The following is a 56,610-nucleotide window of genomic DNA, read 5'->3' as shown; positions in this document are numbered from 1 at the left end:
AAACGGGATGCCGAGCGAGCGGGCGACGATCGCGGCGTGGGAGTTCGGTCCGCCCGTCACGGAGATGGCTGCCGTCACCGTCAGGCCCGGTTCCAGCAGGTCGGCGGCGCCGATCTCGTGGGCGACCAGGACGAGGGGCTGGTCGGGGGCGGGGCCCGTGTCGCCGTAGAGGTGGGCCAGGACGCGGCGGCCGACCTGCCGGACGTCCGCGGCGCGTTCGGCAAGGGTGGGATCGTCCAGGGCAGCGATGGTTCCGGCGTAGGCGTCGATCGCCTGCCGCACGGCAACGGATACGGGCCGGCCGTCGTCCGCTCGTTTGGTGGCTTGGTCGCGCAGATCCTGGTCCTGGGCGATGTAGCTGTTGACCTCCATGATGTCGGCCTGTTCGTCCTTGCCCTGTGCGCGCAGCGAGGTGGACAGTTCGAGCAGTCGGGCGGCGACGGCGTCGAAGGCGTCCGTGATCTGCTCCGTGGGGTCGCCGCCGGCGCGCTGGGGCAGCGCCGTCCTGGTGAGCGGCCGATCGGCACGGTGGACGACACCGAGGGCTATGCCGGGCGCGGCGACGTGCCCGGCGTAGGTGCGGCGGTCGGTCACCGGGCCCCCAGCGTCTCGGCGAGGGCGCGGAAGACCAGGGCGGTGGAGGTGGCGCCCGGATCCTGATGGCCGATGCTGCGGGCACCGAGATAGGAGGCACGGCCCTTGCGGGCCTGCATCGGCGTGGTGGCGCGCATGCCCTCCTCGGCGGCGTCGGCGGCGGCCACGGCCGCGGCGGCCAAGTCGGCTCCTCCGTCGGCCAGTTGCTGGAAGGCGGCCAGTGCAGGGGCGTAGGCGTCGATCATGGTCTTGTCGCCGGGTGCGGCCGCACCGAGCTTCTCGATGCTCGCAAGGCCGGCAGCCAGTGCGGCGGCCAACTCCTGCGTGTCGGCGGTGGGCATGTCCAGGGCCTTGCCGATGGCCCGGAAGGCACCGCCGTAGAGCGGCCCGGAGGCGCCACCGACGGTGGAGATGAGGGTGGTACCGGCTTTGGCCAGTACGCCCCCGACGGTGTCCGGCTCGTAGTCGGCCAAGGCCGTGACTGCGGCGGAGAAGCCGCGGTGCATGTTGGCGCCGTGGTCGGCGTCGCCGATGGCCGAGTCGAGCTGGGTGAGTTGGTCCTTGTGCTTGTCCACGGCGGCTGCGATGGCCTGCACCCACGTGCGGGCGAGGTCGGTGTCCACGGAGTCTCCGTTCATGGTCGGTACGGGGCTGGTCGTCATCGTCAGTACGGGGCTGGTCGTCATGGTCGGTAGGGGCTGGTCGGCGGTTGGGTGAGCCGGGGGCGGGGGGAAGACGCGAGGGGTGCGATCCGGGCGGGCTGGCAGCGGGAAGGCACCGGCCCGGTCCTCGCGTCGCGCGTGGCCCCGCCCCCGGCTCGGTTCAGATGCCCCAGCGCAGCGCCGGGGTGTTCACAGGCGCGTCCCACAGGGACAGCATGTCGGTATCGGCCTTGCACACGGTGAGAGAAACGCCCGCCATGTCCAGGCTGGTCACGTAGTTGCCGACGAGACTGCGGGCGACGACCACGCCCTTGTCCGCGAGTGCGGCGGCAACCTCGTTGAAGACCACGTACAACTCGATGAGCGGGGTGCCGCCCAGGCCGTTGACCATGACGATGGTCTCGTCGCCGGCCGTCAGTGGCTGGTCGGCGAGGATCGCGTCCAGCGCGGTCGCCACGATCTCCTTGGCGGGTCGGAGCTTCTCGCGGCGGCGGCCGGGTTCGCCGTGGATGCCGACACCCACCTCCATCTCATCCTCGGGCAGGTCGAAGCCGGGCCTGCCGGAGGCGGGGGTGGTGCAGGCGGTCAGCGCCACGGCGAACGACCGGGAAGCGGCGTTGACCCGCTTGGCCATCTCCGCCACGACGGCGAGGTCGGCGCCCTGCTCGGCGAGCGCGCCGGCGATCTTCTCGACGAAGACGGTGGCTCCGGTGCCTCGGCGCCCGGCGGTCCAGGTGGAGTCCTGGACGGCGACGTCGTCGTCGACCAGGACTGTCTCCACGGTGATGCCTTCCTCGGTGGCCAGTTCGGCGGCCATCTGGAAGTTGAGGACGTCGCCGGTGTAATTCTTCACGATGAACAGCACGCCCGCGCCGCCGTCGACGGCCTGGGCCGCGGCCAGCATCTGGCCGGGCACGGGCGAGGTGAAGACCTCGCCGGGGCAGGCGGCGTCGAGCATGCCCGGGCCCACGAAGCCGCCGTGCAGGGGTTCGTGCCCGGAACCGCCGCCGGAGAGCAGGGCTACCTTGCCGCTTCTGCCGGCGTCGCCGCGGGAGATCACCTTGTTCTCCGCGTCGACCTTAAGTCCGGGGTGGGCGGCGGCGATCCCGGACAGTGCCTCGGCCAGCACCCCCTCAGGGGCGTTGATGAACTTCTTCATGACAGGGCTCCTCAAGCGGCTGCGACCGGCTCGGTCGCTGCCTCGGTGACGGTGGCGACGCCGCGGCGGGCGTTCAGGGCGACGTACAGGAAACCGGCGGCAACCGCGCCGAGCACTTCGGCGGCCAGGTAGACCGGCAGCTGGTTCCAGTGGACCGTGCCGTCGAAAAGCTGGCCGGTGATCATCGGACCGAGCGTCCTGGCAGGGTTGATGGACGCCGCCGTGGCCGGCGCCACCGGGATGATGATCGCGAACACGCCGAGGCCGATGGCCAGACCGGCGAAGCCACCCGCCGCGCGGCGGTCGATGGCGCCGAAGACGATGAAGGCGAGCATGAAGGTGCCTACGGCTTCGGCGAAGAAGGCCTGTCCAGCACTGACCTGGGGGCCGTAGGCGGCGATGCCGAGGCCGACGTCGACCGCCTTCTTCCCCAGCACCCCGACGATGGCCAGCGCGCCCAGCACTGCCCCGGCCACCTGCGCCGCGACGTAGCCGGGGACGTCCCGCCAGGGCATCTTCCTTGTCGCGGCCAGCGCCAGGGTGATGGCCGGGTTGATCTGGCAGCCGGATATGTGACCGATCGCGTAGACCATCGCGATGACCACGGTGGCGAACGCCAGCGAGATCATGCCCAGGTCGGCGAAGGTGAACGGAGCCTTGCCGTTGACGATGAGCGTTGCGGGGACTGAACCGACGCCGATGAACACCAGCATCGCGGTTCCCAGCATCTCGGCCAGAAGCTTCTGTGGGTAGGTGTTTTCTTGCATGAAAGGCGCCCAGCGCCGAAGCGGCGGCTTGGGCGTCTCACCTCCTCCGCGTGGAGCGGGCTGTGAAGGGAGGTAGCCGCCAGGTTGATCAGGGTCGGGGCAACCTGGCGACCGCTCGAGGGAAAGCCGGGCGGATCGAGCCTCCGGCTGGCATTACGTTCACCATGGATGAACGTTGTTCCGAAAATTAAGGTTGCGTTTCCGGCCTGTCAAGAGGTGCGGCAGCCCCCCGTGTCCGTGGACAACAAGGAGAAGCCCCCCGGCGGCGTGCCGAGGGGCCTCGATCAGGGGTGGGGCGTGGGACAGAAGACGACCGCCACCGGGCGCGTGGGGCAGGTCAGGTCATCGTGCTGCGCGCGGCCGCCCCACGGGGGGCACCCAGGTCGCGGGAGAGGTTGCGGGCGGTCTCTCGGACGGCGACGGCAAGCTCCTGACGTGCTGATTCGTCCAGCAGTCGCTCGACGGGGCCGACGATGCCGAGGGCGCCGACCACCTCGCCGGAGCGGTCGAAGACAGGCGAGGCGATGCCCGCGTCCCCGATGGCCGACTCCTGGTCCTCGATCGCATACCCGGTCCTGAGGACCTCCTTCAACTGAGCCGCCAGCTCCTCGGGGTCGGTGACGCTGGCACCGGTGAGCACCGCCGGCTCACCCGCGAGCAGACGCTGCCGCTCGTCCGCCGGAACGAAGGCCACGATGGCCTTGCCAAGGGCACACGTGCTCCACGGGATGCTGGCGCCCACCTCGAGGATCTGCACCGCACCCTCGGGCCGGAAGGCATGGTGCACCACCAGGACGTGGTCACCGTTGAGCACGGCCACCCAGACCGCCTCGTTCGTCCGGTTCGCAAGCTGGTCCGCCCAGGTCAGCGAGCGGGTGCGCAGCTCCTGGGTGTCCAGGTAGGCGTTGCCGAGCTGCACCAGGTCCGGGCCGAGCTGGTATTTCGAGCTGTGCAGGTCCTGCACCACCAGTCCCTCGGCCTCCAGCGTGCGCAGAAGCGCATGCACGGTCGGCTTGGCCACGCCCAGGCGGTCGGCCAGCTCGGTCACGCCCAGCCGGGGCCCGGTGGATGCGAGCTCCCGCAGGATCTGCACCGCCCGTTGTACCGCCTGCACCATCGAAAATTTCTCCTTGGTTCACTATTGATGAACAGCGTTCCGAGATCTACCGTAAGCGTTCATGAGCGCATCTGTCGGCATCGTACTCGTGTCCCACAGCGCCGAGCTCGCCGCGGGCCTTCGCCTGCTGGTGGAGCAGATCGGCTCCGACACCGTCCCACTCGCCACAGCCGGAGGCACCGACGACGGCCGGATCGGCACCAGCTACGACCTCGTCCTCGCCGGCATCCGGAGCGTCGACCGGGGCCAGGGCGTCGTCGTCCTGCCCGACCTCGGCAGCTCCGTTCTGACCGCCCGCACCGTCCTGGAAGACCACCCCCGTCCCGACGTACAGATCATCGACGCACCCTTCGTCGAAGGAGCCGTCGCGGCCGTCGTCACCGCCGCATCCGGTGCCGACCTGAAGACCGTCACCGAAGCCGCCAAGGAGGCCCGCCATGTCCACAAGCTCTGACTCCACCACCGCCGGCACCACCACCGCGTCCACGCACGCGACGGCCGTCATCCTGCCCGCCAACCTTCACGCCCGACCCGCGGGCCAACTCGCCAGGGCCGCAGCCGCATTCACCAGTGCCATACAACTGGAGTACGCCGACCGGACGGTCAATCCGACCGGTGTCCTCGCCGTCATGGGTCTGGGCGCCACAGTCGGCAGCACCGTGACCGTCCGCGCCGAAGGCCACGACGCCGAACAGGCCGTCACGGCGTTGGCCCAGATCCTCGCCGGCGCCGAGTAACCCGACGCCACCAGCGGCACGAAACCAGCCGCCGCTTCCGACATGAGAAGCAAAGACCAGTGGACGTGGCCGAGGGGTGAGCGCCCCCGCCACGAGCACGCCTGACGCCCATGCAGCCTTGCCCTCGCGGGTCTAGCACTTCTACGCGCTGCCGCACCTCCCCGTGGCCGTCTCCGCCCTACGCCGCCGGGCACGCACCCTCCTCGCCCAATGGCGCGTGCCCGCCACGACGGTCGACGACGCCCTCCTGGTGATCTCGGAGCTGACCACCAACGCGATCGCCCACGCACTGCCACCGGCGGTGCTGCGGTTGTCCGTGCCCGAGGCCGCCGGCTCCCGTGCCCTCCGCATCGAGGTCACCAACGCGGGTCCGGCAGCTCAACGGCACCCACACGACAGCCCCCACCCTTGCGAGCACAGGGAAAACGGTCGCGGGACCGACATCGTCGCGGCCCTCTGCCCACAACACGGAATATCCCGCCCCCCGAGAGGACCACCCGATGGGCGGATCTCCACATGCGAACTTGACCACCCATGGCGCGGCAGCCACACGTCCACGGGCACCTCACGGAAGGTACGAGAAGCGACCGAACCTGCGAGGTGCCGGATGGTGCCGCGGCACCACGCGCCAGACACCGGCACCCGGCGTGCCGGTTCCGGTCCGGCAACGTGCGCTGCGGCCTGGTCCGCCCAGCCCACCGTCGCCCGGCTCACGGCTGGCGATTCACAACGGACGCAGACCGCAGGGCTCTCCGGTGGGCGGGTGCGGAATCCGCCCACCGGAGAGGCCAACCGGCATGAGAGGTCAGGGTTCGCAGGTGATCAGCCGGACGGCCGGAGCTGAGACCAGCTGGGTATGAGGAGCGCCGGAGAGTCGGACGTTGACGAAGCCACCCTCGAGGGCGAAGTCGACGCCCTCGGCGCGGCTGACGGGACGGCCGTCGGCGTCGGTGATGGTGTAGCCGGGCACGAGCTCGATCGAGCCCCTACGCCACTCGTGGTTCATGCGGACACCTCCGGGAAGTCGAGGTCGGGCTGGGCAAGGTGGTTGAAGTAGTTGGACAGCGTGTTGAGTGCGATGTGGGCGACGATCTCGGCCAGTTCAGCATTGGTCACCCCGGCCCGGCGGGCGTCGGCCAGCGCTGTGTCCCCGACGCGGCCCCCGGTACGCATGACCTCGCGGGCGACCCGTAGCAGTGCGTCGGCGTGCGGGTCGGAGTCGTCGGCACCCTCGCGGGTGCGGGCCAGTTCCTCGTCACTCAGGCCCAGTTTGCGGCCCCGCAGCGTGTGGGCGCTGACGCAGTATGTGCAGTGGTTCTCCTGTGCGGCCAGGAGCGCGAGCTGCTCGCGGAGGCGGGCGGTCAGAACGCCGTGGCCGAGGTGATCGCGCAAGGCCAGGTACCCGGCGAGTGCCGCCGGGCCGTTGGCCAGCGCCGCATACAGGTTGGGCAGTCGGCCGAGCTGGCGGCGGGTCTGGTCGAGAAGCCCCGAGGGGTCGTCGGTGAGCTGCGGCATGCGGGGCACGAGTCCTCCAGATGGTACCGATCGGTTCCGTCTTCTTGCGGCATGACGGTACTGATCGGTTCCGTAATCGTCAAGATCGGGATAGCCTGGTCCCATGGCCACCCACGCACGCGAACGCCTCCTCGACGCCGCCGAGGAACTCTTCTACGCCGAGGGCATCCGCGCCGTCGGCGTCGAACGCATCCTGGCCGAATCCGAAGTCGGCCGAGCCTCCTTCTACCGGCATTTCGCCAGCAAGGACGACTTGGTCGTGGCCGTCCTGCAACGACGCGACCAGGCCTGGCGCGCCTGGCTGGCCGAACGCGTGGACGCCTTCGGCGGAGAGCCCCTGGACGTCTTCCATGCGCTGGCCGAGCGTTTCGCCAACGCCGACTTCCGCGGCTGCGCCTTCATCAACACCATGGCCGAGACCGCCGACACCGGCAGCGCGGCCTACCGGGTCGCCGCCGAGCACAAGGAGCGCGTCACCGCCTACGTTGCCGGCCTGCTCGCCAAGAGTGGGCACGAAGACGCCGAGGCACTCGCGCGACGGTTTGTTCTCCTGATGGACGGAGCGATCGTCACCGCGCTGCGGGAGCGCACAACGGCTCCCGCTGCGGAGGCACACGCGGTCGCGGCAGCCATGCTGGGCAATGCCGCGTGACCTTGCCCAGGACGGGACACTCCCGCCTCCTCCGTGTCACCTTGTTCCGAGACCGCAGGACCCTGTGCGCCTCACTTCACGGGCACGACCATCCAGCTCCTACGGCAAACGGCCGTACGAGGTGGCGTGCTGGCCGCGCATTTCGGACAGGTCAGATAAGTGATCGCCGTATGGGACGGTGCAGGCCACACTGCAGCACGCATCTCACCGACGGCGGCCGCCCCACGCTGATGGGGGGCCCAGCACGCCACGCCCGGAAGGGGAATGGCTGGCTCCTGGCTCGGCGGAGCGGGCAGGGTCGGGCCACGCTGCTGCCTCAACCGGAACAGCCACACGCATCTGGAGGTCTCGTGCGTGGAAATCCGATGAGAATCAGCTCTCGACGGGCGACCATCGCCGCAGTGCCGGCACTGGTGCTGGCCCTCGGAGTCGGCGGCGTCGCCGACGCCGCACCCGTGTTGGCCAGCGCCGTGGCTGGCACACCCTCGCGGGCCCAAGGCTTCAGCCCAATCAACGTCTGGAATTCGAGCCACTGTCTCGACAACGCCACCGAGAACGCAGCCAAGCTCCAGATGTGGTCGTGTGACAGCGGTTCCGACGAAAAGTGGCTCGAAGGGTTCGACAGCCAGACCGGCCTGTTCACCTTCACCAACCAGAACACGGGACGGTGCATCACCGCGCCCTCCTCGGGGGCAGGGACGGTCACGATGGCGTTCTGCGACGCGGCCGCTACCAATCAAAAGTGGCGCGTCTTCTATGCGGACAACCCGTCTGACCCGCCCGCCGGCTGGTACCAGGTGTGGCAGAACGCGTCGAGCGGCCTCTGCCTGTCGACGCCCAGCGTGCGAAACCGCACCCTCTTGCAGGCCACACCCTGCGATCCGTCCGACCAGTACGACAGGTGGCACCAGCAGTAACCACGTCACGGATCTCAAGGACGCCGAGTGGTGGGCGCAGTTCCAGGCAGTGCGCTCTTCTTGGGGTGGTGCCGGGGCACCACGTCCTGAGGGAAGGTCAACTGCTGGCTCATCCACTGCAGGGTGCCCGGCATCTCCCGTACCCAGGTGGGGAAGTTGTGGCTGCCCTGGTCGGGCTGGATCGACGCGACGCGCATGGGCGCCTTGACGGCCTTGATGAAGGCCAGCGTCTGCGGGTAACCCCGCTCGCCATGCTTGCTCTCGGCGACCAGGACGGAGACCTGTGGTGCGGGCAGGTGCTTCAGCCGCCACATCAGATCGTGCTCGTTGACCCGGTTGACGCGATCCGGCCCGCTGCCGAAGAGGTTGCCGGTCGTGGGGTCGTCCTTGACCTTGTAGTCGGGCGACAGGGCGCCGGCTGTTGTGTACACGCCGGGGTTGCGCATCGTCAGCTGCAGGGCGCAACTACCACCGGACGAATAGCCCATGACCCCCCAGGCACTGGCGTCGTGGCCCACCCGGTAGGCGGACTTCAGGGCCTCCGGGAGGTCCTTGGCCAGGAAGGTCTCGGTTTGGGGTCCGCCCGGCACGTCCACGCACTCCGTGTCGCGCGGCGGAGCGATCGTCGGCCGGATCATCACCATGATCGTCGGCTGCATCTGGCCGCTCTTCTGCAGCTTCCCGGCGGTCTGCGACACCCGCAGGTGCTCGGCGAGATTGAAGATGCTGCCGGGATAACCGCTGAGGGTCACAATCACCGGGAAGCGTTGCCTGGCGTACGCCTCCTGAAAGTACTGCGGTGGCAGATACACGAACGCGGGGTCGACCACGCCCGTGCGTCGGCCGATGACCTTCACGGAGTCCACCCGACCGTTCACCGCCGCAGGACCGGTGGGCAGTTCGCTGACCCGGTTCAACTGCTCGCTGGTGGCAGGCTGAATCAGCGTCCCCTTCACCAAGGGACCGTTCTCGGTGCCGTGGCCGATGGACGCCTGTGTCACGCCGACGGGTGCGGTGTCGGTGTCGCCGAAGAGCTCGCCCCACGATCCGAAGAACTGGTACGACGAGTTCAGCCAACACGCGAAGGCCGCGATGATCGCCACCTGAGTCACTCCGATGGCCGCCAGCCGTCCAAGCACGTGCCGCAGCCCCCGGCTGGCAAGCTGTGGCCACAGCCAGACCAGCAGAGCTACACAGACGACGGCCACGGCCGCCATGACGTACACGGTTGCTTCGCTGGTCAAACCCATGCCACTCGATCCCTGGTCTTCTTGCCTGTGCTGTTTCCTTCACACAGAAGGAGGGCTACAGACACGTCCACGTTCCTCAACGAGGGCAAAGCTCTGCGGTTCCACGTGGAAGCCCCTATTGCCAGTCAAACGGCCCGAGAGAGTGGATTGGTGACAGAGGCTCATGTTGTGCGCGCTTGCCGCCCTCGCGGGTGACGTCTGTGCTCGGAAGCAGCGGTCGGGCCGGAGCTGTCCGGCGAGCTGCTGCGCCCGCGCGATCACATAAAAGGCCCTTGCAGATCCCGCAACAATTTCTTATGGAACCGGAGCGGCATGTGACCACGGTCTCCGTTGCACTGGGAACCGGAATCATCAATGACTCGTCCGCACCTCCCGAAGCTCCGCCCCTGAATGACGAGTTGGCGCAGCGCTGTCCGAATGGTGAGATAGGCTGGCGTCGCATCGGCTGATGAAATGCCCGCTCCGCACTGTCGGAGTGGACCCGTCCGCCGCACCCCCGTCGCGCCTTTTCGCAGCCGGGGATTCACTCTTCGAGCAGGAATTGATGCCCGTTCAACCATTGGCGGAGCTCATACGCTTCGCACGCCACAACTCGCCGTTCTACCAGCGCCTTTACTCGCATCTCCCCGACAATGTGGCGCACCTCACGGATCTCCCGATAGTGCCCCAGGCGGATTTCTGGCGGGCCAACTCGCCCCGTGACAACAGGCTGCTGACGGCTCCTCTGCACGAGGCGGTCGTATTCCGCAGCGGCGGCACCACGGGGTCCCCCAAGTTCTCCTTCTACACCCGCACGGAATGGCGCGAATTCACCACCGCATTCGGGGCCGGACTCGTCAATGCCGGCCTTCGGCAGGGCCACCGGGTAGCCGATCTGTTCTACGCGGGTGACCTCTACGCGAGTTTCAGCTTCGTCCTCGACTCACTGCACCGCTCCCCCGTGGCCAATGTGCGCCTGCCCCTGGGCGGCGCAGCACCCTGGGAATCCGTCGTGACCACCCTGGAGGAGTTCCGCGTTCAGGTGGTCGCCGCCACCCCGACCACGCTGTGCTCGCTCGCCGAACGCCTCACCGCCGCCGACCTGACCCTGCCCGACGTGGAACTGCTCTTCTTCGGCGGAGAATGTCTCTTCGGCGATCAGCTTCCGCTCTTGAGGGCCGCGTTCCCGAACGCCGTGCCCCGCTCGCTCGGCTACGCCAGCGTGGACGCGGGCCTGCTCGGCGAAGCCGTGCCCGGCGGCGACCCCCGGGTCCACCGCACGTTCGCCCCGTACACCATCGTCGAGATCGTCGACGACGACACCGAGCTGCCCATCGAAAGGGCGGGGGTGCCGGGTCGGCTCGTCGTCACCGATCTGCGGCGGAGGTTGATGCCCGTTCTGCGTTATCCGGCCGGCGACCGGGCGGAGTGGGTGGACCCGGACGCGGGAGTCTTCCGCATCCTCGGCCGTGCGGAGGAAGGAGTTCGGGTCGGTCCCGTCTCCCTCTACACCGAGGATGTCCACGACGTCGTGCGCGCCGCCGACACGGAAGGCGAGGTGACCGGTCTGCAGCTGGTGGTACGGCGCCGAGACGGCCGGGACGGTCTGGTACTGCGGCTGGCGACCGGCGAACACAAGCACGGGCGGGGCTCGTTGGGCGCTGCCGTTGTCGCGTCCGTGCTCGCGCAACGCCCGGCCTACGGGGATGCGACCGCGGCGGGGCACGTCAATGCGCTCACCGTCGAATGGGTGCGGCACCGTGACCTCGCCGTCAACTCCCGTTCCGGCAAGCTGGTGCGGGTCGTCGACGAGCGGCCGTGCTCATGAACGCGACCGAGCCACGCGGCCGCCGTCTGCCGCTCGTGCTGCGCAACTCGTCCTTCGGCAGAGTCTGGACTGCTCAGCTCCTCACCCAGGCCGCCGGCCGGATGTTCCAGGTCGGCGCGGTCTGGTGGCTCGTCGGCTTCGCCGCCGGAGGTGATCAACGAGGGCTGGAATCTGGGCTGTTCCTCCTGGTGAGCACACTTCCCGCCGTCGTGCTCGCTCCCGTCGTCGCCCGCGTCGTCGCCCGCCACCCGCACCGCACGGTGCTGGCCGGCGCGGCGGCCGTGGCGGGCTCCGTGGCCACGGCGGCCGCACTCACGGCTTACGCCGGGGATCTGCCCATGGCCGCGGTGTACGCGGTGGGTCTGGCGCTGGCTTCCTGTCAGGCGCTGTTCGACCCCTGTCTGACCACATCGGTGCCCGAACTGGTCGACGACGCCGACATCGAGGCGGCCACCGGATTCGAACTGTCCACCCAGTCGATGGCCGGGCTCGGTGGTGGTCTGCTGGGACCGCTCGCGGTCGACGCGGGCGGGCTCGCGGGAGTCGTGACCACCTGCGGCCTTGCCTATCTGCTCGCCGCGGTGCTGGTGGCCTCGGCCCGCTTCGCGAATGCCGGGACGGCCGGGGACGGCCGTGGGAGCACACCCGGCGGTGAGGCGGCGACCGGCACGCGGAGCGCCGGGCTCGTTGAAGCCGACAGCGGACGGGAGAACGCGCAGGCTCCTGGCACGGCGCACGGCACGGCACCCGCGCGCCGGACGCTGAGCCAGGTCCTGGCCGGACTCCCCTTCGTTCGCCGGGTGCTGGTCTGCTTCGCCGCCGCCAACCTGTTCACCACCGCCGTCTACGTCGTCATGCCCCTCTACACGCGCGGGGTACTGCACTCCACCGGCTCGACCGTCGCCGCACTGGAGGCAGCGCTCGGCGCGGGCACGCTCGTCGGGTCCTTCACCGGGGCCCGTGTCCCCGGACGGCCGACGACCGTCGGCAGCGCCTGCCTGGCCTTGATGGCCATGGCGCTCGGCCTGCCCGGCCTGGTCACCACGCACATGGTGGCCCTGGGCTCGATGACCGTCGCCGGCTGGTGCGTCGGCGTGATCGGCGTCCGGTTCGTCGGGCTGTTCCAGCGGCTCGTCCCCGCCGCCGACAAGCCGGGCTTCTTCGCCGTCATGCAGGCGCTGCTCGGCGCAACGTTCCCCGTTTCCTCTCTCGTCTTCGGCGCGCTCGGCGACCATCTGACGGCTCGTACGCTCTGCCTGGCGCAGGGCGCCGGTCTGGTCCCCGTCGCGGCAGCCCTGTGGTGGCTCGGCAGGCGGACGCAACCCGACGGACGGCGAACAGCCCCCGGCATCGCGGCAGCGCACCCAGCCCCGACGGGAGAGGCGCCATGAGCGCGACCATCGCCCCAGCCGGGGTCCAGGACATCGCAGAACTACGGCAGTTGTACTTCGACGTGTACGGGCACGGCTACCCGGTGCCGCTCGGCAGCGACCCGGCCGTGATGCGCCGACTGCTCACCGACGGCACCGCGCACTGGCTCACCGCCCGCACGCACCGCGGGGACATCGTCGGGTCGGCCGTCGTGCAGACCGACCCGGGCAGCCGTATCGGAAAGCTGGTCGGACTCGCCGTGCACCCCGGCCACCGGGGCGGCGGACTGGCATCCCGGCTCACCGGCGCGGTCTGCGACGCGGCGTTCGCCGCCGGCCTGCTCGACTCGGTGTTCGCCACCGTGCGTGTCGTCACCGAGGGCCCGCAACACGTCGTCGTGCGCAACGGATTCCGGCCGCTGGGCCTGCTGCCCAACGCGGTCGAGGTCGATGGCTGCGAGAGTCTCGCGCTCTTCGCCCGGTACGCCGACGGCGTGTTGCAGCGACGCGCCGTCGTGGAGCACGTACCCGAACGTCTGGCGGGGCTGCTGGCAGCCGCGTCCACCGGCATCGGCATCGACTGCACCGGCACGGGCCGCGTTCCCCTGCGGGGCGCATCGTGTACGGCGGCCGGTGCCGGGCCGATCGAAGTGATCACCGCCCCGGCGTTCGTACGCCGCCGCTTCCTGGAACACTTCCCCCACCCCGACGACCGCTTCTTCCCTCTCCACACCCCCAATACGGTCCTGATCGCTGCAGACGGCGGATTCGAGGCGTACGCCGATCTCGACCCCGTGGCGGGCAGCTGCGCCCTGGTCGCCGTCCATCCGCGGGCGTCCGCGCTGACCGGCGCGCTGGAAGCGCTGATGACCGCGGTCACCCAGGCGGGTGCGGACTACGCCGAAACCCTGCTGCCCCTGGCCGACACCGAGGCCCTGGAGATCTTCCTCGCCTCCGGATTCGTGCCGAGCGCGGTCTACCCGGCGATGCGCCGCGTCCAGGACCGCCTCCACGACTATGTGGTGCTTTCCCGCACCAGCCGTCAGATCGACTTCCGGACGGCGGCGGTCAGCCCGCCCCTCCAGCCCTACCTCAGCGCCTATCTCAGCGCCTGGGCCTCCACCTATCTGCCCCTTCACGAGGTGTCCCGATGAACCCCCATCTCGCTCCAGTCGAGGTCCCCGACCCGGCGGCGCTCGGCCAGGTGCAGCGGCTGTGCGACCTGACCGAGCCGTACTCCGCCGGCCACCACGCCGACGCACTGTTCGCCGCCGCCATGGCCGAGTCCAACGCCTGGCACGCCGAGCGTTCCCCGTTCTTCGCCGCCCTCCTCCAGGAGCCGCCGGAGAGGCCCGCGCCCACCGTCGGACTCGGGGTGCGCACGCCGTTGGTGCCCGCCGCCTTCTTCAAGCGCCACGAGGTGCTGTCCGTCCCCCGTGACGAGGTGTTCCTGCATCTGACCTCTTCGGGAACGACGGGCCAGAAGTCCCAGATGTTCTTCGACCGGTGGACGATCCGTTCGGCACAGCGCATGGTGGCCCGGATCTTCGATCACTACGGCTGGATCACGCCCGATCAACCGGTCAACTACCTGCTCTACAGCTACGAACCCGCACCCTCGCTGAAGCTGGGCACGTCGTTCACCGACAACTACCTGTGCGACTTCGCCCCCGCACGGCACACCACGCACGCGCTGCGGCACACCGGATCGGGCCACGAGTTCGACGTGCACGGCTGCATCGCGGCGCTCCAGCGCTACGCCGAGGACGACGTCGCGGTACGCATCCTCGGCTTCCCGGCCTTCCTCTACTTCACCTTGGAGCGGATGAGGGCCATGGGGCTGCCGCCGCTGCGACTGCCCGAGGGATCGCTGGTGGTCCTCGGCGGCGGCTGGAAGGGCCACGCCGACCGCCAGATCGGCAAGGAGGACTTCTACGCCGAAGTCACCGAACGACTCGGCATCCCGGGCGCGCGCATCCGCGACACCTTCGGCTCCGTCGAGCACTGCGTGCCGTACGTCGAGTGCGCACACCACCGACTGCACGTACCCGTGTGGTCCCGCGCGGCGGTCCGTGACCCGGGCACGCTGCGCCCCCTGCCGTACGGGGAACGCGGCTTCCTGCACCTGGTCAGCCCGTACATCACCTCGGTTCCGGCGCACAGCGTCGTGATGGGCGACCTCGCCTCGCTGCATCCGGGCGAGGAATGCCCCTGCCCGCTGTCCACCGACTGGTTCACCGTGCACGGCCGCGCCGGGGTGAGCCGCAACCGCAGTTGCGCGGTCGCCGCCGCCGAACTGATGAAGGGAATGTCGTGACCACCACCTCCGCACTCCACCTCTGGCAGGGCGAGTTCGTCGACGACGCCGAGGCCGCCCGGCGGTTGGCCGGGCTGTCCGAGTCGTCCGGGCGCATCCTGGCGCGCCCGCTGCCCACGGAGGTCGTGCTCGGTGCCTGCGCCGCAGTCGGAGAAGATCTGGGCGACCCGGGCTCCGCCCTCTACGGCCGACTGGCCGGGCAACTGCCCGCCGACGAGGTCACGGCCACCCTCGCCGAGCTGGCGACCGCCCTCACCCGGCAGGCGCTGGAACGCAAACTGCGCCGGGAACTGGGCGGCCTGCGCCCGGAACGGCTGACCCGGCCGGACGCCCGCGAGACGGTCTACGAAGCCTGGGCCCCCGTCGGCCTATTGATACACATCGCCCCCGGCAACGCCGCCTCCGTGGCCCCGCTGAGCGTCGTCGAGGGCCTGCTGGCCGGAAACCTCAACATCCTCAAGACGAGCACCTCCGACACGGCGCTCGCCCTCGACCTGCTCGCCGCCCTCGGCGCCGCCGACCCGACCGGGCTGATCTCCGAGCGCGTCATCGCACTGCGCTTCCCGTCGTCACGCCGGGAGTGGCTCACGACCCTGTGCGACCAGGCCGACGCGATCGCGGTCTGGGGCGGCGAGGACGCCGTGAGCGCGGTGCGCGAACTTGCGCCCCCGGGCTGCCGAGTCGTCGAATGGGGGCACCGGATCTCCTTCGCCTATCTGACCCGGGACGCAGCACACGACGACGCTCTGCTCGACTCGCTGGCAGCGGACGTCTGCCGCTTCGAACAACAGGCCTGCTCCAGCCCGCAAGTGGTGTATCTCGACACCGAAGACACCGACGAGGCCTTCGCCTTCGCGGGCCATTTCGCCGAGCGGCTCGCGAAGGTCTCCGGTTCCCTGCCCGCACCGGCCCCCGGCCCGGCCGAGCAAGCGGAGATCACCACGGTGCAGCGGCTCGCCCAGCTCGAACAACACCTCGGCCTCACACGTGTGTTCGCCGCAGAGGACGGAACCTGGCGCGTGCTGGCGGACGCCCGCCCCACGCTCGACGCTTCTCCCCTGCACCGCAGTGTCTGGGTAAAACCCCTGGCCCGGCACCGGATCACCACCGTGCTGCGACCCATGCGCCGCTATTTGCAGACCGCCGCGATCGGCGGCGACCGGACGGACGTGGCCGCACTGTCGCGTGCGATGTTCGCCGCCGGCGTCACCCGGGTCACACCGGTCGGTTCCATGCTGGAGGGCTACGACGGCGAGCCCCACGACGGTGTCTACGCCCTGCAGCGCTACAGCCGCCGGGTGGGCCTGCGCGCGACGGGCACTGATTTCGGCACCGTGGCATGCCTGGACGACCTGGTGGAACCCCCGGTTCTGCCCGCGGCGCCCAACGGCCCGCTGCTCGGCAAGGAGGAAGTGCAGCGCGCGCTCGACTCGCTGGAGCCGCGTCACGCCCACCTGTACTTCCGCAGCGGCGGTTCCACGGGGGCGCCGGCGCTGTCCGTGTTCACCTGTGACGACTACGACAATCAGATGCGCGCCGCAGCCGACGGGCTGCTCGCAGCGGGCTTCGACCCGGCCCGCGACCGGGCGGCCAACCTGTTCTACTGCGGCGGGATGTACGGCAGCTTCATCAGCTTCTTCTCCATCCTGGAGCGGCTGAACGCCACCCAGCTCCCCATCGCGGCGGGGCCGGATCACGCCGCGGTAGCCGAGGCGCTGGTCGCCCACCGTGCCGACACCCTCTTCGGCATGCCGTCCTATCTGTGGCAGCTGTTCCACGCCGAGGCCGACCGGCTGCGCAGCTACGGCGGCATCCGGACCGTGTTCTACGGCGGTGAGCACTTCACCACCGAGCAACGCCGTGTGCTGACGCAGGAGTTCGGCGTCGAGGTGATCCGGTCCGCCGCTTACGGCAGCACCGACCTGGGCCCACTGGGCTACCAGTGCGCCTCCTGCGACGGCTCGGTCCACCATGTGCTGACCGACCTGCACACGCTGGAGATCCTCGATCCGGACACCGACCGGCCGGTTCCGCCGGGCGAGCCTGGGCGCCTGGTGTTCACCTCCCGCGCACGCGCGGGACAGCAACTGGACCGCTATGAGATCGGCGACCTGGGACGCGCCGTGGACGGTCCCTGCGGCTGTGGCAGCCACGTGCCCCGGCTCGAACTGCTCGGACGCCACGGCGACGTCGTACGCGTCGGAACGTACTTCGTCAATTACCGGCGCGTCCTGCGAGCGGCCCAGGAGCGCCTCGGCTACCCCGGCGAGCTACAACTCCTTGCCGAGTCCGGTCCCGACCGGGAACGGCTGACCGTCCGGCTCGACGAGCAGTACGCGGGCGACCCCGAGGCGGCGAGGGAAGCTCTGGTGGCCGAGGTACCCGAACTGGCCTCGGCGCTGGCGGAAGGCCTCCTGGCCTTCACCGTGCAGACGGTGCCCACGGAGACGTTCGAGCGCACAGCCACCAGCGGGAAACTGCGCACGGTCATCGACCTGCGGTCGGCGTAGCCGACGAGAGGGCAGGCGGCCACACAGCGCACGACGCGCGGTGGTGGCCGCTGACCGCATTCCTGCAGCGGACCAAGGCCGCCGACAGTCCTGTCCGGCCCTGGGAGGAGTGTCGCTGTCCCGCCTGTGGGGAGTGGGCGCGGCGCGGGGGACCTGGCGGTACTCCACGTCGCGGCCATCCGCATCTGGCGGCCGGTCCGAAAGGAAACCTCTAGCGGCGGAGGACAGGGACCGCTGGAAGAGGCGGCCCCCAGCCCCGCGGCAACAAGGCCCACGAACCGTGTGCCAGCCACTCTCCGAACCGGACGGCCCGGGCGCCACCGACGTGGTCCAAGGAGAGCGGAACGATCCGGCCACAGGCGGCCCGCCCATCCCCCCACACCGTGCCGGCCAGCGGGCCGGTCAGCACCAGCAGGGCGGGGGAGCCGCAGCCGTGCTCCCGCACGACGACGGCACCCGCCATCTTCAGGTCCTCGAACGTGTCGGCCTCGTCGGCCCAGGCACGCCAAGCTGCCCGGTTCGCGGCGTCGTCCTCGAACGCCTCGGTCTGTGGCTCGCGCGCCATCAGCTCGTCGTCGGCCTCGGTATAGCGGCCTCGGTACAGGAGTCGGGGAGCGGAAAGGGAACGGCCAGCAGCACACGCAGTTGCTCATCGTTCCCGGCCCACCTCCAGCCTCGGCCGGTCCGCTCGAGCCGGGAGAGCGCCCCGCCCGCACTCACTACGCGCAGGTAGGCCCGGTACTCCTCGGGAAAGGACCCACCCGGTTCCCGTTCGGCCTCGACGATCTCGGCCTCGGTGAGGGGCGGCTCTGTCATGAGGCAAGCCCATGCAGTGCCGTTCAGGGCATCGGTCCGCTCACGTGCCCCCGGTGCCACGGGCGACTCGGCTGATCCGGGGCGCACGGCCTGGCCGCCCAGGCAGCAGGACGCTGCCCTCACATCTCGACTCGGGCCAGGCTGCAGGCCATGTATTGACACCGGCTCCTCGGCCTGAAAGCCTCCATGCGGGAAATCTGACAACGTTGTCCCAGGGGTGGTGACAACGTTGTCAAGCGGCGCTGCTCTGCCCCGGAGCACCCCCGACGCTACCGGCGAGCCGAACGAAGGAGTTCATTGATGAGTCAAGGCCGTGGCAGGCTCCGCACCGCGGAGTCCTGCTCATGACCCAGGCACCGCCCTTGCTGGAGATGCGGGGGATCACCAAGACGTTCCCCGGCGTGAAGGCGCTCGCCGACGTCAACCTGGTCGTGCGGGAGGGCGAGATCCATGCGCTCTGCGGGGAGAACGGCGCCGGCAAGTCCACGTTGATGAAGGTGCTGAGCGGCGTGCACCCGTACGGGAGCTACTCCGGCGACATCCTCTACCGGGGCGCCGAGGTCCGCTTCCAGGACATCCGGGCCAGTGAGCAGGCCGGCATTGCGATCATCCACCAGGAGCTGGCGCTGGTGCCCGGCATGTCGATCACCGAGAACATCTTCCTCGGCAACGAGCCACGCAGACGCGGTGCGATCGACTGGAAGGCCGCCCAGCGCCGGGCGCTGGAGCTGATGGAACGTGTCGGGCTGCGGGAGGACCCCGACACGCTGATCAAGGACATCGGCGTCGGCAAGCAGCAACTCGTCGAAATCGCCAAGGCGTTCGCGAAGGACGTGCAACTGCTCATCCTCGACGAGCCGACCGCGGCTCTCAACGAGACCGACTCCCAGCATCTGCTCGATCTGCTGCGCGGCTTCCGGGAGCGGGGCATCACCTCGATCATCATCTCGCACAAGCTGAACGAGATCGAGGCGGTCGCCGACACCATCACGATCCTGCGCGACGGCCGCACCATCGAGAGCCTCGACATCAAGGCCGACGGCGTCGACGAGAACCGCATCGTGCGCGGCATGGTCGGCCGCGAGCTCAGCAGCCGGTTCCCCGACCACGTGCCCGGCGTTGGCGAGGTGTTCTTCGAGGTCCGCGACTGGACCGTGCGGCACCCGAGTTCGGAAGACCGGCTCGTGTGCAAGGGTTCGTCCTTCAATGTCCGGCGCGGCGAGATCGTCGGCTTCGCCGGCCTGATGGGTGCGGGCCGTACCGAACTCGCGATGAGCCTGTTCGGCCGTTCATACGGTACTTACCTGTCCGGCCGGGTCTTCAAGGACGGCAAGGAGATCCAGCTGAAGTCGGTGGCGGCCGCCATCCGGCACGGCCTCGCCTATGTCAGTGAGGACCGCAAGTCGATCGGTCTCAATCTGCTGGACGACATCAAGACCTCGATGGTGTCCGCCAAACTGTCGAAGATCGCCAGGCGCGGGGTCATCGATCCGGTACGCGAACACGGCATCGCCGAGGAGTACCGCGGGAGTCTGAGGATCAAGACCCCCAGCGTCGACGAGGGTGTCGTGAAGCTCTCCGGCGGCAATCAGCAGAAGGTCGTCCTGGCGAAGTGGATGTTCACCGATCCGGACCTTCTCATACTCGACGAGCCGACACGCGGCATCGACGTCGGGGCCAAGTTCGAGATCTACGGGATCATCCAGCGGCTCGTCGGCCAGGGAAAGGGCGTCATCGTCATCTCCTCGGAGCTGCCGGAGCTCATCGGTCTGTGCGACCGCATCTACACGGTGTTCGAAGGCACCATCACCGGCGAGGTGGACCGCCGTGATGCCGACCCGGAACTGCTGATGAAGCAGATGACCGCTACGAAGAAAAGCCCAACCTCATGAGCCGAATAAAAGAGCTGCAGAAGAACCTCTTCGGAGGCACGACCTCCAACGCCCGCCAGTTCGGGATGATCTTCACTCTCGTGGCGATCGTCCTGCTGTTCCAGATCTGGACCGGAGGCCTGACCCTGACCTCCGGCAACCTCATCGCGGTCGTCAGCCAGTACTCCTACATCCTGATCCTGGCCATCGGCATGCTGATGGTGATCGTCGCCGGGCACATCGACCTCTCGGTCGGCTCCGTCGCGGCATTCACCGGCATCGTCGTCGCCAAGGCGATGCAGGAGCACTCGCTCCCGTGGCCGGTGGGCATCCTGCTCGGCCTGCTCGTGGGCGCGCTCATCGGCGCGTGGCAGGGGTTCTGGGTCGCCTACGTGGGGGTGCCGGCGTTCATCGTGACCCTGGCCGGGATGATGCTGTTCCGCGGCGGCAACCAGTACATCGGCAATGCCGACACGGTGCCGGTTCCCGCAGGGTTCCGCAAGATCGGTGCCGGCTTCCTGCCCGAGGTGGGACCGGACACCGGATACAACAACCTGACGCTGCTGCTCGGTCTGGCCGCCTGCGCCGGCATGGTGTGGCGCGAGTGGAAGGCGCGTCAGACCCGACGTGAGATGAAAGCGGACGTCGCGCCGCTGTGGATCACCGTGGTCCGCCTGGTCGTGATGCTGGGTGTCATCGTCTTCGCCACGCTGCGCTTCGCCGGCGGCCGCATCGGCACCAGCCTGCCGATCTCCGGCATCATCCTGATCGTCCTGGTGCTCGCGTACTCGTACTACACCCGCAACACCATCGGCGGACGGCACATCTACGCCGTGGGCGGCAACGCCCGTGCGGCCGAGCTGTCGGGCGTGAAGCTCAAGCGGGTCAACTTCCTCGTCATGATGAACATGTCCGTCCTGGCCGCCCTGGCCGGCATGATCTTCGTGGCGCGGTCCGCGGCTTCCGGCCCGCAGGACGGTCTGAGCTGGGAACTCGACGCCATCGCGGCCGTCTTCATCGGCGGCGCGGCAGTCTCCGGCGGCCTCGGTACGATCAGCGGCTCGATCGTTGGTGGTCTGGTCATGGCCCTGCTCAACAACGGCCTGCAACTGGAGGGCGTCGGCTCCGACATGGTCCAGATCATCAAGGGCCTGGTCCTCCTCCTCGCCGTCGCGTTCGACGTCTACAGCAAGCGTCAGGGACGTTTCTCGATCATCGGATCGCTCATGCGTCCGTTCCGGAAGGAGGAACCGGCCACCGCGGTCGAACCCCCGGCTCCGAGCTCCGACCCCGACAAGGCTCCGGTCGCAGGCTGACCGTCAGACCGCAACCGAAGGCGCCGGACACCACGGCGCTCGACTTCCGCACCACTGCAAGAAGGGCTCATCTCACCATGCGCAGAATCATCACCAGAGGCATCGCCGCGGCCGGCGCCGTCGCACTGCTCGCCCTGGGCACGGCATGCTCCAACGAGCGTGAGGGCTCCGCCGGCACCGGCGGCAAGGACGCCAAGGGCTTCGCTCAGGACTCCCTCATCGGTGTCGCGCTTCCGGCCAAGACGTCGGAGAACTGGGTACTCGCCGGTGACCTGTTCACCGATGGCCTCAAGAAGGCAGGCTTCAAGGCCGACGTGCAGTACGCGGGCGCCTCGACCACCGTCGCCGATCAGCAGTCGCAGATCTCCTCCATGGTCACCAAGGGCGCGAAGGTGATCGTCATCGGGGCGACCGACGCCTCGCAGCTCGCCACTCAGGTGGCACAGGCCAAGCAGGCCGGAGCGACCGTCGTCGCCTACGACCGGCTCATCACCAACACGCCCGACGTCGACTACTACGTCGCGTTCGACAACTTCAAGGTCGGTGAGCTGCAGGGACAGGCCCTCGTCGACGGCATGAAGGCGAAGAAGCCGAAGGGGCCGTGGACGATCGAGATGTTCTCCGGGTCGCCGGACGACAACAACTCCAAGGTCTTCTTCGACGGCGCGATGAGCGTGCTCAAGCCCTATATCGACAAGGGTGACATCGTTGTCGGCTCGGGACAGAAGGACATCAAGCAGACCGCGATCCAGGGCTGGAAGGCCGAGAACGCGCAGCAGCGCATGGACTCGCTGCTGACCTCGACCTACAACGGCGGCAAGAAGCTCGACGGCGTTCTGTCGCCGAACGACACCCTCGCCCGCGCGATCATCACCTCGGTGAAGGGCGCCGGCAAGCCGGTCCCGGTCGTCACCGGTCAGGACTCCGAGGTCGAGTCGGTCAAGTCGATCATGGCCGGTGAGCAGTACTCGACCATCAACAAGGACACCCGCAAGCTCGTCGCCGAGACCGTCGGCATGGTCAAGTCCCTGCAGAAGGGCGACAAGCCGAAGATCAACGACACCAAGTCGTACAACAACGGCACCAAGGTCGTCCCGGCCTACCTCCTCCCGCCGGTCATCGTGACCAAGGAGAACGCGGCCGAGGCCTACGCCAACGACCCCAAGTTGGCCGCCCTCACCAAGTAGCCACCGGGCCGACACCCGCACGCGCCCCGGAGCACGAATCCGGGGCGCGGTGTCATGTGCCCCTCCCCCTTGCACCGGCCGTCCTCGGCGATGCCGCAGCCCTGGGCCGATGTCTTCGCGACCCGCGTAGGCCGCAGCGGCGCCGCAGAGCCGAACCGCGACCGTCTACGCCCACGCCGGAAACCGACCGACGCCGCCCGTGCCGCACATCGTCCGGTTTCTGCCTTTGCCGACCACCGGCCAACCCGGTTCGCTCGCTCCGGAGTTGAGTACGTCCGTACTCGGCGCGACATCGCGCCATGAGCCGGAGGTGTTGATGCGCAGGTACGCGGTCGCCGCCGGGGCTGCCCTTGCACTGCTTGCGGCCGTGCTGCTCCCCAGCCCCGCGCACGCCAGTTCCCTCGAGCCGACGCCCGGGACCCGGCTGACCGATGACCGGGGCAGAGTGCTCACCCTGCGGGGCTGGAACGTCGGGGACAAGGCACACCGCGGCGCCGACGCCCTGTCCGCGATCACCGAGCGGCATTTCCGTGACATGTCGGCACAGGGCTTCGACTTCGCCCGGCTGCTGGTGTTCTGGGACGACCTCGAGCCGGAACCCGGCCGCTACAACCGACGGTACCTGCGCAAGATCGAGCAGGTTCTGGACTGGGCCCACCGGTACCGGATCCATGTGGTGATCGATGCTCACCAAGACGTGTTCGGCCCTCGTTTCGGACATCGCGGAATCCCCGAGTGGGCGACGCGCACGGACGGGCTGCCGTTCACACCTCACCCGGACGACTGGTTCTCCGAATACTTCGAGCCAGCAGTGCAGGCCGCGTTCCAGCACCTCTACCAGGACGCCGATCTGAGGAGGGCGCAGGCCCGTATGTGGCGGTTGCTCGCCGAACGGTTCGGCGGGCACCCTGCCGTTCTCGGCTACGACCTGATCAACGAGCCGATGGGCCGCATGAACGCGGGCGAGGACCTGCCGACCGCCGCGAGGCGAATAGAGTCCCGACAGCTCACTCCGATGTACAACCGCATTGCCGACGCCGTCCGGCAGGTCGACACGAACGGCTGGTTGTTCGTGGAGCCGACGCCCATCGTCGGCGAGGGCATGCCGACAGGTCTGGGCCGGATCGACGACCCCAAGGTGGTGTACGCCCCTCACCTGTACAACGCGGCCATGGAGGCGGGTGGGGACTACGACCCGGACAGCGGCTGGCTGGAGGCGTACGAGGCCGCTGTGGTCGGCTATCCCCGCAGGCACGGCATCCCGGTCGTCATCGGTGAGTGGGGGCCGCTGAACGGCGACCTGCCCCACATGAGCCGCTTCTACGACGACGCCCTGGCATCCATGGACCGCTACAGCGGCGGCTGGGCGGGCTGGGAGTGGTGCTACGGCGGTGGGTACTGCGCTGTGGACGTGAACGGCCGGCTGCGCACCAACAAGGAGCGAACCGTGCGTCCGTACGCCCGGGCTGTTGCGGGCGAGGTCCACGTCGACAGCTACAGCCCGGTCACACGCACCTACCGGCTCAGCTACGAACCACGGCGCGGCAGCACGACCGAACTGTCCCTGCCCCCAGCTCCGGTGGGCTGGCGGGTCGAGGTCATCGGCCGGGCGACTGCCTGGCCCTCCGGGGTGTCGGCAGGGAAGGCCGCCACGGTCCGGGTCACGGCGCGCGTTGACGCCGAAGGCGGTGTGACGGTGGTTGTCACACCCACGCGATGTCGGTCGCACACTCGGCGTTGACTGCGCGGAGCAGAGGCGCTTCACAACCCCGCGACACCATGGACCCACTTGATGCGGCCCGCACCAGCCCATCTCCACCATTGACATGATCGGCTGCGCCGTGCGGACCGCGTCGTCGTCCGCCTCGGAGGCGGCCGGTCGGCGGCTTGCCCCGGTCGACAACTTCCTTCGTTGCGACCATGATTGGCCTGTGCCCGAGTTCAGTTGGCCGGACCGCTCCCTGGTGCCGGCCTCGGATGTCATAGACCGGAGTTGGCCGGCAACGGTCTCCGCACTGCCTCTTGGATCTCGCGTCAGCGGTCGCGTCATCGGCCGGCAGCCGTTCGGCGTCTTCCTCCTGCTCGACGGCGTGCCGAATGCAGTCGGCCTTGCCGAGATCACCGCCATGCCTCACGCCATGGAGCTGCCCGCCATGGGCGCTGCCGTCGCCGGTGAGGTGATCTGGCACGTGGATCACAACCGGCAGGTGAAGATCCGCCTGGACGAATGGAACGTGCCCGGCTGATCATCCGGTGACAGCGGCACTCTTGCGCCGCCGTCCGGACCTCGCACGGCGCCGACCGCGCCGCACTGTGCGTGGGCCAGGTCAGTACGCGGAGTTGACGTTGTCGATGGAACCGTAGCGCTGAGCGGCGTAGTTGGCGGCGGCGGTGATGTTCGCCACCGGGTCGGTGACGCTCTGGGCCGTGCCGGCGACGTGGTAGGCGTTGAAGGTGGGTTCGATCACCTGCAGGAGGCCCTTGGACGGAGTGCCGTTCTGCGCGTTGACGTCCCAGTTGTTCTGGGCGTTGGGGTTGCCGCCGGACTCACGCATGATGTTGCGGCGCAGGCCGTCGTAGCTGCCGGGGATGCCCTTCTCCTTCATGACGGCCAGCGACTGCTTGATCCAGCCGTCGAGGTTCCCCGCGGTGCCGGTGCTGCCCTTGGGGTCGTTCTTGCTGTCGCCGGAGGGAGCCGTGACGCTGTGCGCGGCCTGCGGCGCTTCGGCGGCCTGCGCGGAGGCCGGCATCAGCGTGAGAGCGGCGGCCGCGGCACCGGTGGTGGCGAGGCCGGTCAGGGCGAGAGTGCGCAGGCGGGCAAGGCGGCGGGGGGCGGTGATCGCGGTCATGAGAAGGGACTCTCCTGTAGGACGTCTTAGAGGCGCCGGCCGGTATCGGTCGCGGCCTGTAGGGCGTCGGGGCGAGGGCCCCGTGCTGCCGGGCAAGTGCTGGCCGGCCCGGCGGTGTCCGTCCGGTCCGTCCCGCGGCTTGCGGCAACGAGAGACATGGTTAGCGGCGGGCAGAAGGGGACGCAAGAATGTGACGTACTACCCGACTAAGGAGCAATGCCCCGATTGCCCATTTTGGCGCCTTTACGGCCTGCTCATGGCGGGGTGACTCTACGATCCCCGGTAGGATGTGATCTGGCTCCTATGGGTGGCATCACGCCCCTGACCCTCCTCCGGCCCTCTCCAGGCCTCTGACGGGGCCGGTCCGAGAGGGCCGAACTCCTCACAGTGCGCCATGCCACTGTCACTGACCGCAGCACCAGTGTGCGAGAACCCGGGTGTCGGCAACGAGTGAGCCGCGTCAGCCGTTGCCGACACCCTCAGACGATCAGCCCCGCGTCGTCGGTCGCTTGCTCACGACGCGGTGGTGAACACCTGGACGGAGTCGGCGCCCACCGTCAGCGCGTGTCCGCCGGTGAAGTTCGCCGTCAGCGTGCCGACCTTCGTGGGGAAGCCGTTGGCGTCGGTGGTCGGGGTGACACCGTCCGTGTAGACGTACTTGTTGAGGGTGATCGACCCGGTCGGCTCGCTCAGCCTCACCGTCTGCGCGACGGAGGTGCGGTTGACCAGGACGAACGTCCAGCCGCCGCTGGGCAGCCGTGCGGCCAGCACGCGCACGCCCGTCGGCTCGGCCGGTGCGTGGATGATGGAGCCGGTGGGCAGGTACCGGGTCAGCAGGCTCCAGGTGTAGAACCACGGACGCAGCGCCGTCGAGTGGGCCGACACCGTGCCGGGGTCGTCGGTGCCCCTCCCCCACATCCCACAGAAGGTGGTCGAGGCATAGCCGTCGAGGCACCAGGCTGCCGCACCGTCGACGCCGCTGCGGGCCTCCTGCACCGCCAGGTCCGCCATGCGCAGCGGCTGGGTCGTGTCGAGGGCGAAGCGATAGTCCTTACTACCGTCGGGGTACTGGGCGGCCTTCATGCCCGTCTCCCCGAGTAGTACTGGCCTGCCCGGTGCTGCCGTCCGGATCTGGGACACCGCCCGGCTCATCACGGGCTCGACGTACTCCGGGGCTGCGCCGTAGAGCTCCTGGCTGTAGAAGTGTGCCTCGCCGGCTCCCAGCAGGCCGCTCTGCGCGGAGCGCAGCCACCAGGAGCCGTTGTCGTTCCAGGTGCCGGTGTTCAGGCCGGTCTGTGTCTGCGTCAGATCGTCGAGCGGGTCGTCGATGGACGTGCTGTTGTTGGCGAGGTGCATCGATCCGACCGTGTGCTCAATGGTCGAGGAGGCCACCGACAGGCGGAGGTACTTGGCGCCGGTGATGCCGGAGGCGGTGTAGGTGTAACTCCACATGCCGCCTCCGTTCTTGCCCGTGACCATGGCGACCGGCGTCGGCGCCGTGACTGCCAGGTTCTTCCAGGTCGTGCCGTCCGACGAGGTCTGGAAGGTGACCGCGGTGTCGGTGGCGCCGGCCGCGTAGATCTGCGCGGTGAACGTGTTGAGCGAGGCCAGCTTCCAGACCAGGCCTGAATTGCATCCGGAGTTGCATCTGGGTGCGGTCTGGTGGCCCAGGTCGCCGCCGTACGAGCTGATGCCCGCCTCGGCGGTGTCGGCGCCGGAGATGGCCGTCCGGGCGGTGTCCACCCCGGCGGTGGCGAACGCCGACGCGAGGTTGGTCGTCGCGATGTTCCAGTCGGCGTACGAGTACGACTTCGGGCCGGTGGCGACGTTGGGCTCGTTGACACCGACCCAGTACGTGGGCGCGGCGCCGTCGGCCTGCAGGTGTTTGACCAGTGTCGCCTGGACGGTGGCCGTGTTCGTGGCGGTGTAGGTCAGGTCGCCGATGCCGAAGAGCCCGCTGACGACCGGTACGCCCTCATCGACGTAGTGCTTGATCACCTTCTCGGCGCTCTGATAGGCGGCGGTGGTGAAGTCGTAGCTGCCGCCCGCGTCGGTGCCGCTCCAGAACCAGGGCAGGTTGAACATGACCCGGACCAGGCCCGGTTTCATGTAGTCGGTGCGGGACACCATCTGGTTCCAGTCGGCGGTGTTCCAGGTCGTGCCGTTCGGGGGCTGGGGGTTCTGGTTGTAGCCCAGGCCGATCCAGTGGCTGCTGACCACGTCGTCGGCCGTGGCGGCGCCGCTCGGGGCCGGGGCCGCAAGTCCGATGCCCAGCGCTGCCGCGATGGATAACAGCGCCGCGCACAGCGCCCGGCCGGCGGGCAGGGCAGGCCGGAAACGAAGGAGTGATCGGGAACGCATGGATGCCTTTCAGCGTTGCATGTCGTGGCCAGTATGGAATTCCGGTCGTGGCCTGTCCGCTCACGGGCAGGAGAACACCGGTCACAGAGGCGACGGGCCCGCCTCGTACGGCCTCGACCTCAGCAACGTCCGCAACTGATGGCCGTCATTCAGGTCGTGACCTCCTCCACACTGGCCCGCCCGATCGGCGGGGGCATCCGTGAAAGCACGGATACCCGACACGGGTTGGTCCACCGGTGTGGTGCATCGACGGCCGATCGGTCGTCCAGGACCAAATCAAGATGCGTGCAGGGCCTCGGAGTTCGAGCTGGATATCGGGTTCCTGGGTGGGACTCGACCGGCTCGAACACCACGACCGATCCGGCAGCCCGGGTGCCGGCGCCCTACTGCGCGTCACGCTGCCGGGGCGAACGCGGCGACGGGCTCACGGGCGTGGTCCTTGGCCTTGGGGTCGCAGAGCGTCATAGAGCGTCGTAGATGTCCCGGATCGAGCGCTTGGCTGCGGGCAGGGCCGGCCAACCCCCGCACCCGATGCTGCTGATACCGGCAGACTCCCAGCTCGCTCCCCGGCCCCATCGACGTCCTGCAGCGGTCCCCCTGCACGGTCTCGAGGTCGCGATCCTGCGGTCAGCCGTGCTCAGCGAAGGCTGCGGTGATGGCCTCGCGATCGGCACCGCCGGCCAGCATGAGCCGAAGGAGGATCCGGGCCTTGTAAGGGTCGAGGAAGCCGCCGTTGATGAGGCCTCGGCGTTGCAGGTCGGTCTCTGACCCGATGGCGCCATAGGTGTGCCGCAGGACGGATCCGCTGCCGGTGCGGGAGGTGAGCACGACGGGCATGCGTTCGGCGAGAGTCCCCAGAAGATCGGCGAGTTTGCTCGGGACATGGCCGACGCCGAAGCCTGCGATGACCAGTCCCTGGCTTGCCTCGGCGATGGCGGCGAGGATGTCCGCGTGCTCGTCGAGGGTGACGGTATGGAGCGCGACTCGAGTCTTCTCCAGCGCTTCAGGCCGCGGGTAGGGAGCCGAGCGACGTGCGGGAGCCATGAGTACTCGGGCATGGCCTTCGATGACGTGACCGATCGGGCCGGTGTTGGGCGAGGCGAAGGTGGCGGTGCTTGTGCTGTGGGTCTTGCGCACCCAGCGGGCCGCGTGGATCTCGTCGTTGAAGACGACCAGTGCTCCCAAGCCGTGGCTCGCGGGAGAGGCGGCGGTACGGGCGGCGGCGAGCAGGTTCGCGGGTCCGTCGGGTCCCGCGAGTGTCGGGTTGCGCATGGCTCCGGTCAAGACGAACGGCTCGGCGTGCGGCCAGACCAGGTCGATGAGGAACGCGGTCTCTTCCAGAGTGTCGGTCCCCTGGGTGACCACCACCCCGCAGGCCCCGGCCTGCACCGCCTGTGACGCCGATTCGACCAGGGTCAGGACGTGCGCGAAGGTCAGATTCGCACTGGGGACTGCTTCAATGTCGTGGATGTCCAGGGGCGTTCCGAGCTGGTCGAGCCCGGGCACGGCCGCGGCGAGGTCGGCTCCGTTCAACCGGGTGACCACCGGTCCGCTGTCGGCGCCCCGGGTGTGGCCTGCCATCGATATCGTGCCGCCGAGCGTGAACAGTGCAACGCCCATACAGCTGTGCCTTCCGCTCGCATGCGGGCAACGACTGATCCCTGCCCGCGGCAGCCTATCGGGAGGGGATCACGTTCGCCGATCTTGTGACAAAGTCGTCCGTCCGCACGGATGAGGTCCCGACAGCACACTCCCGCATGGGGAATTCATACACACTGAGCGCGAGCACGCAGGTTACGAGCCCACCCGCGGGCGGGTAGGCGCACCACCGGCACAACTCGCCGTCCCGCACAGAGAAGGAAGAGGGGCCCTTGACCGCATACCCATTGCGTCCGATCGGCCACGTCGAGTCGTCGCTCAAGGACCGCGCGGCCGCACCGCGCCAAGCCGACGAGGGAGCACCCGACGCCTGGCTCGTCCTGGGCGACGAGTACCTCCCCGCCGTGGACGGCCTCGCGCCGGGCACCGACGTACTGCTGCTCACCTGGCTGGACCGAGCCGACCGCGACACGCTCGCCGTCCGCCCGCGCGGCGATACCGCCCGCCCGGTCACCGGCGTCTTCGCCACCCGCTCACCCGACCGCCCCAACCCGATCGGCCTGCACACCGTCCATATCCTGTCCGTTGCAGGCCCACGCATCCACGTCCGCAACCTCGAGGCCCTCGACGGAACCCCGATCCTGGACATCAAGCCGATTCTCACCTCCGATCGCTGACCCCTCGCCTTGATCTGTCGACTGGGGCCATGTGTGCCCTCGCCCCGGGCCTCATGTCTCACCCGTCGAAGCGGGACCAGCGGAACCCGTGCTCGAGCAACGGCGTCAGGGTCCCACGGTGGAGGGCGCCGAAGCTCACAACCGCCTCCTTCTCGCCGCTGCTGACCTGCGTAAGCAGTCCCGGGGCCACGAAGAACCGCTCGGCCGCGTAGGTCGGTAGGAAGGGACCCAGGGGTACGGGACGCAGCATGGTCCACAACGTGTCCAGGCGCGCGGTCGGCATGCAGTGGGTCCATGCGTGGGGATCGCCTTCGCCCGGTTCCTCCAGTGGCCACGGGATGGACCAGTCCATCCCGGCCCCACTCCACACGGCGAAGACCAGCCGGTCGCCGAGCGGTCCGGAAGGATGCTGGGGCTGCTTCAGCACAGGGTCGTGGAATCGGCGGATTGCCGGTCGGAGGCGAGCCGGGCGATGGAAGGCGGCCAACGCCGCCGGTATGTAGCCCAGTTCACCCGCCGTGCTCTCTTCCTCGGCCGACTTCGTCTCCTCAGCGGGAAACCGGCTGAGGACGAACGATTCCAGAGCCCGGATCGGATTCGTTTCCACGTGGTCGACCCGGTCCACCCCTGGCACCGGCCCGGGTGCCGGGACCGGTCGGACCGCGTCCAGCATGTCGCGGCTCAACGGGCGGTCGAGCTCCAATGCGGCGTGGTCGAAGTCAGCAGGTGCATACGACGTTCCTCGGCAGTGTGCGGTGCCGAGGGGAGTGATCAGGGACGGGAGCGGTTTGCGGGATGGCGATGCACACGGTCACCTGTCCCCTGCTGAAAAACGCAGTGCCGGGTCGGCGCCGTGCCCCGGAGAGAGGCCGATCAGGTAGCCCGAGCGGATCTCGGCGCGCCGCCGTTGTGCCCTGCTGTTGGCGTATGCGTCGGTGCACTGAACACCGGCATTGACCAGCACGGATGCGCCACGGCGGCTGGTACTCCGACGCTCTGGAACGGGTATCGGACCACCCGCCTGACCGGCACCGGGGCTGTCGGTCGCACAGCGGCCCTCTCGGAACCACACTGGACGGAGGGGCGCCCCGCTGGACGCGCGTGACTACGACGGAAGGACAGAGCCATGACCACGGACACGTCCCCCGGCCCCTTGCGGGTCCTGGCCTTCGGCGCGGCACTGCGGGCCGATTCGGCCAACGCCCGCCTCGCCTCCCTCGTGGCCCGGCTCATCTCCGACACCGGGGCCACCGTCGACCTCGCGACCATGCGCGATTTCGACATGCCCTTGTACGACGGCGACGTAGAAGTCGCCGAAGGGCTGCCGCCCGGCGCGCTCGCCCTGCGCGACCGGCTCGAGTGGAGCGACGCCGTCGTCATCTCCTCGCCGGAGTACAACGCCTCCGTGCCGGGAGTGCTGAAGAACGCGATCGACTGGGTCTCCCGTGTCCGGCCGCAGCCGTTCAAGACCAAGCACGCGATGCTCCTCTCCGCCTCGCCATCCCTGATCGGCGGAAACCGCGGGCTGTGGGCCCTGAGGATTCCCCTGGAACACCTGGGCACCCGCGTCTACCCGGACATGTTCAGCCTGGCAGACAGCTACCAGGCCTTCGCCGAGAACGGAACGCTGGCCGACCCGGGGCTGCAGCAACGTCTCACCGAGACCGTGTCGGGGTTCCTCAGCCTCGTAGAAGCGGACGTGCGCTACGTCTGCCTGGAACGCCGGTGGTACGAGTTCCTGGGAGACCGCACCGAGGCAGCCATCACCCAGCGGGCCGAGGCGTGACACCCGGACACCATGAGGCGCTGCGCACGAAGCGTCGGTGCGCAGCAGCGAGCACCGGTGTTCGAGGCGTACCGGCCGCCCCGCCTGAAGCACCGCACGGCGGCCCGGTCGTCGATGGGGAGCTGGAAGTGTGGTCCTGAAAGATCTTCTCCACCCCCTGCCCTGGACCGGCTCGATGCCACGGAGCTGGGCGAACTCCCCACCGCATGGTGGGCCTTCGACCGCCGCTACCTCCCCGAAGCCTCCATGGCCGAGCTGTTCATCGACAAACCGAAGGACCGCGCCCGCCAGGTCGCTCCATCCAGGCCCCATCCACTCGATCAGTGAGGCGGCGCTACGGAATGACCGGCGCCGAGGAATTCAGCCGGCTGGCGGTCGGTCACCTACGGGCCGCCGCGGGCCGCTACCCTGCCGACCCGCAGATCCGCACCATGGTCGACACGCTCCACAAGCAGAGCGCCGAGTTCGCCGCACTGTGGGACGACCATTACGTGGAAAGCGGCGCCCACCACCGCAAAACCGTGGAGCACCCCGTGGTCGGCACGCTGCAGCTCAACTGCCACACGCTTGCCGTGCCCATGCGCGACCAACTTCTCGTCTGCTTCACCGCCGAACGCGGCAGCCCCTCCCACGAAGCGCTCCGGCTCCTCTCCGTGGTCGGCACCCAGGACATGGCTCCCTTGCTGGACAAGGTCCGCCTGCGTGATTCCAGGGCGGCGTCGGCATCATCCTCGGCAGCACCCGTCCCGGCCGCCCGGGCGATCAGGTGGCTCGACGGGTGCGGGACCTGGCAGGGGAACACGCAGCCGGACCCCGGACTTCGAGCTTGTGGACCTGTCCGACTGCGCGCTGTCGCTGTTCGACGAAGCGGTCCTGGCGGTGCAGAAGTTGCGCGCACGGGCGGGCGTGCTCCACCAGAACGCCTAGGACCTGTCCGTCGGTCCTTCCGAGTCAGGCCGGCAAAGAAGTGCACCCAAGTTGAACGCGTTCAAATTTCCTGTCACGATACGTCTTGCCGCCTGGCGAGTGTGCTGGACGAGAGGATCACGGTCATGACGAGCTCGCTTCTCACGCGGCGAGGCCGTCTCCGCATGCGCATGGCCGACAGGGGAACAGTTGCGGGGAGCACGGTCCCGACGCAGATTCTCGACTGGCAGCATCCGAACGTTTCCTCATTGGTCCGACGGATCGGCATCCCGGAGGACTCGGGGGACACTTCAAGTCCCGCAAGTCCCGCCCACCGCATAGCGGCCCTGCGCCGGGCTCACCGATGGATTGCCGCAGTTGTGCAGCCGGTGTACTCGGTTCAGGACGAGCGGCCCGTCTCGGAGGTGCTTCGGCGCCGCCGTGGCTCGTGCAGTCAGCGCCTCGCGGTACTGGAATCCGTGGCGCGGGCATCCGGGGTGGCCACGCGGGTGCGTGGCCTGCTGGTGGACGGGAGGTTCTGGTATCCACGCTTCCCTCGCTTCCATCGGATCGTCCCGCACCAAGTTGTGCTCGCATGGCCGGAGTTCCGCCTTGACGGACTGTCACTGACCGAACACCTCACCGCGCCCTGGTTGACAGTCTCGGAACTCTTCGGTGGTCTCAACGAGCTGAGCGAAGGCAGCGGTGGTGGCTTCACCAACACCGGCGCGGAGACACTCTTCGAGGCGTTGTCCAGGACAGCGATCGACTGGGACGGCGCGACGATCTGCCCGGCCGCCGACGCCGCCTGCGATCTCTCGGCCTACGTCCTGGCGGACCTCGGCCACTTCGACTCGCGTGACGAACTTTTCGCCCAGCACGGCCAGACCCTCTGCGGGATGGCGAGACTTCTGGCCGAGCCCATCCTCAGCCGCCGTTCGGCGGGCGCCTGGGACATGTCCAGGCCATCGTGTACGTAGCCAGATGACCAGGGCTGCAGCGGTGGCGGTGCCGAGAAAGACGTAGCCACGGTTGTCGTAGCGGGTGGCGAGGGCCCGGGACTGCTTGAGCTTATTGATCGCCCGCTCGACGGTACTGCGCTTCTTGTGGGACGCGGATCCCCGCCGCGCGAGCGGCCCCTGGCCCTCGCCTCCCGCATCACCTCCGCCGGGCGGGCGAGCAGTCTCTGCCACGGCGTCTCCGCCTGATGTTCGTCGTCCCCCCTTTGACCCGGGAGCCGGCGGCAGACCTGTGCGGGCGCCGACCGCGTGCTGATGCGCCCGCACGATGGTGGAGTACGCAGTCACGTGATCACCCGGACAGGTCGTAGTGCTGTGACCGCACAGGTTCTCTGTGTCGCAGAGACGATCGCTCCTGGCATGTCTCGTGGGCCTGCCGGCGAGTGTGGATAATGCCCGATGTGACTCCAGATACAGATCGCCCCAGGTGGTGGTTCGGGCTGCGCGGCTTTGCATTCTTCCTGGTGGGCGGTGGCGTTGGCTTCTTCGCGTACGCGGTGGCTTCGCATCGGCCGGGCGGGGCGCCGTGGGGATGGTTGCTGCTCGGAGCGATTGTCTGCGGGACACTGAGTGCACTGTTTCCGAGGCCACGTCGGCCTTGAAGCCATGCGCTGCCCCGATTGCGGGAGAGCGACGGCGCACCCCGGAGCAGTTCGTCAAGCAGGTCGCCCACGGCCTTCCCCGATCGCCGTGCTGCGGCACCGTGCAGCACCGTGCGTTGTGAGCCCGGCTGCTCCGGAGGTTGTCAGCGCCGTTCGGTTCCCACCGGCGGCAGCGGGTCCAGAAGTACACCCGGGTTCAGGATCCCGGCCGGGTCGAGTGCCCCTTTCGCGGCACGAAGTGCGAGAGCGAACGGCTCCGGACGCTGGCGGTCGTAGCCCGGCCGGTGGTCGCGGCCGACCGCGTGATGGTGGGTGACGGTCGCGCCGAGGTTGCCAAGGATCTCCATGGCGGCTGACTTGATCCGGTCCCACATCGCGACTTCCGCACCGCGCCGCCCGGGTGCGATGACGGTGAAGTAGGGCGCGGGCCCGTCCGGATAGACATGGGTGAAGCGACAGTTGATCGTGCCCTCGTGGCCTGTCACCTCTTTGACGACGTCGGACAGTTGGCCGCGCACCGACTCGTACAACTGTGGCGCACGGTCCCAGGTGCAGGCCGTTTCGAACGTCTCGGTGACCACACTCATACGGGCGAGCGCATCGCGGAGATACGGCATTCTCAGGAACGCCGAGCGCCACGTGTTCGCTGCGGCGTCCGTGGCGCCCGGCACCGTGGGCGCGGGCGAGCCACCGTGGTCGCGGGCCAGGGTGACGAGTTCCGCCAGGCGCCCGTCGACAGGGGCATGGGCCGATTCCACGCCGAGGATGAGCGCACTGTGGCCGTCCCGTGCGACACCTGCCAGGGCGGCCTCCCCGGGGTCGAGCAGCCGGCAGTTGGCCGGGTGCAGACCCGACTGTGCAACGGCTCGTACGGCGTCCATGGCTTTGTGGACGTCGTCGAACAGCACCGTGGCCGACGCCTTGTGACGCGGACGCTCCTGCAGCCGCATCCAGGCCTCGGTAATGACACCGAGCGTGCCCTCGGAGCCCAGGAACAGCCGGTCGGGCGAGGGACCGGCTCCCGAACCGGGCAGGCGCAGGGACTGATTGACCCCGACGGGCGTCACCACGCGCAGGGACTCCACGAGGTCGTCGATGTGGGTGTAGAGCGTGGCGTAGTGGCCGCCGGCCCGTGTCGCGAGCCAGCCACCGAGGGTGGAGAACTCAAAGCTCTGCGGGAAGTGGCGCAGGGTGAGTCCGTGCGGTCGCAGTTGAGCCTCCAGCTCGGGGCCGAGGGCGCCGGCCTGGATCCGGGCGGCCCGGCTGACCCGGTCGATCTCCAGCACCCGGTCCAGGGAGGAGAGGTCCAGGGACACCACACCGTGATGTCGGTCCGCGCGGTACTCGACGCCGCCGACGACCGAGCTTCCCGCACCGTAAGGCACGACGGCCACATGCGTGTTCGCCGCCCAGTCAAGGACGTCGATGACCTCCTGCTCGCTTCGGGGACGGGCGACCTGGTCGGGCGCTGCCGCGAGGTCGCCGTTCAGGGCGCGGATCACGTCGCGGTACGCCTTGCCGTACGTGTGCGAGGCCCGGTCCGGGGGCGCGGACGACATCACAGGGGCGAGTGCGCGGGGCGGATCGATGCGCACCTTGGGGAGTGCGAGCGCGGAGACATCGGGCACGGGCAGCGGGCTTTGTGCCGCAGCGGGGACCAGCGACCCGAGGGCGACGCAGTCCGCATCGGGCAGTGCCTGGTCCGCAGCGCCCCAGCCCCACCAGGAGCGGAGCCGGGACGAGTCATCGGCGGACGCGGGTGGTGCGGTTCGGTCGGCCATATGAATTGACCCTTCAGTAATTTACCGTTCGGTAATTTTCCGTAACGTATAGTCTCCGCATGACGACTGCAAGGGCCTCGGCCGCGCCGGATCCGGTCGCCGGTCCGGAGGCGGGCCGCAGCCACGGCGCCGGGACCAAGGGCGTCCCGCGCGCCCTGCGGGAGGAGCAGATCCTCGGCGCGGCCCTCGAGGAGTTCGGACGGCACGGACACGCCGCGGCGTCGATGGCAGAGATCGCCCGCCGCGTGGGCGTCACAAAGCCGATGCTCTACACATACTTCGGCTCCAAGGACGGCCTGTACACGGCCTGCCTCGACCACATCGGCCCCCTTCTCCTCGGGGCGATGCGCGAAGCCGTGGAGGCGGGCCCGTCCAAGGAGCGGCTCCCCGTCACCGTACTCACAGCGGTGTTCGGGGCTCTGGAAGAACGGCGGCACGCGTGGTTCGTCCTCTACGACCGGACGCTGCTGCACGGTTCCGAACCATGGCGCGCAGCCCAACGTCACCGCGAGGCCATCGACGAGCTGGCGACCTCGGGTACCGCCGCGCTGCTGCACGGCCAGGGCAACGCCGATCCCCTGGACGCGGACGCCCTCAAACATGTGTGGACGGGCACGGTCAGCGCGCTGGTCGGTTGGTGGGTCTCCCACCCCGAGCTGTCCGCACAGGACATGGGTGTGCGGTGCGAGCGGCTGCTCTCCGCCATCCGGAACCACGTCTGAGACCGGGCGTACGCGACCGCGGAGGTGTGCGCCGCCGGGAGCCCCCTATGACGGCAGTCGACTTCCTCCCGGCCTCGAGGGGCAGAGCACGCCTTTCCGGAGGCGTGCTTGGTCCGCAAGGTGTTCTTCTCGGCCTGGTTGCCGCATGCATCCATCGAGCACCAGCGGCGGTTGCCCGGGCGGGATGTGTCGAGGAACCAGGCAGCGCAGTGCGGTCCAGAGCAGGCCCGTACCCGGTCCAGGGCGGGGGTGGTTGCCAGGTCGAGCGCGTCGCGGGCGCTGTCGTCAGGCACCGCGCGGACCGCGTCCTCGGCGGTGTGGATCACCGAGCCGTCGTCGCCGAGCACCGGAACCGGGGGGCGCCGCCGCGGCGGACCGGTTCAGCAACTCTCGTTCTCCTGGTGGACATTTGGCGGGCCCATCGGCGCTGCGAGCCGCCGTCCGCAGCGCGCACACCGCTTCCCGTAGCTCCCGCGCCTGACGCGGGACGCCCGACGTCGGGACGGGGATGACAGCGCCGGCGGGATAGAGGCCAAGCTGCTTGACACCTGCTCACGGTCGCACCACAAGCACACTGCGCACTCTCCAGCCCACGCTTCACGCCGGCACCGGCAACACACTCCGCCCGCTCGATGAGGCCCTACGACGTCTTTGCCCGCCGGAACCGCAACCCAGCACGCCGCGCCGAGGGTGGCATTGCCGGCACCGAGTAGCGGTTGGCGCGGACCGCGATCTGGCTGTGGCCGTCGGGACCATCAGGTGGCGGTGACGACCAGCGCGGCCTGGTCGTCCAGGGTGGCACTGCCTGCGAACGTGGCGACTGCGGTGGTGATGGACTCGATGAGGGCGGCGGCGGTGAGCGTCCCGGTCCGGCCAGGGACGAGCGCTTCGGTCAGGCGGTCCTCGCCGAAGAATTCACCGTTGGCGGAACGAGCCTCGGTGATGCCGTCGGTGACCAGGACCAGGCTGTCGCCGGGATGCAGGTCAACGCGACACGGGCAGAAGCCTGGGTCGGGACCGATGCCCAACAGGAGTCCGGGTTGCGCGAGTTCTTCGACCGTGCCGTCGACGCGGCGCACCAGAGGCGGTACGTGGCCTGCTCGGATCAAGTTGAGCGTGAGGTGGGACGCGGTGTGCCGCAGCTCGCCGTAAATGAGCGAAACGAACTGGTCCTCATCGTCGGCACTCTCCGCCAACGCGTCGTTGATGGCGGCGACCACCGCCGCTGGGTTGTTCAGAAGGCGCGCGGCGGCACGTGCGGTGTGGCGGACCATTCCGGTGGTGGTGGCCGCCAGCGCGCCGCGTCCGGACACATCACCGATCATGAGTGCCCAGCGGCCGGCGGGCAGCGGGAAGACGTCGTAGAAGTCGCCGCCGACCTCGAGTCCTTCACCGGCCGGATGGTACGACGCGGCCAGAGCAGCGCCGGGAATCGTGGGCAACTCGGGAGGCAGCAGCCCCGCCTGTAGATCGCGCCCCAGCCGGACGCGGTCGGTGAACTGGTGGGCGTTGTCGGCACTCGACGCGGCCCGGCGGGCGAGCTCCTGGGCCAAGGCGATCGTGTGGCCGTCCAGGGGCAGGTCGGTGTCCAGGAGAGTCAGCACGCCGAAGGTGCGGCCCCGGGTGGTCAGCGGTACGCACACGTAACCCGTGACGCCGAGCTGCGCGCAGAGGCCGCCCGCGTGGGCGGTTTCGGTGGTGCCGGAAGTCAGCACGCGGGCAACAGCGGCGTCCACCGCGTCGCACAGTGCGGGAGAAGTGAGGAGCCTTTCCCCCTCACGGGTCTCCGCAGCGACGGCGATGCGCTGGGTCTGGCCGCGCTCGAGCACGTGGACCGCACACAGCGGCGCCAGGGCCGGGACGGTCAGTCGGGCCATGCGCTGCAGGCTTTCGGAATAGTGTGTCTCGCCCGTGATGGCGGTGCTGGCTTCCAGCAGGAAGGCCAGATCCTCACGCGCTGCCTTTTCGCGCTCCTGGGCGGCATGGCTCGCCTCCACCGCGCAGTGGCGCTCGATGGCCAACGCGGCTATGCGGGCGAACGCGGCGCTGAGCGCCACGTCCTTGTCCTCCGGAGACTTGGGGGTGCGGTGGTACATCGCGAAGGTGCCCAGCAGCAGACCGTCCGCGTCCTGGATCGGCGTGGACCAGCACGCCGCGACCCCGGCCCGCAGCGCCAGGTCTCGGTAGTCCTTCCACAGGGGATCGGTGGCGATGTCCGTGACGATCACCGGCTCGCGCCGGAAGGCGGCAGTGCCGCAGGAGCCGATGCCCTCTGCGATGGGTGTCCCGTCGACCGCCTCGTTGTAGAAGTCGGGCAGGCGTGGGGCGGTGCCGTGCCGCAGACGCTCTCCGTCGCCATCGACGAGGAGTACCGAGACGATCATGTCCGGGGAGAGGTCCTCGATCGCCGTGGCCATGCCGCAGAGGATCTCGTCCAGTGGGGCGTCGCGCGCGATCTGCTCCAGCAGCGCGCGCTGCTCGGCGGCCAGCAGATGCGCGTGGTGGTACGCGGTGGTCTCGACGGCGATCACCACGACCCCGTCGATCCGGCCGACCGCGTCCCGGCGGGGCTCGTAGGTGAAGTCGAAGAACCTCTCCCGCGGCCTGTCCGGCCCGCCCAGCAGGAGTCGCCCATCTTGGGCCCGGTACGCCAGGCCGGTGCGGTAGACCGTGTCGAGCCGGTCGAGGACGCCCTGTGGAGCCAGTTCCGCAATCACTTCGCCGACCGGCTCTCCGATGCGCCCGCTGTCGCATCCGAGGGTCTCGAAGAAGACTGAATTCGCCGCTTCCAGCAGGTGCCTCGGGCCACTGAGCGCGGCGAAGATCACCGGGGCCTGCCCGAACAGGTCCGCGTACTCCTCGTCCCGTCTGGCAATCGGGACGGAGTGTGCCGTGGCCGAACGCTGGGGATCGAAATATATGGACATGACAGGCCAATTTCTCCTGTCTCCCCCGCCGACCGGGCCGTGTCGCCCCTCCACTCTGACACACGTCTCCACTGATCCCTGAGCGGCCCAGGCAGCTTGCCGGCGGAAGTGCCCGAAGTCGCGGCCGGAGCCGCGCAGACTTCAGCCTTCGCTCGGCCCGTCGACGTTGAACGTGGACTGCCCGGTTCCAGCGCGCACCACGATAATGTCGGCAGGCTCCGCCGAGGGGTTGCTCTCTCGGTGCACGGCGTTCTTCGGCACGTAGACGAAGTCGCCGGGACCGGCCTCTACGGTGTCCGAGCCGTCCGGGCCGAACTCCATCCGCAGGGCTCCGGTGAGGACGTAGATCACCGATTCGTACTCGCCGTGGTGATGCCAACCGGAAACCATCCCGGCCTCCGTGCGGACGTATCCCGACCAGGTTCGGTCGGTGGTGAAGGCCTCCTGCCGGTCCATCCCTGGCGTGCAGGGTCCCGGCCTTCTGTCGTCAGGGGTGACGAGGCGGACCTGGTCGCGCTGAAGCTCCACGACGACTCCTTCCGCTCGGGCCATCGAGCCCCGCCCGTGGGCCCGGCACCGGCTTGCTCGGACAGTCACGTCCCCTTTCGCCAGACTAGGCCCCCGGCCGCAGCCCGCTCCAGGCCGCAGTCCCGGTCGCAGGAGTTGCTCCCTTCGCCGTGGAGCGAGCAGAAGCCTTCGGTCCACGAGGCTGCACGATGGGGAGAGGCCGAGCGGAGCGGGCCCGCCGAATGGACGGACGCCGCCAGAAATGTCGCGAGGCCAACGGCTGGGGGCGGTGTCGGGGGTGCCGGCCCAGGCCGGGCGGGGTGCCGGCGCTGCTGGGGTGGGGCCGGCTGACCACCTTCCAGCTCACGGGGACAGGAGTGCGGATCAGGTCCTGGCTCGTCTTCGTCGGCGCCGGCTGCGCGATGGGCGAGGGGCAGCAGCCGGCAGCCCGCGGCATCACGGCCGCCGCGTGCCTCGCCGCCGGCCCTCCAGATACTCGGCGGCACCCCGCGTCCGGGCGCTGCCCACCGTGGGTTGGTAACGCGTTCAGCCGGTCAGTCCGGCCGCGGTCAGGGTGAGGTGCTGGGCCAGTACCTCGGCCGCGGTGTCGGCGTCGCGAGCCAGCGCCGCCTCCTCCAGCCGACGGTGCTCGCCGACACCGTCACGGTCGGGGAGGCGGTACGCCGGGTGCCTCCGCTCTCTCGCGGACCATGGCCGGCCCTGGATGAGAAGCCGTACCCCAGGCAGGCGTAACGCTGGGCTCTCGCGCTCGGCAAGGCGCATTGATCGCTGTTGCCTGAGTACGCGTACTCAGGCAACACCACCTCTGAGCCGACAGAATTCCTGTCATGAACAGACCTGTGAAGCTCGGCATAGCCGGGACATGCACGGCACTGCTTGTCGTCGGGGGAATCGGTATCTACAACGTCGTGCATACGTTGACCGCCGGGACCTCGCAGGACGGTCAGCCCGACGCCTCCGGCAGTTTCGATCCGTCCACACTGTCGAGCACGCCACCGTCGAACACAGAGGCGGTCAAGCTGGCCCGAGCCTTCCTGAACAGCTGGTCCGAGCAGCACTTCGATGGCGCGGCACGCGACTCCGACGCGCCAGAGACGACTGCGCAAGCGTTGCGGAACTACACGGACGGCCTGCACCTGACGAACTTATCGTTCGATCACGTTCTCCCGGCCGGTCCGTCGTCGGTGACGCCGGGCGCGACCAAGGTGACCTTCGACGTGACGGCCAAGGTGGCCGGCGGCACATGGACGTACTCGAGCGCCGTGGCAGTAGTGCACAGTACGAATGGCGCATCGGCGGTGCACTGGAACAACTCGGTGCTCTATCCCGGCCTCGGCAACGGCCAGTCGCTCACTGCGGGCAAGCTCCCTGCCGGCGCCGGCCCGGTCAAGGTGGTGGCCGACGACGGCAAGACGGACCTGTCCACGTTCTCCTCGCTGCGGGACATCGCGGCGACCATCCGCCAGAACGCCGCCCCCGCGGGCGGCAGTACGGGCACGGGGGTGGCGGTGGTCGACGGTGGCGGTGAGGGGGTCAAGGCGCTGAAGGTCTTCGCCAAGGGCCGCACCCCGGTCATCAAGACGACCATAGACGCCCGGCTGCAGGCGGTGGCCGAGCGCGCCGTGAAGCACCCTCAACTCCAGGAGAAGCCCGCCGGAACCGTGGCGCTCGACTGGAAGAACGGCCGCATTCTCGCGCTCGCACACACGGGAGCGGACGGGGACATCGCCATCAACGGCATCAAGTCTCCGGGCTCCACCATGAAGATCATCACCTCCGCTGCGCTGTTCGACCAGGCAGGCCTCACCGCGAACAGCCCCGCACCCTGTACCGACTCCGTGATCGCCAACAGTCAGCTGTTCCACAACGACCCGGGCGTGAAGGCCAACCCCGGCTCCACCCTCGCCCAGGCGTTCACGGTGTCCTGCAACACGTCCTTCATCAAGGACGGCTTCCACTACCTCGTACACGACGGAGACGCCTCCGCCCTGCACGACGAGGCCGTCAATGTCTTCGGCATGGGCAGCTGGTCGATCGGCGGCGGCGTGGCCACCTCCGATCCGAACATCCCAGAGGACATTCAAGCCGGGGACCAGGCAGCCCAGTTCATCGGCCAGGGCAAGGTCACCGCCACCCCGCTGTTCATGGCCTCCGTGGCGGCCACCGTACGAGGCGTCGGCTTCAAGCAGCCCATCATCCTGCCGGGCCAGCACCAGCAGACGGCCCCCCGCACCATCTCCGCCCGCACCGCGGGCCACCTCCAGTCGATGATGCGCAGCGTGGCCACCAGCGGCACCGCGGCGCCGCGTCTCGGCGGGCTGCCGGGCGTCGGGGCGAAAACGGGCACAGCCGAGGAAGGAGACCACACCAACGGCTGGCTGACCGCGTACAACTCCCGTATAGCGGTCGCGGCCCTGGTCGAAGGCGGCAGCTCCGGCGTCGACTCCGCCGGGTACGTTGTCCGCCAACTGCTGACCGACAGCTGACCGTGGCCGCACCTGGGGAAGGCGCTGGGCACACCCGTCAGCATCGTGCGCGGCGGGGTGGATGACGAGTGGGCGGTTCGGGCGGCGGGCGTCCGGGCCGCCTTACCTGCGGTGCACGATCTGGATCAGGTTGCCGCAGGTGTCGTCCAGTACCGCGGTGGTGACAGGGCCCATCTCCAGCGGCTCCTGGGTGAAGTGCACCCCGAGCTCGCGCAGCCGGTTGAATTCCGCAGGTACGTCGTCCACGGCGAAGGAGGTGGCCGGGATGCCGTCCTCGACCAACGCCGTCTTGTACGGCTGCACCGCGGGGTGACCGGAGGGCTCGAGCAGCAGCTCGGTTCCGTCTGGATCTTCCGGCGAGACCACGGTCAGCCACCGGTCCTCGCCCAGCGGGACGTCGTGCTTCTTCACGAAGCCGAGCACGTCGGTGTAAAAGCGCAGGGCCTTCTCCTGGTCGTCGACGAAGACGCTGGACAGGTGGATCCTCATGGGGTGCCCTCCGGTGCATCGGGCCTGAGCCATCGGGTCATGACGTGCTCACGGGGTTCGGTGTTCAGGTCGTGGAACTTGTAGCGGCCCTGGCGCCGGGAACGAACCAGACCCGCGGATTCGAGTACGGCCAAGTACTGGCTGATTGCCTGGCGGGACAACCCCAGACCGTGCTTGGTCACCAGCCGTGTGCAGATCTCGAACAGCGTCTGGCCGTCTCGTTCCACCAGCTCATCACGGATGCGTCGACGGGTGGGGTCGGCCAGCGCCTTGAAGACATCCTCCGTCACAACCACTCGGCTGCCCACCGGGCGAACAGGGCCACTCCGAACTGCCGCGAGCCGTGGACGTCTCCGAACCCCGCCCGTCTGATCGCCTTCCCCTGCAACCTCGCCGCCATCGCCCTGGCCGGACGAGAGATCCGCGAGCGCCGCGCCCGCAACACGGCAAGGGGCTGGACCACAGCGGCTGGGCCAGGTTCCGGGTCCCGAGCCCGGTCACCAACGCAACGTCCGCGTGCCAGGGCGAGGCCACCGGCCGCCCCGTACCGTTCGGCGTCGCAGAAGGGAGGCGGCATTGCCGTGGTTTTGCGTCCGGGGTCAACTCGTGCGGGTCCGGGAGGCGGCCGTCTCCCGAACCCGCAGAGCGCTTTCCGGCTCTCGGGAAACGGCCGCCCGTCAAGAGGCCGTCGCTACGACGGCGGCCTTCCTTCGCCCTGCGCGGCCTGCAGGTCGGCGAGGAGTTCGGCCTGGTCGGCCAGCACCCCGGACAGGATCGTGCGGGCCACCCGGAGCAGCTCGGCGACGTGCGGGCTGGCCAGCGAGTAGTACACGTTCAGGCCCTCCTTGCGGGTCCTGACCAGGTTCGCCCGCCGCAGCACGGCCAGCTGCTGCGAGAGATGCGCGGGCTCGATGCCCACCTCGGGGAGCATCTCCGCCACCGCATGCTCACGCTCGCTGAGCAGCTCCAGGACACGGATGCGGGCCGGGTGGCCGAGGGTCTTGAAGAATTCGGCCTTCAGCTGATACAGCGGCGTACTCACCGTGCCGTCACCTCCGCGGTGCAGCTGCACGGCCCCTCCGGCCGGGCCTCGGCGCATCGCATCCACCCATTCGTCGACAACATGTGGCCCATCCTCGCGTGCGGCCCCGGCCAGGCAGAATCCACACTCAGCAGGAGAGCCACCTGATCCAGCAGTGACGACCTCAGCAATTGCTAAGATTAGCAATTACTGGTCGTGTGAGGGAGGTTTGCGTGAGGATCACCCCCGCTGCGCGGCGCCGGCGTCATCTGGCACAAGTGTCAGGCCTGCCGTCTCAAGTGCCGACCCACCGGCCTTGCCCCGTACGGCACCTGTCCCCGCTGCGGTAACGCCCGCCTGCTGAAGCTGTCCTTCGGCAACCACCGCGACCACTCGGCCTCCAAGCCGGGCGTGTCCGCGACCGAGGTCGAACGGGCCGGCGCCGGACAGGCCGCCGCGGCGTACGCCCGCCAGTCCGGCGCCCGGCCGGCAGCGAACCGCAACGCCATCACCCCGCGACCCCATGGTCCCTGTCCCCCGCCCACCTGCGCGCCACCCCCTTCGTGACCCGCCTGGTGCTGCCGTCGCCGAACGGCGCGTCGATCACAGCCGCCGCACCACGCGGTGTGCGGGTGATCGCCGCCCGTCTGCGCAACGTCACCGCGGTCAGCAGCTGGCTCACCGCCGACGGCTACGGCACTCCCGAGCATCCGGTCGCCGTGATCGCCGCGGGTGAGCGGTGGCCGGACGGGAGTCTGCGTCCCGCCCTGGAGGACCCGCTCGGCTCCGGGGCCCTCATCTCCGAGCTCTGCTCCCAGGGTGCGGGCCCGCTGTCCGCGGAGGCCGCGGCCGCAACGGCAAGCTACGAGGGCCGCCACCTCGCCCGCGCGGTCGGCACCAGCGCTTCCGGTCGCCAGCCGGCTGCCCTGGGATTCGTCGAGGATGTGGCAATCCCCACCGAGGAAGATGTCTGCACCGTCGTGCCCGTGAGGGACGGCGACGGCGCCTTCGCACGGGGATGCACCGAAGAGGTCACTCGTCTGCCTGTTTTCCCGTCGGCCATCCTGTGGTGCGCCACTCATGCCGCCCCTCCACTTGTTCCGCTTGTTCCTCGCGCTCCGGGCCGTGAACGGCAAGCGCGGCGGCCAGGTCGGTGTGGACCGGGATCGGCGGGCCGTCCCCGGCGGGGACGAGCGACCCGTCGGCGGGAATGGCGGCCAATTCCAGGGTCCGGCCCGCGTCCCCGAGGAGGCGGCCGGCCTCGACGATCGCCAGCTGCCCCTCGGCCGACCAGCCGCGCAGCTCGGTCAGGTCGACGACGACCGGCCCGGTGCCACGCGCCAGCGCCCAGCCCACCGCGCCGGTGAAGCGCCGGGCCGCGTCAGGGCCCAGGTATCCGGCGACGGACAGGATGCAGAAGTTGTCCTCGACGGTGTAGCGCCAGTCGATGGTCATGGTGGTGAACTTCCTTGCGCGGGAGGGCAGTCGAAGGCTGCCGTGCAGGGTCAGAGAGGGAGGGTGATCCAGATGCTCTTACCACCGCCGTCGGCATCTGCGCGGAGCACCGCGGTGCCCCCCAGGGCGAGCGTGAGCTCCATGACGGTCGCCAGACCGCCGGTGCCGGTGCCGGTGCCGGTGCCGGTGACCGACCCGTACAACGGGGGCTGGTACGGGTGGCGGTCATGGACGGCCAAGGCCAGGCAGTCCGGGCCCGCCGCGTAGATCACCGTCAACTGTGGGGAGAGCAAGGCGGCATGCCGCACGCTGTTGGTGACCAGCTCGGCGAGGATCAGCAGGGCCGGGTCCACCGTGGGGTGGCGCAGCCCGATCCCCCACGCGACCAGCGCCTGCTCAGCGGTCTCGCGGGCCATCCGTACGGCGGGCGGTTCGGCGGGCAGGGTCAGCACGTGCCGGTAGGGCAGGGCTTCCAGCTGTGTCGACATCGCTCACGCCTCCCCGCGGGCGAGACGGAAACCCGTGACCGTCTTGGGGTGCAGGCTCAGCAGGGTGTCATGCGGGCCGTGCGCCCAGCCGGGCAGGCTGCGCCGGTAGTGGGCGGCCTCGTCGGGGTCCGTGACCAGCTCGGCCGCTCCGGAGACGGTCACCGTCCAGCCGGTGCCTGGCACGGCGCGGATGTCGTCCACGTGGTACGTCGCTGCCGTCGGCACCGCCGTCGCCGGGGCCGGCGTACGGACCACCAGGCGGCCGTACTCCCATACGTGCCGGGCCGGTCGGATCACCGTCAGGTCCCGCTGCGCATACACCAGTCGCCCCAAACTGCTGCCCTCCAGCAGCCACAGGGCCTCCGCACCGGAGACCTCGACCATACGAAGGATGGCGGGAAGAGTGCTCATCGCAGGCCTTCCTCGCTCGGGGTTCGGGGCTCTGGCGCGGGCAGGGCGGACAGGGTCCCGGAGCGCTCCAGGTGGCCACGGGCAGCCTGGATCGCGTCAGGGGTGGTCGCGTACTCGCGCCCCTCGTCGTGCAGCAACTCCAGCGCGCCGACGGAGTCGAGGACCTGACGCTGACCGGGGCGTATGCCGGACGCCAGGACCACGATGCCGCGCCGGTGCAGCTTGTCCACCGCGTCCTTGAGAACCAGGGCGCCGGTGGCGTCCATGGTGGAGATCCGGGACATGCGCAGGATGACGACACGGACGTCGGCCACGTCTGCCAACTCGAGCAGGAAACGGTGGGCGGCGGCGAAGAACAGCGGGCCGTCGATGCGGTACGCCACAATGTGCTCGGCCAGGAGTGCGTGCTCCTCGGCACTGTGGTCGCCGCGGTCGAGTGGTACCTGATCGAAGCGCGCCTGCTTGGCCACATCGCGCAGGGCGAGGGCGCCGGCCACGACGAGGCCGATGATCACGGCATACACGAGGTCCAGGGCCAGCGTCGCCACGGCGGTCAGAACGAGGGTGAGGGCGTCGGAGCGGGTCGCCTTCGCCATGGCTTTCAGTGAGCCGACCTCCACCATGCGGATCGCGGTGGCCAGCAGGACACCGGCAAGCGCAGCCAGCGGGATCCGGGCGACGAGAGGCGCCGCCGCGAAGACGATCACGGCAAGAACGGCGGCGTGGGTGAGGGCGGCGAGGCGGGAGCCGGCGCCCGTACGGACGTTGACCGCGGTGCGCGCGATGGCGCCGGTCGCGGGCACGCCCCCGAACAGCGGGGCGGCGATGTTGGCCAAGCCCTGCCCGAACAGCTCCCGGTCCGGGTCGTGTTTCTGACCCACCGTCATGCCGTCCGCGACCGACGCGGACAGCAGGGACTCCAGGGCGGCGAGGGCCGCGACCGCCACGGCGGGAGCGAGCAGGATCCCCACCGAGCCGATGTCGAGGAAGGCCAAGGACGGCTCGGGCAGTCCCGCCGGAAGGTCGCCGATCGGCTTCGCCGCGTCCAGGTGGGCCGACTGTGCCACGATCGTCGCCGCGATCACGGCGACGATCGAGAACGGCACGGTCGGCCGCCAGCGGGCACCGAGCAGCATGACCGCGGCCACCGCGACGGCGAAGCCGACCGCCGTCCAGTTCGGGGCCTTCGCAAACTCCTCCACCGCCCGCCAGGTCACCACCAGCACCCGGTCGCCCTCCGGCTTGGGCACACCGAGCGCGTTCGGGATCTGCTGCAGGCCGATCACGCAGGCGATCCCGAGGGTGAAGCCCTCGACCACCGGGGCGGGCACGTACTGCATGTACTTCCCGGCCCGCAGCACCGCCAGGCCGACGAGCAGTACACCCGCCATCAGGCCGACGGTCAGCAGTCCGGTCGGCCCGTACTGACCGGCGATGGGTACCAGCACGACCGTCATGGCGCCGGTCGGGCCGGAGACCTGGAGGTTGGATCCGCCGAACACCGCGGCGAGCGCCCCCGCGACCACGGCGGTCGCGAGGCCCGCCTCGGCGCCCAGCCCGGAGGAGACGCCGAAGCCGAGCGCAAGGGGCAGCGCGACGACCGCCACGGTCAGACCGGCGAGCAGGTCCCGGCGCGGGTCGCGCCGGAGCTCAGCGAGATCGGCGCGGCCCGGCAGCAACACCGTGATCCGGGCCCACACCCGGCCGAATGCCGAGGTCACGGCGCGACGACCTCGGTTTCCCGCAGCTCGGCCAGCAGCTCGCTCCGCCCCGACAGCATCTCGGTGAGGATCCGCCGCGCAGCCTTCATGAGATCGGCGACATCCCCGCCGGCCAGCTCGTAGACAACCGTCGATCCGTCCCGCGTCGAGGTGACGATCCCCGAGCGGCGCAGCACTGCCAACTGCTGCGACAGGCCGGAGGGCTCCACCTCGATGGCGGCCAGCAGGTCCCGCACCGGCATCGGCCCGTCCTGCAGCAGCTCCAGCACCCGTATCCGCACGGGATGTCCCAGCATCCGGAAGAACTCGGCCTTGGCCTGGTACAGCGGAACGGACACGGCCCCTCGGCTTCCCCTACAAGACCCCACTGCGGGGCACACGCGAACGGCTACGTCCGCGGCTACCTGCGAACACAGCAAACCAAGCATCTAACTAATTGCGAACTTTTGCAATTCAGCATCATGCTACGCCCCAGACGACCCCTCCAGGGGCCCCGCTCGGGATCAGGCCTTCTTGACCACGCTCGACTTGAGCTGCATCGCTCCGAAACCGTCGACCTTGCAGTCGATGTCATGGCCGTCGACCCCGTCGACCAGCCGGATGTTGCGCACCTTGGTCCCCGCCTTGATCCCGGAGGGGCTGCCCTTGACCTTGAGCGCCTTCGCGACCACCACGGTGTCGCCGTCCTGGAGCACATTGCCGACGGCGTCCTTGACGACGCGCTCTCCGGCGAGGTCGCCGCCCTCGGCACCGGCCTCGGCCGGAACCCACTCGTGGCCGCACTCGGGGCAGACCGCCAAGGCGTTCATCTCGTAGGTGTACTCACAGCTGCACTTCGGACACGGAGGAAGATTCTCGATCATGCCGCCAGCGTATCCGGCTCCGCACGTCGGGCTTCCCCGGGCATTGTCCAGCCGGACCCAGCTCGGCGTCCTGGACCCCTCGAGTCGCCCCTCCCTCCTTTGGCAGTACAGCCGCCTCGGGGGGTGTCACAGCGGTTCCACATTCACAATGGTCACCAGGAGGCGGTGCCGCGAAGGAGTACAGGATGACCCGCTCTGTCGTAGTCGGTATCGACGGATCCCGAGAAAGTCTCGTCGCGGCCGAGTGGGCCGCCAGGGAGGCATCTCTTCGAGGCCTCCAGCTGCGTCTCGTGTACGCCGCTCCCACTCCCGCCCGTTCCTGTGGTGATGGGCCGGTTGCATTGACGTGGCAGCAGACAGGCGAGGAACTGCTCCAGCGTGCGACGGCCGACCTTGCCAGTCGGTGTCCCCGCGTGGCGGTGAGCGGCGTACGGATTGCCGATTCGGCCGCGGCCGCACTGCTCTCTGCTTCCGAGACTGCCGAACTGCTCGTCGTCGGGGCACGGGGGGAAGGCGGGTTCGACGGCCTCGTCGTGGGCTCGACGGCGCTGGCGACGGCGAGCGCCGCCTCCTGCGCCGTCGCGATCGTGCCCAGGAACCCGGCCGCGGCAGCGCATGATGCCGAGGTGTGCGTGGGCGCCGACGTGCGGTACGCGGCCGAGGCACCTCTGGATTTCGCGTTCGGCGCCGCCCGGCTCCGTGGTGCTCGGTTGCGTGCCGTGTACGCGTGGTCCCTCTCCGGCCCGGCTCCGTGGAGTGCGCACGGAGTGCCCGAAGAAGACCGGGCGGCGTGGGAGGACGAGGAAGTCCAACGGCTGTCCGACGTGCTCCAAGGCTGGCAGGACAAGTATCCGGAAGTCCCGGTGCTGCCTGATGTCGTTCTCCTCCACCCGGCCTACGCCCTGGTACACACCTCCCAACGGGCCGACCTGCTCGTCCTTGGCCGGCGCTCGAGCCCCCGGGCTGCCGAGCGGCGGCTGGGCCCCGTGGCCCACGCCGTCCTGCATCACTCTCGCTGCCCGGTGGTCGTCGTACCGCATGTGTGACGCCGCCACGTGGCAGCGTCAGGTGCCGAAGAAGACGTCGAACTCCGTGTACAGCTCTTGGGGGACCGCCTTGGTCGCCTTCGTCGCGTCAGCGAGCGGGATACGTGTGATGTTGGTGCCGCGCAGAGCCATCATCGTGCCGAAGTCGCCGTCCTTGACCGCGTCCACGGCGTGCAGACCGAAGCGTGTGGCGAGCCATCGGTCATACGCGCTCGGCGTGCCGCCACGCTGGACGTGACCGAGAACCGTCGTGCGGGCCTCCTTCTCGGTGCGGTGCTCGACCTGCCGGGCCAGCCAGTCCCCGATCCCGGACAGGCGCACGTGCCCGAACTCATCACGCGCCTCGTCCTTGACCACCATCTGCCCGGCCTTGGGAACAGCACCCTCCGCCACGACGACAATGGGCGCGTAGTTGATCTCAAAGCGCTTCTCCACCCAGGCGCACACCTGATCGAGATCGAACTCCACTTCAGGGATGAGAATGGCGTTGGCGCCTCCGGCGACGCCGGCATGCAGAGCGATCCACCCGGAGTGGCGTCCCATCACTTCGACAACAAGTGTGCGCTTGTGGGACTCCGCGGTGGTGTGCAGGCGGTCGATGGCCTCGGTCGCGATGCCGACGGCAGTGTCGAAGCCGAACGTGTAATCAGTGCCGCTCACGTCGTTGTCGATGGTCTTGGGCACGCCGACCAGGTTGACCCCGGCATCGGACAGTGCGGTTGCGACGCTGAGCGTGTCCTCGCCGCCGATGACCACGAGAGCATCGATCTTGTGCGCGCCCAGAGTGTTCTTGATGCGGTCGATGCCGTCCTCGAGCCGAAGGGGGTTGGTGCGAGAGGAGCCGAGAATCGTGCCGCCGAGCGGAAGGATGCCGCGCACGGCAGGGACGTCCAAGGGCATGGTCACGTCCTTGACCGCACCGCCCCACCCGTCGACGATCCCGACGAACTTCCAGGCGTACTCCTGCACACCCTTGCGTACGACACTGCGGATCACCGCATTGAGACCGGGGCAGTCGCCGCCCCCGGTCAGCACTCCCACCCGCATGATTGCTCTCCCTTGCCTCGTGTCACGGTTTTTGACCACGGGCGCCGCCGGCCCGGCCCTGAGTGGAGCCAGTGCCCGTATGGAGATCTGTCTCCAGCTTGAACCCACCCGGGACACAGCGCACGGTGTGCTCCCTTCCCATCGGGCTGTCTGGCCGACGGGACGCTGCTCACGGAGTCGGGCTGTGCCGGATCCCGGGTTCACAACATCGGATGCCCTCGGCGGCTAGGCGACGCTGCCGTCCGGAATGGCCTGTTCCGTCCAGATGATCTTGCCCGTCGCCGTGTAGCGGGTGCCCCAACGGCGGGCGAGCTGGGCCACGATCAGCAAGCCCCGCCCTCCCTCGTCAGTGGTCCGGGCATGACGCAGGCGTGGCGAGGTGCTGCTGGCGTCGGAGACCTCGCAGATCAGGCTGCGGTCCCGGATCAGACGGAGGCACACCGGTCCTCTCGCGTGGCGGATGGCGTTGGTGACCAGTTCGCTGACGATGAGCTCCGTGGTGAACGTCAGATCGGGTATGCCCCACTCCGTCAGCTGCTGGACGGCGAGCGCGCGGGCGTTCGCGACCGTGGCCGGATCGCTGGGCAGATCCCAGGAGACGACCCGGTCCCCGGCCAGGGAATGGGTCCGAGCGAGGAGCAGTGCGGCATCGTCGGCCGGCGGACCGACCAGCAGGTCGTCGATCACCTTGCGGCCGGTCTCCTCCAATGCCGGACGGGGTGCCGCAAGGCCGTCGCTCAGTCGGGAGAGCGCGACGTCGATGTCCCGGTCGAAGGACTCGATGAGGCCGTCGGTATAGAGCGCGATGAGGCTGCCCTCGGCCAGCTCCAGGTCGACGCACTGGAAGGGGAGGTAGCCGAGGCCGAGCGGCGGTCCGGCGGGCAGGTCCAGGATGTCGGCACCGCCGTCGGGACCGACGATCACCGGCGGGAGGTGACCTGCCCGGGCCAGCGTGCACCGCCTGCTGACCGGGTCGTAGACGGCGTACAGGCAGGTGGCTCCCATGAAGGCCGTGCCCGCGTCCTCACCCTCGGCCGCCGTCGAAGCATCACTGTCGTGCGCCCCCATGAGGCCGATGACCAGGTCGTCCAGATGAGCCAGCAGTTCGTCCGGGGAGAGGTCGAGGTTGGCCAGCGTGCGTACGGCGGTGCGCAGGCGTCCCATGGTCGCCGCCGCGTTGATGCCGTGCCCGGCCACGTCCCCGACGACCAGTGCGACCCGTGCTCCGGAGAGCGGAATCACGTCGAACCAGTCGCCGCCCACACCGCTGGGGGCATCCGCCGGGAGATACCACGACGCCACCTCCAGAGCGGACCCTCCGGTCAGGTCCTGGGGCAACAGGTAACGCTGCATGGAACGGGCCGCGGTGCGCTCGCGGGTGAAACGGCGCGCGTTGTCGATGCACACCGCGGCGCGGGAGACGAGTTCCTCGGCGAGACGTACGTCGTCCTCCTCGAACGGGCCCAGTCGCCGGGAACGGGCGAACGTCGCCGCGCCCAGCGTGACGCCGCGCGCCCGCACCGGAATCACCATCACCGATCGGAAGTCGTAACCGAGGAGGGAGGCACCCAGCGACTCGTCCTCGGTCACCCACGGGCTGGCGGTGTGGTCCAGGACCCGTTCCACGAGGGTCCTGCTCTCCAGCAGACAGCGGGTCACGGGCGACAAGGGCGCACGCCGTACCGACTCCCCCACCGCCAGACTCGCCTCGGGACAGCCCTCACGCACCGACTGCTGCCCCGCGCGCCGGATGACGGGCGCCATACCGACCGGCCCGGGGGCCGGCTCCTCACCCCTCATGACGGAATCCAGCAGGTCGACGGCGACGAAGTCGGCGACGGCCGGCACGGCGTCGTCGGCCAGTTCCTGTGCGGTCCGTGTCACGTCCAGGGTGCTGCCGATGCGGGCAGCGGCGTCGTTGAGCAGGGCCAGGCGTTCCTGGGCCCGCCAGCGCTCCGTGACGTCGATGACCATGTACCAGACACCCACGTTCCGGCCGTGGCGGTCCTTCATGGCGAAGAAGGAGGCGGAGATCGCGCGGCTGGCATCCGGGTCCACGTGGCCGGGGCCGCGGTACTCGTAGTCCATCACCGAAGCGCCGGTCTCCAGAACCTCACGCATCTTCTCCTCGAAGGCCTCTGCCTCCTGCTTCGGCAGTACTTCCGCCATCCGCCGGCCCAGCCGTCGCTCGAGGGGGATCTGGCGGTCCAGCGGCTCGTTGACCCACACGTACCGCAGGTCAGTGTCGAGGACGGCGATGCCGACCGGTGCGTGGGCGAGGAAGGGAGTGAGCATCAGCTGACTCACCCCGCCGCCCGGCATCCGCCAGAAGGCCGTTTTCGGGGGCCGACCGACGAACCTGCCGAAGAGCAGCGCTGCCACCGTGGCGACCAGGACGCCCGGGACCATCTCGTACACGCCCGATTCGAAGGGGCCGAGCAGCGGATTGATCTTCTTCCACAGCAGGACGGTTGCCGCCCCCGACACGATTCCGGCCATGGCCCCGGCCCAGGTCATGCGCGGCCAGTACAGCGAGAGAAGGACGACCGGCCCGAAGGCGGCTCCGAAGCCTGCCCAGGCGTAGGCGACGATGCCCAGCAGCCCGCCGCCCCTCAGCGCGATCACGAAGGCCACCAGGGTCACGACGACGACAGCGGCGCGACCCACCCACACCAGCGCCCTGTCCGAGGCGCGCCGGTTGAGGAACGCGCGGTAGAAGTCCTCGGTGAGAGCGACGGACGACACGAGGAGCTGGCTGTCCGCGGTCGAGATGATCGCGGCCAGTACGGCGATCAGCATCACCCCGGCGCCCCAAGGATCGAACAGTGTCCGGCTCAGGGTGATGTACACCGTCTGCGGGTCGTTGAGCGGCGCGCCGGTCTGCGCGATGCCCACCAGGCCGACGAGCGTCGCGCCGGTGAGCACGACGATGACCCACCCCGTTCCGATGCGGCGGGCTGTGGGGATGGCGCCGGTGCTGCGGATGCTCATGAAGCGGGCCAGAATGTGCGGCTGACCGAAATAGCCCAGACCCCAGGCGAGCAGCGAGGTGATCGCAACGACACCGAGCGACCCGCCTGCCGACCACCGTCCGTCCGTGAAGTCGACCCTGGCACCCATGTCCAGCAGGCTGGGTGTCTTGCTGGTGAGGGTGTCGCGCAGTGCCCCGAAGCCGCCGAGCGCTCCGATGCCGACGACGGGGAGCACGAGCAGGGCGAGGAACATCAGCGTGGCCTGCATGACGTGCGTGAGGCTCACGGCGAGGAAGCCGCCCAGGCATGAGTAGACAACGATCACCAGGGCGGTCAGGGTCGCTCCCAGCCCGAACCCGACATCGAAAATGTGCTCGAACAGTAGCCCGCCGGCGACCAGCCCACTGGCGACGTAGACGGTGAAGAACACAAGCGTGACCGCCGCCGAGACCATCCGGAGCATCCGGGTGCGGTCCTCGAACCGTTCCTCGAGATAGGCCGACAGGCTCACGGCGTTTCCTGCCCGCTCGGTGTAGGTGCGCAGCCTCGGCGCGACGAACAGCCAGTTGAGATAGGTACCGAGCACCAGACCGGCCGCGATCCAGCTGGCGCCCACGCCGGCCGCGTACACGGCTCCGGGAAACGCGAGGAACAGCCAGCCGGACATGTCGCTGGCTCCCGCGGACAGGGCGGCGACGCCCGCCCTGAGCCTGCGGCCCCCGAGAGCGAAATCGGCGAAGGTGTGAGTGCGGCTGTGGGCCCAGACCCCAGTTCCGATCATGACGGCCACATACACGAGGAATGTGGCCACGATCGGCGCACTCAACTCGACCATGTTGCCCTCGCCTGCGAGGTTCATGAGCACGGGCGCGACCGTCGCACACCTGAGAGCCGCGACTCCTCTTACACAAGGTACAGATTTTAAGCGCTATGGGCCGTCAGTACCGTCCACGCCGGGACCGGCACGCGCGCTACGGGAGTCTTTCCGATCGGGCTCGGGCAGCCCGATCAGGAGCAGCGTCACGTCGTCGTCGTGCGCGGCCGTGGCCGGGACGAGGGCTGTCATGAGCCGCTCCGCGGCTTGGTCGAGGCTGTCCGGATCGGTGGGAGTGCCCTTCAGCGCGTCGTTGAGAGTGTGGGCGAGGATGTCGATCTGGGCCTCGATGTCGGTACCGGGCCGCTCGACCAGCCCGTCGGTGTAGAGCGCGAGAGTGGTGCCCGGCGGCAGTGGCTGGGTCGTCTGCCGGAATGGCACGCCGCCGCCGCACGGATCGTTGACGCCCAGCGGCACACCGACCGGTGCCTGCAGCCGGCGGGCGGGCCCGCCAGGGGGCCGGGCGATGACCGGCGGGTGCCCCGCCGAGCACAGGGTGACTTCGTGAGCACTCTGGTCTATCACCAGGTAGACGCAGGTGACGAGCTGGTCCGCCAGGTCGCCGACGAACGCGTCCAGGCCGGTCATGAGGCGGCTGGGCGGTATGCCCGTGCGGGCAAGCGCGTGGGAGGCCGCGCGCAGTTGGCCCATGACGGCGGCCGCCTCCAGGCCCCGGCCCATCACATCGCCGACAACGATGCCGGTACGGGCTCGGTCCAGAGGAATGACGTCGAACCAGTCGCCGCCGACTCCAGGGTCCTGGACGGACGCCAGGTACCGGTGGGCGCTCGGCAAGTAGGGCAGGCGGGACGGCTCGCCCATGAGACTGTGCTGCAGGGTGTAGGCGATGCGTCGGTGCTCCTCGTAGCGCTCGGCGCGTTCGGCCTCGGTCTGTCTGCGTTCGGTGATGTCCCGCACGGTCAGGAACACGAGCATCTCCTCATCGGCCTCGAGACTGCTGAGGCTCACCTCGACAGGGAACTCACCGCCGTCACCGTCCAGCCCGTACAGACCCTGGTCCAGGACGATCGGCTTCGGGTCCGCCTGCCGCAGGTAGGCATGGAGGAGGGCGCTGTGCCGCCGGCGCCGCGGGCCGGGGACCAGGTCGACGAGGTCGGTGCCCAGGAGGTCGGTGGCCGCATGACCGAACAATCGCTGCACCTGCGCATTGGCCATGACGACGATGCCTCGGTCATCCGTGATCAGCGTGGCGTCGGGCGCCGATTCCAGCAGCGCCAGGAAGCGCCGGTTGGCCCGCCGGACCTCGCGCTGGGCAGCGACTCGTTCAGTGATGTCGGTGACCACACCGCATGCGGCGTAGGGCCTGCCGGACGGGGTCTTGAGCGGGAACAGACTTGTGAGGAAGTCCCGTGGACCGCCCGGCAGGACGAGCCGCTCCTCCCGCTGCACAGGGAC

The 56,610-nt window shown here is 69.3% G+C and carries 50 protein-coding genes and 3 pseudogenes (2 of these 53 cut by a window edge); 22 read left to right on the top strand and 31 right to left on the bottom strand.

The window, feature by feature from the left end; genetic code table 11:
• The 5 genes from Q8A52_RS28885 to Q8A52_RS28865 form a co-directional block, all read right to left on the bottom strand.
• Positions 1–594: the beginning of a phosphoenolpyruvate--protein phosphotransferase gene (locus tag Q8A52_RS28885; protein WP_316756688.1), read on the bottom strand. Its footprint begins 1,107 nt before the window's first position; 594 of the gene's 1,701 nt are visible here — the first part of the coding sequence; its start codon is at positions 592–594; its stop codon lies off the left edge, out of view.
• Positions 591–1,232, bottom strand: coding sequence for a dihydroxyacetone kinase subunit DhaL (dhaL, locus tag Q8A52_RS28880; RefSeq protein ID WP_316756751.1), 642 nt, complete (start codon positions 1,230–1,232; stop codon positions 591–593). Before dhaL ends, Q8A52_RS28885 begins: the two co-directional genes overlap by 4 nt.
• Positions 1,233–1,416: 184 nt before the next feature.
• Positions 1,417–2,415, bottom strand: coding sequence for a dihydroxyacetone kinase subunit DhaK (gene dhaK, locus Q8A52_RS28875; RefSeq protein ID WP_316756686.1), 999 nt, complete (start codon positions 2,413–2,415; stop codon positions 1,417–1,419).
• An 11-nt stretch (positions 2,416–2,426) separates the two neighbouring features.
• Positions 2,427–3,182 carry an MIP/aquaporin family protein gene (locus tag Q8A52_RS28870; protein ID WP_316756684.1) on the bottom strand — a complete coding sequence of 252 codons (756 nt, stop codon included), beginning with the start codon at positions 3,180–3,182 and terminating at the stop codon, positions 2,427–2,429.
• 337 nt (positions 3,183–3,519) lie between these two features.
• On the bottom strand, positions 3,520–4,299 hold the full coding sequence (locus Q8A52_RS28865) for an IclR family transcriptional regulator (RefSeq protein ID WP_316756681.1): 780 nt from the start codon (positions 4,297–4,299) through the stop codon (positions 3,520–3,522).
• 61 nt (positions 4,300–4,360) lie between these two features.
• Here Q8A52_RS28865 and dhaM point away from each other — a divergent pair, with 61 nt between their 5' ends.
• From dhaM to Q8A52_RS28850, 3 genes are all read left to right on the top strand, one after another.
• Positions 4,361–4,753, top strand: coding sequence for a dihydroxyacetone kinase phosphoryl donor subunit DhaM (dhaM, locus tag Q8A52_RS28860; protein WP_316756679.1), 393 nt, complete (start codon positions 4,361–4,363; stop codon positions 4,751–4,753).
• On the top strand, positions 4,737–5,036 hold the full coding sequence (locus Q8A52_RS28855) for an HPr family phosphocarrier protein (RefSeq protein WP_316756677.1): 300 nt from the start codon (positions 4,737–4,739) through the stop codon (positions 5,034–5,036). Before dhaM ends, Q8A52_RS28855 begins: the two co-directional genes overlap by 17 nt.
• Positions 5,037–5,199: 163 nt before the next feature.
• A complete protein-coding gene (locus Q8A52_RS28850; RefSeq protein WP_316756676.1) occupies positions 5,200–5,880 on the top strand; it encodes an ATP-binding protein in 681 nt (226 codons plus the stop codon).
• Here Q8A52_RS28850 and Q8A52_RS28845 read toward each other — a convergent pair.
• Positions 5,842–6,042, bottom strand: a complete 201-nt coding sequence (locus Q8A52_RS28845) for a hypothetical protein (protein WP_316756675.1) — start codon at positions 6,040–6,042, stop codon at positions 5,842–5,844. The genes Q8A52_RS28850 and Q8A52_RS28845 overlap by 39 nt on opposite strands.
• Positions 6,039–6,551 (bottom strand): carboxymuconolactone decarboxylase family protein, encoded by a 513-nt coding sequence (locus Q8A52_RS28840; protein ID WP_316756674.1) that lies wholly within the window; start codon positions 6,549–6,551, stop codon positions 6,039–6,041. Before Q8A52_RS28840 ends, Q8A52_RS28845 begins: the two co-directional genes overlap by 4 nt.
• A gap of 103 nt (positions 6,552–6,654) precedes the next feature.
• Here Q8A52_RS28840 and Q8A52_RS28835 point away from each other — a divergent pair, with 103 nt between their 5' ends.
• Entirely contained in the window at positions 6,655–7,203 is a 549-nt protein-coding gene (locus Q8A52_RS28835) for a TetR/AcrR family transcriptional regulator (RefSeq protein WP_316756672.1), read from the top strand.
• A gap of 401 nt (positions 7,204–7,604) precedes the next feature.
• Positions 7,605–8,120 carry an RICIN domain-containing protein gene (locus Q8A52_RS28830; protein ID WP_316756670.1) on the top strand — a complete coding sequence of 172 codons (516 nt, stop codon included), beginning with the start codon at positions 7,605–7,607 and terminating at the stop codon, positions 8,118–8,120.
• Between the two features lie 14 nt (positions 8,121–8,134).
• Here Q8A52_RS28830 and Q8A52_RS28825 read toward each other — a convergent pair whose 3' ends face one another.
• Positions 8,135–9,370 (bottom strand): alpha/beta hydrolase, encoded by a 1,236-nt coding sequence (locus tag Q8A52_RS28825; RefSeq protein ID WP_316756668.1) that lies wholly within the window; start codon positions 9,368–9,370, stop codon positions 8,135–8,137.
• Between the two features lie 544 nt (positions 9,371–9,914).
• Here Q8A52_RS28825 and Q8A52_RS28820 point away from each other — a divergent pair.
• The 5 genes from Q8A52_RS28820 to Q8A52_RS28800 are packed head-to-tail and all read left to right on the top strand — an operon-like array spanning position 9,915 to position 17,374.
• Positions 9,915–11,177: a phenylacetate--CoA ligase family protein gene (locus tag Q8A52_RS28820; RefSeq protein WP_316756667.1), complete on the top strand. Its 1,263-nt coding sequence runs from the start codon at positions 9,915–9,917 to the stop codon at positions 11,175–11,177.
• Positions 11,174–12,568 carry an MFS transporter gene (locus Q8A52_RS28815; RefSeq protein WP_316756666.1) on the top strand — a complete coding sequence of 465 codons (1,395 nt, stop codon included), beginning with the start codon at positions 11,174–11,176 and terminating at the stop codon, positions 12,566–12,568. Before Q8A52_RS28820 ends, Q8A52_RS28815 begins: the two co-directional genes overlap by 4 nt.
• Positions 12,565–13,701, top strand: coding sequence for a GNAT family N-acetyltransferase (locus Q8A52_RS28810; protein ID WP_316756664.1), 1,137 nt, complete (start codon positions 12,565–12,567; stop codon positions 13,699–13,701). Before Q8A52_RS28815 ends, Q8A52_RS28810 begins: the two co-directional genes overlap by 4 nt.
• On the top strand, positions 13,698–14,864 hold the full coding sequence (locus Q8A52_RS28805; RefSeq protein WP_316756662.1) for a LuxE/PaaK family acyltransferase: 1,167 nt from the start codon (positions 13,698–13,700) through the stop codon (positions 14,862–14,864). The genes Q8A52_RS28810 and Q8A52_RS28805 overlap by 4 nt, the downstream gene beginning before the upstream one ends.
• Positions 14,861–17,374 (top strand): acyl-CoA reductase, encoded by a 2,514-nt coding sequence (locus Q8A52_RS28800; protein ID WP_316756660.1) that lies wholly within the window; start codon positions 14,861–14,863, stop codon positions 17,372–17,374. Before Q8A52_RS28805 ends, Q8A52_RS28800 begins: the two co-directional genes overlap by 4 nt.
• A gap of 211 nt (positions 17,375–17,585) precedes the next feature.
• Here the strand turns inward: Q8A52_RS28800 and Q8A52_RS28795 are convergent, their stop codons facing one another.
• Entirely contained in the window at positions 17,586–17,939 is a 354-nt protein-coding gene (locus Q8A52_RS28795; protein ID WP_316756659.1) for a hypothetical protein, read from the bottom strand.
• Positions 17,939–18,190: an SMI1/KNR4 family protein gene (locus Q8A52_RS28790; protein ID WP_316756657.1), complete on the bottom strand. Its 252-nt coding sequence runs from the start codon at positions 18,188–18,190 to the stop codon at positions 17,939–17,941. The genes Q8A52_RS28795 and Q8A52_RS28790 overlap by 1 nt, the downstream gene beginning before the upstream one ends.
• Positions 18,191–18,534: 344 nt before the next feature.
• Here Q8A52_RS28790 and mmsA point away from each other — a divergent pair, with 344 nt between their 5' ends.
• The 5 genes from mmsA to Q8A52_RS28765 all read left to right on the top strand — a co-directional run bounded on the left by mmsA (position 18,535) and on the right by Q8A52_RS28765 (position 24,810).
• Positions 18,535–20,082 carry a multiple monosaccharide ABC transporter ATP-binding protein gene (mmsA, locus tag Q8A52_RS28785; RefSeq protein WP_316756656.1) on the top strand — a complete coding sequence of 516 codons (1,548 nt, stop codon included), beginning with the start codon at positions 18,535–18,537 and terminating at the stop codon, positions 20,080–20,082.
• Positions 20,079–21,377 (top strand): multiple monosaccharide ABC transporter permease, encoded by a 1,299-nt coding sequence (gene mmsB / locus Q8A52_RS28780; RefSeq protein WP_316756655.1) that lies wholly within the window; start codon positions 20,079–20,081, stop codon positions 21,375–21,377. Before mmsA ends, mmsB begins: the two co-directional genes overlap by 4 nt.
• 77 nt (positions 21,378–21,454) lie before the next feature.
• Positions 21,455–22,564 carry a sugar-binding protein gene (locus tag Q8A52_RS28775; RefSeq protein WP_316756654.1) on the top strand — a complete coding sequence of 370 codons (1,110 nt, stop codon included), beginning with the start codon at positions 21,455–21,457 and terminating at the stop codon, positions 22,562–22,564.
• A gap of 316 nt (positions 22,565–22,880) precedes the next feature.
• On the top strand, positions 22,881–24,305 hold the full coding sequence (locus Q8A52_RS28770) for a cellulase family glycosylhydrolase (protein ID WP_316756652.1): 1,425 nt from the start codon (positions 22,881–22,883) through the stop codon (positions 24,303–24,305).
• 85 nt (positions 24,306–24,390) lie between these two features.
• The gene (locus tag Q8A52_RS28765) at positions 24,391–24,810 is read left to right on the top strand and encodes a S1 domain-containing protein (RefSeq protein ID WP_316756650.1); all 420 of its coding nucleotides are present in this window, start codon (positions 24,391–24,393) and stop codon (positions 24,808–24,810) included.
• Positions 24,811–24,891: 81 nt separating this feature from the next.
• On the opposite strand, the gene Q8A52_RS28760 is transcribed toward Q8A52_RS28765, so the two are convergent.
• The 3 genes from Q8A52_RS28760 to Q8A52_RS28750 form a co-directional block, all read right to left on the bottom strand.
• Positions 24,892–25,413: a transglycosylase SLT domain-containing protein gene (locus Q8A52_RS28760; protein ID WP_316756648.1), complete on the bottom strand. Its 522-nt coding sequence runs from the start codon at positions 25,411–25,413 to the stop codon at positions 24,892–24,894.
• Between the two features lie 513 nt (positions 25,414–25,926).
• A complete protein-coding gene (locus Q8A52_RS28755; RefSeq protein ID WP_316756646.1) occupies positions 25,927–27,774 on the bottom strand; it encodes a hypothetical protein in 1,848 nt (615 codons plus the stop codon).
• A gap of 627 nt (positions 27,775–28,401) precedes the next feature.
• Complete coding sequence (locus Q8A52_RS28750) at positions 28,402–29,394, bottom strand: asparaginase (protein WP_316756644.1); 993 nt, start codon at positions 29,392–29,394, stop codon at positions 28,402–28,404.
• A gap of 251 nt (positions 29,395–29,645) precedes the next feature.
• On the opposite strand from Q8A52_RS28750, the gene tsaA reads away from it, so the two are divergent.
• A complete protein-coding gene (tsaA, locus tag Q8A52_RS28745; RefSeq protein ID WP_316756642.1) occupies positions 29,646–30,050 on the top strand; it encodes a tRNA (N6-threonylcarbamoyladenosine(37)-N6)-methyltransferase TrmO in 405 nt (134 codons plus the stop codon).
• A gap of 58 nt (positions 30,051–30,108) precedes the next feature.
• On the opposite strand, the gene Q8A52_RS28740 is transcribed toward tsaA, so the two are convergent.
• Positions 30,109–30,675: a hypothetical protein gene (locus tag Q8A52_RS28740; RefSeq protein WP_316756640.1), complete on the bottom strand. Its 567-nt coding sequence runs from the start codon at positions 30,673–30,675 to the stop codon at positions 30,109–30,111.
• 501 nt (positions 30,676–31,176) lie between these two features.
• Here Q8A52_RS28740 and Q8A52_RS28735 point away from each other — a divergent pair.
• Together Q8A52_RS28735 and Q8A52_RS28730 are read left to right on the top strand one after the other, a co-directional pair.
• A complete protein-coding gene (locus Q8A52_RS28735; RefSeq protein WP_316756639.1) occupies positions 31,177–31,836 on the top strand; it encodes an NADPH-dependent FMN reductase in 660 nt (219 codons plus the stop codon).
• Positions 31,837–32,042: 206 nt separating this feature from the next.
• Complete coding sequence (locus Q8A52_RS28730) at positions 32,043–33,722, top strand: MmyB family transcriptional regulator (RefSeq protein ID WP_316756637.1); 1,680 nt, start codon at positions 32,043–32,045, stop codon at positions 33,720–33,722.
• A gap of 784 nt (positions 33,723–34,506) precedes the next feature.
• Here Q8A52_RS28730 and Q8A52_RS28720 read toward each other — a convergent pair.
• Positions 34,507–36,144, bottom strand: coding sequence for an FAD-binding oxidoreductase (locus Q8A52_RS28720; protein ID WP_316756636.1), 1,638 nt, complete (start codon positions 36,142–36,144; stop codon positions 34,507–34,509).
• Between the two features lie 59 nt (positions 36,145–36,203).
• Between Q8A52_RS28720 and Q8A52_RS28715 the strand changes: the two genes are divergently transcribed.
• Positions 36,204–36,866 carry a TetR/AcrR family transcriptional regulator gene (locus tag Q8A52_RS28715; RefSeq protein ID WP_316756634.1) on the top strand — a complete coding sequence of 221 codons (663 nt, stop codon included), beginning with the start codon at positions 36,204–36,206 and terminating at the stop codon, positions 36,864–36,866.
• 119 nt (positions 36,867–36,985) lie between these two features.
• Here Q8A52_RS28715 and Q8A52_RS28710 read toward each other — a convergent pair.
• The 4 genes and pseudogenes from Q8A52_RS28710 to Q8A52_RS28695 form a co-directional block, all read right to left on the bottom strand.
• A pseudogene (locus Q8A52_RS28710) lies at positions 36,986–37,159 on the bottom strand (CGNR zinc finger domain-containing protein); the annotation flags it as partial.
• A 462-nt stretch (positions 37,160–37,621) separates the two neighbouring features.
• Entirely contained in the window at positions 37,622–39,847 is a 2,226-nt protein-coding gene (locus Q8A52_RS28705) for a GAF domain-containing SpoIIE family protein phosphatase (RefSeq protein WP_316756632.1), read from the bottom strand.
• A gap of 87 nt (positions 39,848–39,934) precedes the next feature.
• Positions 39,935–40,321: a cupin domain-containing protein gene (locus tag Q8A52_RS28700; protein ID WP_316756630.1), complete on the bottom strand. Its 387-nt coding sequence runs from the start codon at positions 40,319–40,321 to the stop codon at positions 39,935–39,937.
• A 525-nt stretch (positions 40,322–40,846) separates the two neighbouring features.
• Positions 40,847–41,017, bottom strand: a pseudogene (locus Q8A52_RS28695) (GntR family transcriptional regulator); the annotation flags it as partial.
• Positions 41,018–41,148: 131 nt separating this feature from the next.
• Between Q8A52_RS28695 and Q8A52_RS28690 the strand changes: the two are divergent.
• Complete coding sequence (locus tag Q8A52_RS28690) at positions 41,149–42,807, top strand: penicillin-binding transpeptidase domain-containing protein (RefSeq protein ID WP_316756628.1); 1,659 nt, start codon at positions 41,149–41,151, stop codon at positions 42,805–42,807.
• 102 nt (positions 42,808–42,909) lie between these two features.
• On the opposite strand, the gene Q8A52_RS28685 is transcribed toward Q8A52_RS28690, so the two are convergent.
• The 3 genes from Q8A52_RS28685 to Q8A52_RS28675 form a co-directional block, all read right to left on the bottom strand.
• Positions 42,910–43,296, bottom strand: a complete 387-nt coding sequence (locus Q8A52_RS28685; protein WP_316756626.1) for a VOC family protein — start codon at positions 43,294–43,296, stop codon at positions 42,910–42,912.
• Entirely contained in the window at positions 43,293–43,586 is a 294-nt protein-coding gene (locus Q8A52_RS28680) for an ArsR/SmtB family transcription factor (protein ID WP_316756749.1), read from the bottom strand. The genes Q8A52_RS28685 and Q8A52_RS28680 overlap by 4 nt, the downstream gene beginning before the upstream one ends.
• A gap of 401 nt (positions 43,587–43,987) precedes the next feature.
• On the bottom strand, positions 43,988–44,338 hold the full coding sequence (locus tag Q8A52_RS28675) for an ArsR/SmtB family transcription factor (RefSeq protein WP_316756624.1): 351 nt from the start codon (positions 44,336–44,338) through the stop codon (positions 43,988–43,990).
• A 542-nt stretch (positions 44,339–44,880) separates the two neighbouring features.
• Here Q8A52_RS28675 and Q8A52_RS49150 point away from each other — a divergent pair.
• Positions 44,881–45,249: pseudogene (locus tag Q8A52_RS49150) on the top strand (2-phosphosulfolactate phosphatase); the annotation flags it as partial.
• 100 nt (positions 45,250–45,349) lie between these two features.
• Here the strand turns inward: Q8A52_RS49150 and Q8A52_RS28670 are convergent.
• From Q8A52_RS28670 to Q8A52_RS28645, 6 genes are all read right to left on the bottom strand, one after another.
• A complete protein-coding gene (locus tag Q8A52_RS28670; RefSeq protein ID WP_316756622.1) occupies positions 45,350–45,772 on the bottom strand; it encodes an STAS domain-containing protein in 423 nt (140 codons plus the stop codon).
• A 50-nt stretch (positions 45,773–45,822) separates the two neighbouring features.
• Positions 45,823–46,260 (bottom strand): ATP-binding protein, encoded by a 438-nt coding sequence (locus Q8A52_RS28665; RefSeq protein WP_316756620.1) that lies wholly within the window; start codon positions 46,258–46,260, stop codon positions 45,823–45,825.
• A gap of 3 nt (positions 46,261–46,263) precedes the next feature.
• Positions 46,264–46,671: a pyridoxamine 5'-phosphate oxidase family protein gene (locus Q8A52_RS28660; protein ID WP_316756618.1), complete on the bottom strand. Its 408-nt coding sequence runs from the start codon at positions 46,669–46,671 to the stop codon at positions 46,264–46,266.
• A complete protein-coding gene (locus Q8A52_RS28655; protein WP_316756617.1) occupies positions 46,668–48,392 on the bottom strand; it encodes a SulP family inorganic anion transporter in 1,725 nt (574 codons plus the stop codon). Before Q8A52_RS28655 ends, Q8A52_RS28660 begins: the two co-directional genes overlap by 4 nt.
• Positions 48,389–48,730: an ArsR/SmtB family transcription factor gene (locus Q8A52_RS28650; RefSeq protein WP_316756615.1), complete on the bottom strand. Its 342-nt coding sequence runs from the start codon at positions 48,728–48,730 to the stop codon at positions 48,389–48,391. Before Q8A52_RS28650 ends, Q8A52_RS28655 begins: the two co-directional genes overlap by 4 nt.
• A 165-nt stretch (positions 48,731–48,895) precedes the next feature.
• Positions 48,896–49,255, bottom strand: coding sequence for a zinc ribbon domain-containing protein YjdM (locus tag Q8A52_RS28645; protein WP_316756613.1), 360 nt, complete (start codon positions 49,253–49,255; stop codon positions 48,896–48,898).
• 185 nt (positions 49,256–49,440) lie between these two features.
• Between Q8A52_RS28645 and Q8A52_RS28640 the strand changes: the two genes are divergently transcribed.
• The gene (locus Q8A52_RS28640) at positions 49,441–50,301 is read left to right on the top strand and encodes a universal stress protein (protein WP_316756612.1); all 861 of its coding nucleotides are present in this window, start codon (positions 49,441–49,443) and stop codon (positions 50,299–50,301) included.
• A gap of 18 nt (positions 50,302–50,319) precedes the next feature.
• Here Q8A52_RS28640 and Q8A52_RS28635 read toward each other — a convergent pair whose 3' ends face one another.
• The 3 genes from Q8A52_RS28635 to Q8A52_RS28625 form a co-directional block, all read right to left on the bottom strand.
• A complete protein-coding gene (locus tag Q8A52_RS28635; protein WP_316756610.1) occupies positions 50,320–51,348 on the bottom strand; it encodes a 6-phosphofructokinase in 1,029 nt (342 codons plus the stop codon).
• A 225-nt stretch (positions 51,349–51,573) separates the two neighbouring features.
• Positions 51,574–55,155, bottom strand: a complete 3,582-nt coding sequence (gene putP, locus Q8A52_RS28630) for a sodium/proline symporter PutP (RefSeq protein WP_408649269.1) — start codon at positions 55,153–55,155, stop codon at positions 51,574–51,576.
• Positions 55,156–55,248: 93 nt separating this feature from the next.
• A protein-coding gene (locus tag Q8A52_RS28625) for a SpoIIE family protein phosphatase (RefSeq protein WP_316756608.1) crosses the window boundary here: on the bottom strand, positions 55,249–56,610 show its 3' portion. Its footprint extends 1,164 nt past the window's final position; the window shows 1,362 of its 2,526 coding nt (coding positions 1,165–2,526); its start codon lies beyond the right edge, outside the window — the gene reads right to left on this strand; its stop codon occupies positions 55,249–55,251.

It is taken from the genome of Streptomyces herbicida (assembly GCF_032656585.1).
Lineage (GTDB): Bacteria > Actinomycetota > Actinomycetes > Streptomycetales > Streptomycetaceae > Streptomyces > Streptomyces herbicida.
Note: the sequence above shows the minus strand (reverse complement) of the source record. Positions and strands in the feature narration are given on the sequence as shown.

Bases quoted from the DNA above. Each gene is read 5' to 3' on its own strand.
- Q8A52_RS28795 (WP_316756659.1), bottom strand. From the start codon at position 17,939: ATGGCGCGCGAGCCACAGACCGAGGCGTTCGAGGACGACGCCGCGAAC.
- Q8A52_RS28760 (WP_316756648.1), bottom strand. From the start codon at position 25,413: ATGACCGCGATCACCGCCCCCCGCCGCCTTGCCCGCCTGCGCACTCTC.
- Q8A52_RS28810 (WP_316756664.1), top strand. From the start codon at position 12,565: ATGAGCGCGACCATCGCCCCAGCCGGGGTCCAGGACATCGCAGAACTA.
- Q8A52_RS28665 (WP_316756620.1), bottom strand. From the start codon at position 46,260: ATGTCGACACAGCTGGAAGCCCTGCCCTACCGGCACGTGCTGACCCTG.
- Q8A52_RS28690 (WP_316756628.1), top strand. From the start codon at position 41,149: ATGAACAGACCTGTGAAGCTCGGCATAGCCGGGACATGCACGGCACTG.
- Q8A52_RS28640 (WP_316756612.1), top strand. From the start codon at position 49,441: ATGACCCGCTCTGTCGTAGTCGGTATCGACGGATCCCGAGAAAGTCTC.
- Q8A52_RS28645 (WP_316756613.1), bottom strand. From the start codon at position 49,255: ATGATCGAGAATCTTCCTCCGTGTCCGAAGTGCAGCTGTGAGTACACC.
- dhaM (WP_316756679.1), top strand. From the start codon at position 4,361: ATGAGCGCATCTGTCGGCATCGTACTCGTGTCCCACAGCGCCGAGCTC.
- Q8A52_RS28685 (WP_316756626.1), bottom strand. From the start codon at position 43,296: ATGAGGATCCACCTGTCCAGCGTCTTCGTCGACGACCAGGAGAAGGCC.
- Q8A52_RS28870 (WP_316756684.1), bottom strand. From the start codon at position 3,182: ATGCAAGAAAACACCTACCCACAGAAGCTTCTGGCCGAGATGCTGGGA.
- Q8A52_RS28855 (WP_316756677.1), top strand. From the start codon at position 4,737: ATGTCCACAAGCTCTGACTCCACCACCGCCGGCACCACCACCGCGTCC.
- Q8A52_RS28805 (WP_316756662.1), top strand. From the start codon at position 13,698: ATGAACCCCCATCTCGCTCCAGTCGAGGTCCCCGACCCGGCGGCGCTC.
- Q8A52_RS28835 (WP_316756672.1), top strand. From the start codon at position 6,655: ATGGCCACCCACGCACGCGAACGCCTCCTCGACGCCGCCGAGGAACTC.
- Q8A52_RS28765 (WP_316756650.1), top strand. From the start codon at position 24,391: ATGATCGGCTGCGCCGTGCGGACCGCGTCGTCGTCCGCCTCGGAGGCG.
- Q8A52_RS28825 (WP_316756668.1), bottom strand. From the start codon at position 9,370: ATGGGTTTGACCAGCGAAGCAACCGTGTACGTCATGGCGGCCGTGGCC.
- Q8A52_RS28820 (WP_316756667.1), top strand. From the start codon at position 9,915: ATGCCCGTTCAACCATTGGCGGAGCTCATACGCTTCGCACGCCACAAC.
- Q8A52_RS28635 (WP_316756610.1), bottom strand. From the start codon at position 51,348: ATGCGGGTGGGAGTGCTGACCGGGGGCGGCGACTGCCCCGGTCTCAAT.
- dhaK (WP_316756686.1), bottom strand. From the start codon at position 2,415: ATGAAGAAGTTCATCAACGCCCCTGAGGGGGTGCTGGCCGAGGCACTG.
- Q8A52_RS28735 (WP_316756639.1), top strand. From the start codon at position 31,177: ATGACCACGGACACGTCCCCCGGCCCCTTGCGGGTCCTGGCCTTCGGC.
- Q8A52_RS28750 (WP_316756644.1), bottom strand. From the start codon at position 29,394: ATGGGCGTTGCACTGTTCACGCTCGGCGGCACGATATCGATGGCAGGC.
- Q8A52_RS28730 (WP_316756637.1), top strand. From the start codon at position 32,043: ATGGTGGGCCTTCGACCGCCGCTACCTCCCCGAAGCCTCCATGGCCGA.
- Q8A52_RS28840 (WP_316756674.1), bottom strand. From the start codon at position 6,551: ATGCCGCAGCTCACCGACGACCCCTCGGGGCTTCTCGACCAGACCCGC.
- Q8A52_RS28715 (WP_316756634.1), top strand. From the start codon at position 36,204: ATGACGACTGCAAGGGCCTCGGCCGCGCCGGATCCGGTCGCCGGTCCG.
- Q8A52_RS28845 (WP_316756675.1), bottom strand. From the start codon at position 6,042: ATGAACCACGAGTGGCGTAGGGGCTCGATCGAGCTCGTGCCCGGCTAC.
- Q8A52_RS28670 (WP_316756622.1), bottom strand. From the start codon at position 45,772: ATGACCATCGACTGGCGCTACACCGTCGAGGACAACTTCTGCATCCTG.
- Q8A52_RS28815 (WP_316756666.1), top strand. From the start codon at position 11,174: ATGAACGCGACCGAGCCACGCGGCCGCCGTCTGCCGCTCGTGCTGCGC.
- Q8A52_RS28770 (WP_316756652.1), top strand. From the start codon at position 22,881: ATGCGCAGGTACGCGGTCGCCGCCGGGGCTGCCCTTGCACTGCTTGCG.
- Q8A52_RS28865 (WP_316756681.1), bottom strand. From the start codon at position 4,299: ATGGTGCAGGCGGTACAACGGGCGGTGCAGATCCTGCGGGAGCTCGCA.
- Q8A52_RS28790 (WP_316756657.1), bottom strand. From the start codon at position 18,190: ATGACAGAGCCGCCCCTCACCGAGGCCGAGATCGTCGAGGCCGAACGG.
- mmsB (WP_316756655.1), top strand. From the start codon at position 20,079: ATGAGCCGAATAAAAGAGCTGCAGAAGAACCTCTTCGGAGGCACGACC.
- putP (WP_408649269.1), bottom strand. From the start codon at position 55,155: ATGGTCGAGTTGAGTGCGCCGATCGTGGCCACATTCCTCGTGTATGTG.
- Q8A52_RS28660 (WP_316756618.1), bottom strand. From the start codon at position 46,671: ATGAGCACTCTTCCCGCCATCCTTCGTATGGTCGAGGTCTCCGGTGCG.
- Q8A52_RS28720 (WP_316756636.1), bottom strand. From the start codon at position 36,144: ATGGCCGACCGAACCGCACCACCCGCGTCCGCCGATGACTCGTCCCGG.
- Q8A52_RS28755 (WP_316756646.1), bottom strand. From the start codon at position 27,774: ATGCGTTCCCGATCACTCCTTCGTTTCCGGCCTGCCCTGCCCGCCGGC.
- Q8A52_RS28775 (WP_316756654.1), top strand. From the start codon at position 21,455: ATGCGCAGAATCATCACCAGAGGCATCGCCGCGGCCGGCGCCGTCGCA.
- mmsA (WP_316756656.1), top strand. From the start codon at position 18,535: ATGACCCAGGCACCGCCCTTGCTGGAGATGCGGGGGATCACCAAGACG.
- dhaL (WP_316756751.1), bottom strand. From the start codon at position 1,232: ATGAACGGAGACTCCGTGGACACCGACCTCGCCCGCACGTGGGTGCAG.